The sequence below is a fragment of the Oceanisphaera psychrotolerans genome (genome assembly GCF_001870485.1).
GTDB classification, from domain to species: Bacteria; Pseudomonadota; Gammaproteobacteria; order Enterobacterales; family Aeromonadaceae; genus Oceanimonas; species Oceanimonas psychrotolerans.
This window is the reverse complement of the sequence record NZ_MDKE01000012.1, coordinates 1-57,671: the sequence shown is the minus strand read 5'-3', so window position 1 is coordinate 57,671 and position 57,671 is coordinate 1. Positions and strand designations below refer to the sequence as shown.

Sequence of the window (57,671 nt, the reverse complement as noted above, 5' to 3'; positions counted from 1 at the left end):
TCGATGGAAATCGCGTTCATCGCCAGGTGCCAGGGCTGGGTGGTGCCATCCTCACCCTTGAAGCCCATCAGAGCGTCGTTGATGATGACGTCGTGGGCGACCGGCATCAGCCGACTGTCGGCCTCGAGCACGCGGCGAGCCTCGCCGGTCTCGATATCCACCACCACGAAGGCGGGCTTCATGTCCGATGCCGGGGCGGTAAAGGTCATGTCGGCGATGTAGATCTTGCCCCGTTGCTCATCGAGGGCGAAGTCCTGCAGGAAGGAGATCGGCAACCTGGCCTCGGTCGGGATCTCGATCACCTTGTGCAGCTTGTCGGCCTTGCTGTCCCAGGCCACGAGCTGCGCCGGGCTGTTTTCACCGCCCATATCGAGGATCCAGACCACTCCCTTGCTGTCGGTGGTGATGCCGATGGTGGCGGCGATACCCACTTCCCCCTTTTCCGGGCCGTCGGCCCAGTCGGTTGTCGGGAAAGGCACCTTGCTGCCATCGGGTTTGACCTCGACCACCCGCAGAGCCGGGGCATCCAGTGGCTGCTGGGTAATGATCACCCGGTTGTCGGGGGTGACGGTGATGTTGCCCGGGCGGGTGTCGGAAATCTCCGCATAGGTGGTCAGTTCCTGTGCCGCCACGGGGGCCACAGCGGCCAGGGCCAGGGCGGTCAGGGCAGCGGCGGAGGTCAGTTTCGATAATGTCATCATGTTTTCCTTTTAAATGCTTTTTCTGGCGATACATCCGTCAGAAGCAGATGCACAACCGGGGTCATGTATTTTTCTGGTCCGTCACCCGATATGGGTCATCTCGGACAGGCTGAATGCGGCCACGGCACCCTTGGTGGCGGCTCCGAATGCAGCCAGGTGCGGTGCTTGCATATGGGTCTGCCAGCGTTCTCGGCTTTCCCAGTTTTCATAGAAGATGAAGTGGGCAGGATCGTCGTTGTTCTGATGCAGATCGTAGTTGATGCAACCCTGTTCGGCGCGGGTGCTCGGGATAAGCTTTTCCAGCTCGGCCCTGACCAGATCGATCCGGTCGGGGTGGGCGTGAATGTTGGCGATGATAGTCAGTGTGGCCATGGGACTCTCTCCTGAGTGATGCGTTTATACTAGGCCCTTGACCTCTCCGGAAAAACGGGCAGGATACAAAAAGATAATCCGGGAAAACCGTATAATGCTGCTTGATAACATCTCCCTGTTCCTGAAGATTGTAGAGAAAGGCAGCCTGACCGCCGCCGGGCGCGAGGTGGGGTTGTCACCCACCAGGGTGTCGGAACGGCTGGCCGCGCTGGAAGCCCACTTCGGGGTGGTGCTGCTGAACCGGACCACCCGTGCCATCAGCCTGACGGAAGAAGGGCGCACCCTGGTCGACGGCGCAAAAGAGGTGCTGGATGGGGTCGCGGATCTGGAAACGCGCATCCGCTTTGGCGCACAGACCCTGACCGGCCCGATACGGATCAGTGCCCCCAGCGACATCGGCAGAAGCTTGCTCTCCGATGTCATCAACGACTTTCTGGTCGAGCATCCGGCGATCAGGGTCGAGCTGCTGCTATCGGACGGCTATGTGGATATCGTGGGTCTGGGGGTCGACATTGCCGTGCGCTTTGGCACCATCACCGACAGTACGCTGCGGGTCAAAAGTCTGGGCAAAAAACGACGGGTGCTGTGTGCCGCCCCCGGTTATGTCGAGGCCCATGGTGCGCCCGGAATGCCGGCCGACCTGAAGGACCACAATTGCCTGATAATGCGCTTCGGCCAGAAACTGGACAACGTCTGGTCCTTCGGGTCTGGCGCGACCAGACAGAGCGTGACCGTCAGCGGAAACCGGGTGGCCAATGACGGCGCCCTGGTTCGCCAGTGGTGCCTGGAAGGGCACGGCATCGCCCTGAAATCCGAGCTGGACGCCGGTCCCGACCTTCGGGCCGGTCGCCTGATCGAGCTGTTGCCGGACCATGCGGCCCCGGCTGCTCCCTTTCAAATACTGTTTCCCCCGGCGCGGGCCCAGCCAGACGCGTGCGTGTGTTTGCCGAGTTCCTGGTCAAGGCCTTTGCCGGCAGTGACGCTGTTTGATACACAACAAAAAGCCCGCCTTCAAGGCGGGCATTGAGAGTGTTCCGTTTACCGTCAGCAGGTCGGCTCAATTCCCGGTAAAGGCACGCCACAGTTCGGCATGCCCCACCTTCAGTGGTTTATTGCGACACTCGGCTCCACAGCCAGGGGCTCCTGTTTGCGAGCCAGCAGTTTTGCACTGGCAGCCAGATAACAAAGCCTCCGGCAAACAATATCGCGGCCACATAGCCCGTCTCATGTATTTTCCCCCCGGCGGCAATGTAGATGCCGCCAACCCAGGGACCGATGGCATTCGCGGTATTGAATGAGCACTGCACGATGGCACCTATCATGGCTTGCCCATTTGGGGCGGCTTCCATCAGCAGGGATTGAACAATGGCCGCCAACCCTATGGTGCAGCCAATAAAAAATACCACAACGCACAATAAAACCATGCTGCTGCTGACGAACACATACAGCAGGGAGAAGAGTGCCGCCAACGCCAGGGTGACCCCTGTTGTCCGTACCGGATGACGGTTGCCTATTTTACCAAGCACCACATTGCCCACCGTACTGCCAATACCGAACATCACCATGGCGATGGATACCGCATAGGCCGGTGCCTGGGTGTGTTTTAAAATGGTATCGGCAACATAGGTATAGATGCAAAATATGCCACCGAAGCCGACGATCATCATCGCGATGATCGACCACACCGACCCGCTTTTAAATACCCCCAATTCATTGGCCAGCGTGATGCGGGTTTTGTTTGGTTCGTTGGGCAGCCTGAACATCAATAAAAAGGCGAGCAGCGAGAGAAATGAAACCAGTGCCAGACAGTAGCGCCAGCTCAAGTTCTGGCCGATAAGTGTGACCAGCGGAACACCGATAATGGTGGCGATGGTCAGCCCCATAAATACCTTGGATATGTAGGAGACCCTTTTATTTCTCGGGGCAATCTCTGCCGCCATAATGGCCGCGGTGCCAAAATAGCTACCATGGGGCAGTCCGCTCAGAAAACGGGAGAGCACCAGTTGCTCCAGTGTTTGCGCCAATGCCCCCAGGCCATTAAACACCAGCATCATGGCGACAAATAACATCAGTGCCTGACGCTTTCTGATGTTGGCCGTCAGCAACATAAACACCGGGGCGCCTACCACCACCCCAAGCGCATAGGCACTGATCGCATAGCTGCTTTGTGCCGGTGTTGCACTAAATGCTTCCGAGAACAGGGGAAGCATCGGCATCATGGCAAACTCGGTCAGGCCCAATATGAAGCCTCCCAACGCCAGCACAAACAGGATTGAATTTTTCGATTGTAACGAACACGGACTCATCAAGCGCATCTCTTCAACGACATGGGATTACACCACTCACAAATATCAATATGGGTGCAACAATTTAAAAGCAATTCTTTTCGGGTTCCGCACAGCCTTGCCCCTTGCCGGCCTTTATTCCCGCGCACGATATCAGCCTGTCGGGCACAGAGACAACAAGAGTCGAGTGATGGCAGTGCATTGGCGCACAGCAAGGTTTCAATTCCTGTATTGAGCGCTGACCACAACGAAAAAAGCCCACCATCAAGGCGGGCAATGGGCGAAAAACCGGTATTATCCGTTTACCGTCAGTAGGTTTGCCCAATTCCCGGGAAAGGCACGCTGCAGTTCGGCATACCCCTCCAGCCATTCGCTCCGGGCCTGCACCAGGCTGGCCTCGGATTCCAGCAGGTCACGCTGGGCATCAAGAAAATCCATGTATGGCAGTGTGCCTTCTTCGTAGCGGGCGCGAGCCTGCTCAAAGGCCTGGCCGGCAAACTGCTGGCGCGTGTTAAGCTCGGTCAGACGACGGCCCCTGGCGTCCCAGCCCTGCACTGCCTGGTCGGCACGGTTGAGTACCTGCAGCAGGGTCTTTTCATACTCGGCGAGCACCGCCTGCTCTTCCAGCTGTGCGGCCTTCAGCCCGGACCTGAGGGCGGACAGGTTGAGCAGCGACCAGCGCAGTTGCGGCCTGATCGCCAGCTGCTCGCGCGCATCGCCCAGATCCAGGCTGCTGCCACTCAGCCAGCCCAGTACGCCGGTCAGGCTGACTTCCGGGTAGAGCGCGGCGCGCGCCTCGTCCGACAGCGCCATGGTGCGCGCCACCCGGGCCCGGGCGCGCCGCAGCTCGGGGGCCTCGGTCAGTGCCAGCCCCGGGTTTTCCAGCGCCGGGGTCAGGGCCGACGGAGCGGGCAGCCGGCTGCCGGCGGTGTGCGATCTCAGTTGTTCCGCGTTCAGGCCCGCCAGGGTCGCCAGGGCGGCGACATAACCGGCCCGGGCCTGATCCAGCTCCGGCCGGCGGGCGCGATACTCATGTTGCAGCGCCTGGGCCCGGTTCAGTTCCAGCGGGGTCTCCAGCCCTTCTTCCACCCGCAGGCGGAGCACGGTCAGGCTCTCCTCGAGGGAAACCAGCTGCTGATCCAGCAGCGCCAGTTGCTCCTCGGTTCCGGCCAGCCGGGCATAGGTGGTGACCACACCGCTCACCACTTCCGCCCGCACTTCGGCCTGCGCCGCGTGCCGGTCATCCAGCTCGGCTTCCGCCTGCCGAATGCGTGCGCGCAGCCGGCCGAACAGATCCAGCTGCCAGTCGGCCGACAGGCCCAGCGCCATGTTTTCCTGGCGGGTGACCTGAGTGCCCGAGCCGGCGGTCTGCTCGCGAGACAGGTTGAGGGAGCCAGCCAGGCCACCCTGGGGCCGCAGCTGGTCGCGGCTGATGTCGAGCCGGGCCAGTTGTGCGTCCAGGCGCAGGGCGGCCGCCGCCAGATCGTGGTTGTGCGCCAGCGCCTGCTCGATCAGCCGGTTCAGCCGGGCGTCTTCGAACGCCGTCCACCAGGTGGCGCCGGGGTGCTCGGCGGGAGTGCCCGCCACCGCCTTCGACAACTGCCGAACCTGGTCCGCATTTGCCGTGGGCAGCGCCGCGTGGTCGGCGGTCAGGGCACAGCCGCTCAGCAGCAGCGCCAGGCCGGCGGCGCTCAGGTATCGCCTATGGTTAGCTCTGGTCATGTCAGGCCTCCTCCGCCTGGGGCAGGGCATTCGCCGTGCGTGGCGTTGTCTTGCGTTCCAGCGCGGTCATGGCCATGTAGAACACGGGCGTAAACAACAGGCCGAAGATGGTGACCCCAATCATGCCCGAGAACACCGCCACTCCCATGGCCTGGCGCATTTCCGCCCCGGCACCGCTGGCCAGCACCAGCGGCACCACGCCGGCGGTGAAGGCGATGGAGGTCATCAGGATAGGCCGCAGACGCAGGCGACAGGCCTCCAGAATGGCATCCAGTCGTGAGGCGCCGCCGAGGCGGCTGTCGCGGGCGAACTCCACCATCAGGATGGCGTTCTTGCACGCCAGCGCCACCAGCACGATCAGCGCGATGCGGGTGAAGATGTTGTTGTCTCCGTCCATCAGCCAGATGCCCGCCAGGGCCGACAGTATGGTCATGGGCACAATCAGGATGATCGACAGCGGCAGGGTCAGGCTTTCGTACTGGGCCGCCAGCACCATGAACACCAGCAATACCACCAGCGGGAAGATATACACCATGGTGTTGCCCGCCAGGATCTGCTGATAGGTCACCTCGGTCCACTCAAAGGCCATGCCCTTGTCGAGCTGCTCGTTCAGTATCCGTTCAATCGCCTGCTGCGCCTGATCCGAGCTGTAGCCCGGCGCCGGGTTGCCGTTCAGTTCGGCGGTCGGGTAGCCGTTGTAGCGCATTACCCGATCCGGGCCTATGGCGGACTTCACTGTCATTACCGAGCCCAGCGGCACCATTTGACCGGCGGCGTTACGCACCTTGAGCCGCAGGATTTGCTCGGGATCAACGCGATGTTGGGCATCGGCCTGGGCGTTTACCTGGTAGGTCTTGCCGAACAGGTTGACGTCGTTCACATACAGAGAGCCCAGGTAGATCTGCAGGGCATCGAACACCTGCTCCAGCGGAATGCCCTGCAGCATGGCCTGCTCACGATCGATCTCGATGTCCATCTGCGGCACCTGAATACGGAAGCTGGAATACAGCCCGGTCAGTGCCGGCTCCTGGCGGGCCGCGTTCAGTACCTTTTGCAGGTTGGCGAACAGCGCCTCAAAGCCCAGGCTGGCCCGGTCTTCAATCTGCAGCTTGAAGCCGCCGGTGGTACCCAGCCCCAGGATCGGCGGCGGTGGGAACACGGCCACAAAGGCCTCGTCAATGCCGACAAACTGGCCATTCAGCTGGCCGGCAATGGCATTGGCAGACAGGCTAGGGTCCTTGCGCTGGTCAAAGTCCTTCAGGGTGACAAACACGATGCCGCTGTTGGAGCTGTTGGTAAAGCCGTTCACCGACAGTCCGGGGAAGGACACGGTCTGCATCACTCCCGGGGTTTTCAGCGCGATTTGCTCCATCTCCCGCACCACCGCCTCGGTTCTGTCCAGGCTGGAGGCATCGGGCAGTTGCGCGACCGCGACCAGGTATTGCTTGTCCTGCAGGGGAATAAAGCCGCCCGGCACCGCATTGAACAGGGTGATGGTGCCGCCCAGCAGGCCCAGGTAAACCACACCCACCACCACACTCAGGCGGATCAGTCTTTTCACCCCTTTCTCGTACATACGACCACCGCGCTCAAACAGGCGGTTAAAGGGTGCAAACAACCAGCGGCCAAAGAGGGCATTCATGCCGCGGGTCAGCCAGTCGGGTTTGGCGTCGTGGCCGCGCAGCAGCAGGGCCGACAGCGCCGGCGACAGGGTCAGCGAGTTAAAGGCTGAGATCAGGGTGGAAATGGTAATGGTCAGCGCGAACTGCTTGTAGAACTGGCCGCTCAGCCCCTGAATAAACGCCGTGGGAATAAACACCGCACACAGCACCAGTGCAATCGCAATGATGGGGCCGGTCACCTCGGTCATGGCCTGACGAGTGGCCTCCACCGGCGACAGCCCGTTGCCGATATTGCGCTCGACGTTTTCCACCACCACGATGGCGTCATCCACCACGATGCCGATGGCCAGCACCAGGCCGAACAGCGACAGGGTATTGATGGACACCCCCAGCCACTGCATGACCGCGAAGGTGCCAATCAGGGAGACCGGCACGGCAATCAGCGGAATGATGGAGGCGCGCCAGGTCTGCAGGAACAGGATCACCACCACCACCACCAGCACGATGGCTTCCAGCAGGGTGTCGATAACGGCATCGATAGAACCACGCACAAACACGGTCGGGTCATAGGCGATGCGATATTCCACGCCCTGGGGGAACTGCTCAGACAGCTGGTCCATGGTGGCCCGCACCTGATCCGACAGCTCAATCGCGTTGGCGCCGGGACGCTGGAAGATTGGCATGGCCACCGCGCTCTGACCATCCAGCAGGGAGCGCAGGGAATAGGTGTCTTGCCCCAGTTCGACCCGGGCCACATCCTTCAGGCGGGTGATGGCGCCGCTGGAATCCACCTGCACCACGATATTTTCAAATTCCTCGGTGCTTTCCAGGCGACCCTTTACGTTCAGCAGCACCTGGAACTCGCTGTCGGTACTGACCGGCTGGGCACCCAGGCTGCCGGCGGCGACCTGCTGGTTCTGAGCTCGCACCGCCTGCACCACATCACCCGGTACCAGGTTGCGTGAGGCCAGGGCTTCGGGATTCAGCCACAGGCGCATGGAGTACTTGCCGCCACCAAACATCTGCACATCACCCACACCGGGCAGGCGCGCCAGCTGATCCTTGATGTAGATGTCGGCGTAGTTGGCCAGGTAGCTGGGTTCCCGATCACCTTCAGGAGAGATCAGGTGCACCACCATGGTCAGGTTGGGCGATGACTTTTCCGCCACCACCCCCAGGCGCTGCACTTCCTGCGGCAGCCGGGGCAGGGCACTGGCCACCCGGTTCTGTACCTGCACCTGGGCCCGGTCCAGATCGGTGCCCAGGGCAAAGGTCAGGGTCAGGGTCATGCGACCGTCGGTGGTGGCCTGGGAGAACATGTACAGCATGTTTTCGATGCCGTTCATCTCCTGCTCCAGCGGCGCCGCCACGGTTTCGGCGATCACCTTGGGGTTGGCGCCCGGGTAGTTTGCGGTGACCACCACAGTGGGCGGCACGACCTCGGGATATTCACTGACCGGCAGCTGGAACAGCGAGATGCTGCCCCCCACCAGGATCAGCAGTGACAGCATGGCCGCAAAGATCGGCCGGCTGATAAAGAAATGGCTGAAGTTCATGACGTCTCTAATCCGGTTATGCCGACGGTTCGGCCTTCGGCTGTGGCTCGGCCAGGGTCAGGCTCTGAGCCTCAATCTCAACATTTCGCGGGGTGATCGGCATGCCCGGGCCAACCCGTGCCGGGCCGTTGGCGGCGATGCGCTCTCCCGGCTCCAGGCCGGCTTCCACCACCCGCAGTGTGCCTTCGCGACGACCCAGTTCGACCGGCCGGTACTCGAGCACATTCTCGGCGTTCACCACCAGCACGAAGCGGCTCTTCAGGTCGGTGCCCACGGCGCGATCGGGCACCATGACGGTGGGCTGGCTGTCGGTGGCCTTGAGTTGAATACGCGCAAAGGCGCCCGGACGCAGTGGAGCATCTTTCGCGGTAAACACCGCACGCACGCGCAGGGTGCCGGTTTGCTCGTTGATTTGGTTATCAATAAAGTCCAGCTCGCCTGTCTGTGGCGCTCTCGCACTGCCGGCCAGGGTCAGCCGGGCCTGGGTCTGGCCATCGGCCTTCACATCGGAGAAGGAGGCATTCCAGGTGCGTTCATCCACATCGAAGTAGGCATAGAGGCGGTCGGTGGCCACCAGTGAGGTCAGCACACTCTGGCCGGCCTGCACATTGTTGCCGGCGGTGATAAAGGCATTGGACACCTGACCGTCGATCGGGGCCCGCACCTCGGTGAACTCCAGGTTCAGTCGTGCCGCCTTCATGGCCGCCTGCACCGAGGCCAGCTCCGCCCGGCGCTGGCTGGCCAGGGACAGGCGCGACTCGGCCTGCTCCGCCGACATGGCATTGCGGCCCTGCAGGCGCTGGGCGCGCTGGGCTTCGGACTGGGCCTGGCCCAGGGCCGCCTTGGCCCGATCCAGTTCGGCTTCCAGGCGGGCTACCTCGGCCGCAAAGGGGCGGGAATCGATGCGAAACAGCAGATCCCCTTGCTTGACATGGCTTCCTTCGCGAAACTCCACCGACTCGATGACCCCGGAAACCCGGGGCCGCAACTCGACCTGCTGGGGGGATTCCAGGCGGGTGGTAAAGGTGTATTCCGGGCTGTATTGGGTGTACAGCACGGCGGCGACATCGATCGGCTGTGCCGGCGGCTGCTTGGCTGACGGGGCTTCCGCCTCGGCAAAGCAGCCGGTGAGCACGGCCGTGAATAACAGTAATGACAAAACACGAAGCTGCATGTGCCTCTCTCCCGTTGGGATGTCAGAGTGAGTGAAATAGGGTAAGGGGGCGCAAGTATCCGCCCTGTGGTTTCAACTCTGTAGTGGGGGGAGGGTTAAATTTGTTTCAAGCAATAGTTGAAACGGGCGTGGGCTTGCCTGTTACAGCTTGTGCAGCATGCGGTCCAGATCCTCGTTGCTTTCGTCCTGGGCATGCTGAAGCAGGTAATCGATAAACAGCCGGGTCTTGGCGGGCAGGTAGTGGCGTGACGAATAGTAGATCATCACCTGAATGGGATCGGGTTCGAATTCCTGCAGGATCCGCCTGAAGCAGCCCTGTTCAATGCAGGCTCTGGCCGGGCCAATTCCCACGGCGGCGATGCCGACCCCCATTTCCACCGCCTTCATGGCCGCCGACAGGTTGTTGACGATCAGGTTGCCCTGGGGGGTGATTTGGGTGAGCTCCCCGCCTACCCGAAAGTTCCACGTTTTCTTGCGGCCGGTGGTCGACGAGCGGTAGGCAATGCAGTTGTGCGCCACCAGCTCTTCCGGGGTGCTGGGCATGCCATGCCGGTCGATATACTCACGGCTGGCCACCAGCACCGGCTGTAGCCGGTAAAACTCCCGGGCAATCAGCCGGCTGTCCTGGTTGAGCATGATGCCGATGCCCACGTCCGCCCCTTCCTTGACCAGGTCGCCGATGCGGTCGTCAAATTTAAGATCGAGCTCGATATCGGGATACTTTTCGAGGAAGGCGGGCAGCAGGGGCAGCACCACCATGCGGCCGAAGCTGTCCGGCAGATTGACCTTGAGCCGGCCGTGGGGCCGTTTCTGCTTGTCGGTGCTGCGTTCTATCTGCGCCTCGAGCTGTTCCACCAGGTGGCCGGTGCGCTTGTACAGCTCGTGGCCGTTTTCCGTCAGGGTCAGCGAATGAGTGGTGCGGTGAAACAGGCGCAGCTCCAGGATCTTTTCGAGTTGGGCGATGGACTTGCTGACCGCGGCGGAAGACACGCCCAGCTGGCGCGCGGCGGCCGAAAAGTTTCCCTGTCGGACCACGGTAATGAAGGTATTGAGCTGGTTCGGGATCATGGCCGGGCGTTGTTCTCCGCGTGGTGTAATGGGTTTTCTTTCTTACAAGCGTAAGGGAACCCGGTGAATCCGGGCGCAAGCATACCCGCTTGCAGCCTGCAACACATCCCCCGGAGCAAGCGGACTGCCGCTGTCACGGTCGGGATCTGCCCTATGCCGGATCGGCACTCATGATGACAATGGCCAGGACATCCTCTTTGTGTTGCGGCGTCACTTCCCGATACAGAAGCTCGAGAAAATCCTGCCCAGCAGATCGTCGGAGGTGAACTCGCCGGTGATCTGGCTCAGCTGCTCCTGAGCCAGGCGCAGTTCTTCGGCCACCAGTTCGCCGGCCATGTATACCTCCAGTTGCTCCTTGGCCATGATCAGGTGCTGGTCGGCGTGGTGCAGGGCGTCCAGGTGGCGGCGGCGGGCGCTGAAGCCGCCTTCGGTACCGCCCTGATAGCCCATGCAGGCTTTCAGGTGTTCCTTGAGCGCCTCCACCCCCTGGCCGGTCTTGGCGGAGATGGGGTACACCGGGTGTTCGCCGTCGCTCACCACCGTCATCGGTTCACCGCTCAGATCCGCCTTGTTGCGTACCACGGTCAGTCCGATATGGGCCGGCAGCCGGTCGACGAAATCGGGCCAGATGTCCTTGGGATGCAGGGCCTCGGTGGTGGTGCCGTCGACCATGAACAGGATGCGATCGGCCTGCTCGATCTCGCTCCAGGCCCGCTCGATGCCGATGCGCTCCACCGCGTCGGTGGCCTCGCGCAGGCCGGCGGTGTCGATGATGTGCAGCGGCATGCCGTCCAGGTGGATGTATTCCCGCAGCACGTCACGGGTGGTGCCGGCGATATCGGTAACGATGGCCGATTCCTTGCCGGCCAGGGCGTTGAGCAGACTGGATTTGCCGGCGTTGGGGCGACCGGCGATCACCACCTTCATGCCCTCGCGCATGATGGAGCCCTGACGGGCCTGGCGCTGCACTTCGGTCAGCCGATCCATGATGCCGTACAGCTCGCCGGCGATCTTGCCGTCCGACAGAAAATCCACTTCCTCTTCGGGAAAATCGATGGCCGCTTCCACATAGATGCGCAGGTGAGTGAGCGCTTCCACCAGGCTGTGAACGTGGCTGGAAAACTCGCCCTGCAGCGATTGCAGCGCCGAACGGGCGGCCTGCTCGCTGGAAGCTTCGATCAGATCGGCGATGGCCTCGGCCTGGGCCAGATCCAGCTTGTCGTTGAGGAAGGCCCGCTCGCTGAACTCGCCGGCGCGGGCCGGGCGCAAACCGGGCAGGGCGAGGATGCGGCGCACCAGCATGTCCAGCACCACTGGGCCGCCGTGGCCCTGCAGCTCGAGCACGTCTTCACCGGTGAAGCTGTTGGGACCCTTGAACAGCAGGGCGATGCCCTGATCCAGCACCAGGCCCTGCTCGTCGCTGAAGGGCAGATAGTCGGCATAGCGCACCTTGGGCACTTTGCCGAGCACGGCCTGGGCCACGGCCTCGGCGTGAGGACCGGAAACCCGGATGATGCCTACACCGCCCCGGCCGGGAGCGGTGGCCTGGGCCACTATGGTATCGTTCGACATCTGTTCTGTTACTCCACAAATAACTCTGGCGGGGGCAGTAAAAAGGCGACCCTGGGGTCGCCTTCAGTGTATTGATTTCCGGCGCTACCGGCCAGCGGCCTTAAGAGGCAGCCTTGCTGTGCAGGCCTTTCTTCTCCAGCTGGCGGAAGATATACCACTGCTGGGTGATGGTCACCACGTTGCTCACCAGCCAGTACAGAGTCAGACCGGCAGGGAACCACAGGAAGAAGAAGGTAAAGATGATCGGCATGAACTGCATCACCTTCTGCTGCATCGGGTCGGTGACCGTGGTCGGGCTCATCTTCTGGATCATGAACATGCTGGCACCCATCAGGATGGGCAGCACGAAGTAGGGGTCGCGTACCGACAGATCGTCAATCCACAGGAAGAAAGGAGCGTGACGCAGTTCGACCGATTCCATCAGCACCCAGTACAGGGAGATGAAAATAGGCATCTGTACCAGAATCGGCAGACAGCCACCCAGCGGATTGACCTTCTCTTTCTTGTACAGCTCCATCATGCCCTGAGACATCTTCTGACGATCGTCGCCATGGCGCTCGCGCAGGGCCACCAGCTTGGGCTGCAGCATGCGCATCTTGGCCATGGAGGTGTACTGGGCCTTGGTCAGCGGATACATGATACCGCGCACCACGAAGGTGGTCAGCACGATGGCCAGACCCCAGTTGACCACGAAGCTCTGCAGGAAGTTCAGCAGTTTGAACAGCGGCTGGGCGATAAACCACAACCAGCCGTAATCCACGGTCAGGTCCAGGTTTTCGGCGGCGGCGGCCATTTCATCCTGCAGCTTAGGACCCAGCCAGAGCTTGGCTGAAACGGTCTGCTCCTCACCGGGAGCCACGGTAACCAGCGGCGCCTTGAAGCCGATGATGGCCTGGCCCTGGTTGTTGAGTGAACGGCTGTACAGCTGGTTCTGTTCCTGCTCCGGCGCAATCCAGGCAGACACGAAGTAGTGTTGCAGCATGCTGACCCAACCACCCTCGGTGGTCTGGTTCAGGTTGGCTTCGCGCACACTCTTGAAATCGTACTTGGTGTAGCGGGTTTCGCTGGTGGAATAGGCCGGGCCGCGATAGGCGGAGGCCATCAGCATGTTGCCGCCTTCTTCGTTCGGATTGACTTCGCTCTGCTTCAGCTGACCATAAAGCTGGGCCTGTACCGGCTCGGCGCTCTGGTTGTCGATATGATAAGCGACATTGACCACGTGCTCGTTACGGGTAAAGGTGAAGGTCTTGGTGAACGTCACGCCCTGGTCGTTGGTAAAGGTCAGGGGGACGGTCAGGCTGTCCTGGCCGTCGGCCAGCTGGTAGCTGGTCTGTTCGGTATGATAGACCGGGCGACCGCTGGCGCTGCCATCGGGGCCGTCACGACCGATAAGACCGCTCTGGGCCACGTTGACGAAGTTGGCGCCATTGCTCAGCAGCACGAACTTGTCGTCGGAGTTCAGTTCGTCATCGTGTTCCAGCAGTTCGCCGCGAACCACATCGCCACCCCGGGTGTCGATGGTCAGCTGGAGGGTGTCGGTGGTGATGGTCACCAGGCGGCGACTGGCGGTCGGAGCCACGTCGGTGGGCACTTCGCCATCGGCCAGATCTGCTTCGGGGACAAAGCTGTCGTCGCCGATGCTGGTCTGTGAACTTTGCTGCGCCGTCTCTGGCTGAGGCGCCTTATCTGTTTGCCACTGTTGCCAGATGAGGAAACTCACCAGCAGCAGAGCGATAACAAGTATATTGCGTTGAGATTCCATAGTTTATTTTCTTCGCTTTGTCGGGACCGGATCGTGGCCGCTTGGACCTAAAGGGTGGCATTTTAATAGACGTTTGACGGTTAACCAACCGCCTTTTAAAAAACCGTGGAGCCGGATGGCTTCAATGGCGTATTGCGAACAGGTGGGAGTAAAGCGACACCTGGGCCCGAGCAGAGGACTGATAACCAGCTGGTAGAGGCGAATAAGTCCTACGCTGAGTCGTTGCAGCGGCGAGAAAGCGTGCGCCATAGCCTATCCAGCAGCTCGAACAGCTCGTCGTTGGGCACATCCCCGATGCCTTTTTTGGCGATCACCACGATATCAACGTTGGGCAGATTATGTTGCTTGAGGCGAAAGGCTTCGCGGGCAACACGTTTGACCCTGTTGCGCCAAACGGCACGTTTGAGTGCTTTTTTGGGTACGGCTAGTCCCAACCGGGGGTGACCCAGTTCGTTCGGTTTGGCAAGAAGTGTGAGATGTGGGGAGGCGGCTCTGACGGGGTTGTCGAAGACGTTTTTGAAATGGGCGGGAGTTAACAAACGTAACTCCCGTGTAAAGGCATGCCGGGCCATTAGGCGCTCAGACGGGCACGACCTTTGGCGCGACGAGCGGCCAGTGTTTTACGACCATTTTTAGTAGCCATGCGAGTACGGAAACCGTGGCTGCGCTTGCGCTTCAGATTAGAAGGTTGAAAAGTGCGTTTCATAGTAGTTATTACCGCTGTGTCAGTTTGCTATACAGTTTGACCATGTGCTCGACAGACGTATAAACATCACCGAGACGGCCCCACCAAAGAGGCCGAATTCTAAACAGTTCTGCATATAACGTCAATCGACATGGTGTTGATTGACGACCCCAAACGGAAAGTATCTTGCCGGGCGGGATCGATCCCGGGATCCTTAACGATCGCGGGGCTGGGATTATACAGCCCCCGGAGGTCGGTGCAACTAAAAGCGCCGGGATCCGGAGGCAGGATCTGCTAGCTGTTTTCGCCTCGATCCGGCAGCACCTTGCGCAAGAAGGCGCGGGTACGGGGATCGCTGGGGTTGGTCAGTACTTCGGAAGGTGGACCCTGCTCCACGATGCGGCCACCGTCCATGAAGATCACCCGATCCGCCACATCGCGGGCGAAGCCGATTTCGTGGGTCACCACCACCATGGTCTGATGTGCCTGCGCCAGCTTCTTCATCAGTCCCAGCACCTCGTCGACCCATTCCGGATCCAGCGCCGAGGTGGGTTCGTCGAACAGCATCACCTTGGCATGGCTGGCCATGGCCCGGCCGATGCCCACCCGCTGCTGCTGGCCGCCGGACAGGGAAGACGGATAGGCATCGGCCTTATCTTCCAGTCCGATATCACCCAGAATGCGCAGGGCTTCGGCGTGAGCCTCGGCCTTGGGCTTGTTCCAGACGGTGATCAGCCCCTCGGCGATGTTGTCGCGAGCGGTCTTGTTGGCGAACAGCGCATAGTTCTGGAACACGAAAGAGGTGCGCTTGCGCAGGGCGATGGCGTCCTTGCTGCCGTGCCGGGCCAGATCGATGGCGAAACCGTCGATATCCAGGGTACCGGCCTCCGGTGTTTCCAGCAGGTTCAGGCAGCGCAGCAGGGTGGACTTGCCGGTGCCCGAGGGCCCCAGTATCACCACGATTTCGCCCTTGTCGATATCCAGACTGATGTCGTTGAGCACCGTCTGGCCGTTATAGACCTTGGTCAGATTGCGTAACTTGATCATGTGGTCCCTAGTATGCTGCGTTCAGTCGCCGTTCCAGCCGGGTCTGCAAGTGGGTAAAGAACACCACCACCGCCCAGTAGATCAGGGCGACCGCAATAAAGGCCTCGAAGAACTTGAAGCTGCTGGAGGCTTCTTTCTGGGCCGAGGCCATGATTTCGGCCACCCCCAGGGTGAAGGCCAGCGAGGTGCTCTTGATCATGTCGATGAAGTAGTTCATCAGCGAGGGGGTGGCGATGCGCGCCGCCTGGGGCAGTATGATGCGCTGCATGGCCTGACCGCGGGTCATGCCGATGCTCATGGCGGCTTCCATCTGGCTCTTGTGCACACTCAGGATGGCGGCGCGAATCGACTCGGCCATGTAGGCGGCAAAATGCAGGGTCAGGCCGATCACCGCGGCGCTGAAGGCATCGAGACCGATGAAAATCGGCATGATCTGCGGCAGGCCGTAATACAGCAGAAACAGCTGCACCAGCAGCGGCGTGCCACGAAAGAAGGAGATAAACAGCTTGGCCAGGGCATTGAGCCCCGGCAACTGAAAGGTTCTGATGATCGCCAGTCCCCCGGCGATGATCAGGGCGAAAAAGAAGCCCAGCAGCGCCATTTCCATGGTCGTGCCCAGATATTTGAACAGGATCGGAAACAGCGCCAGGGTATAGTCGAGATCGAATTGCATGGTTTATTTGCTGGTGATATCCGCGCCCAGCCACTTCTCCGAAATCTGTTTCAGGGTACCGTCGTCACGCATCTCGGCCAGGGCCTGGTTCACTTCGGCCAGCAGCGCCTGTTGCTCCGGCTTTTTCACGAAGGGGAAGGCGTTTTCCATGGTCTCGAACGGATGACCGGCCAGTTGCAGCGGCAGTCCGGCTTCCTTGATCAGCTGAGCGGAGCCGACTCTGTCCATCACAAAGGCATCGGTACGGCCCAGAGCCACGTCCTGCTCCAGGTTGGTCTCGTAGGTGATGATGTTGATTTCGTTGTTGGTGTCGTGCTTGCGCATCAGTTGTTCGAAGTTGGAGCCCAGGTTGACGGCCACCTTCTTGCCTTTCAGATCTTCCAGACCCTTAATGCTGTCGTTGCCCTTGCGCACCACTATCTGGGCACCGTCGTATACGTAGGGGGTAGCGAAGTCATACTTTTCCAGTCGTTCCGGAGTCACGGTGATCTGGTTGGAGATGGTGTCGATACGGCCGGTATCCAGCATGCCGAACAGGCCGGAGAAGTTGGTGGTTACAAACTCTACCTCGCGATCCAGACGCTTGCCGATCTCGTTCCAGACATCGACTTCAAAGCCCTGCAGCTCATCCTGTTTTACGAAGGTAAAGGGGTAATAACGGCCGGACATGCCCACCTTGACCGCATCGGCCGCCATGGCGGGAGCGATAAGGGTGGCGGACAGGGTCAGGGCGGCACCCAGCAGTTTGACGGATTTGAACATGAATAACTCTCCTGATGGTCAAGGACATAACCGCAAGTGCAGTCATAACCACTACAGCATAAATGATGAGGCTCTTTTTATACCAGCCAAAGCTGGTGTGCCAGTTTTTTACAAATTAACCGCCCGGCAAAATGAGATATTTAATGACGTCTGGTTATAAGGAGGGGCGAAGATCACCCTTTCGACAAGCCGGGGAGCCGCTCAGGGCAGCAGCCACCGAGTAAACTGTCGGGTGGCGGCAGAGGCATGGCGGTGACTGGGCTCCAGCAGGCACAGGTAACCCTTGCTGGGTATGTTGTGTGGCAGCGCCTGCACCAGAGAGCCTTCCTGCAGATAAGGCTGCAGCAGCCGGGCCCAGCCCAGGGCGATACCCTGACCGGCCAGCGCCGCCTGCATCAGCAGCAGATAACTGTTGGTTTTGAGGGTGTGGGACGGCGCCTGATAAGGCTCCGCTATGCCGTCAAACCAGTCTTGCCAGGTCAGCCAGTCGTGATAGTAATCCTCCAGTTCCAGCAGGGTATGCTCTTGTAGCATCTGTCGGGGACCGGTTACCGGACCGGCCTGGTTCAGATAAGCGGGACTGCATACGGCAATGACCTCTTCCTGCTCGAAGATACGGTTGATCTGCACCCCGGCCGGCTCCATTTCTCCGGGCACCAGATAATACAGTGCCAGATCAAACTCACTTGCATCCATTTGGCGCGGATCGTCCATGGTCAGAATGCGGATATCGAGCTGTGGACAGGCTCGTTTCAGCTCAGGCAATTGGCGGGTCAGCCACATGGCGGCCACGGTGGGGCTGGACGCCAGCGTCAGCTGCAGGCTGCCCTGGCGCCGTGTGAGGGCGGCGGTACCGCTGGCCAGCTCCCGCAACAGCCGCTGTACCAGCACAAAATAGCGCTCTCCCGCCGGAGTCAGAGCCACACCCAGGGCATCGCGATGAAACAGCGGCCGTCCCAGAAACTCCTCCAGCCGTTTGATTTGCCGGCTGATGGCGCTCTGGGTCAGGCTGAGCTCGGTGGCCGCATGGGTGAAGCTCTGGCGGCGAGCTGCCGCCTCGAAGGCCTGCAGACAGTTGAGGGGAGGTAGGGGCTTGATCCGTTGGGACATGTCGGCTTCCTGCAGTTGTCCGGTGCTGAATAAGCCCCTACCTTACTCCCGGCCGGCCTCCCGGGCTACTGTGCAAGCCGTGGAATACGGTGTTCCCAGCTTTTTTCGTTGAACACCTCACCGTTCAGCCAGGCCCGCTGCCGGGCACCCAGGTAGAAATGCTGCTCGTCGCAGGCCAGGTGCAATTCGCTTTCCACCCGTACTTCCCAGTCATCCCGACCGGCCCGGTACAGCCAGTGAATATCGGCCTTGGTCGCATCGGGATCATAGGGCCGGGTGCGATATTCCTCGGTGGCTTTCTGTTCCACCCAGAGGCCGTGATCGAGGAAGCGATAAGTCCCCATGTCGTCGTCCACCCGCACGCAGACTTCGCCACTGGCGACGTCTTCGGTGATGGTGCGTTTGGGGCTGGACTCGCGCAGCGTCTCCATGTTGACCGGCTGGGCGGATTCCGGCGGCTGGAAGGGATTGTCGATGGCCTCGCCGCGGTATACCGGCAAGGTCAGGCACTGTTGACCGGGCACCAGACTCAGGGTGGTCAGCCTGGGGCTGGGCCAGAGCAGCGGAAAATGAGCGGTGGCGATGGCGACACGCAGCCGGTGGCCGGTCGGCACCCGATAGCCGATATTGTCCAGCTCCACTTCGAAGTCCATCTCTTCACCGGGCACCGGCGGGGTCAGTTCGGCCTTGTCCTGGCGCAGGGCCAGATTCAGAGTGCCGTAGCTTATCAGGGTGGCCCGGCCGTCCGGCGCGACGTCACTCAGGCGCACCGTAACCTGACCACAATCCTGATCCACCGCGCCCCTGAGTGCCAGCCGGGGGTTGCCCAGCAGCGGCAGCGGCTCGGTCAGGGGGGCGCTGTCGAAACAGAGGGACAGGGCATCGTCGCGGCGCTGATCGGTGGGGAAGTCGGGGCCGAACCAGATGGCACAATACTCGCCGCCATGCACGCCGGTGGTGAGCGGTGAGCAGACGCTGGCGGGGGAGGCAAGTGCATGTTCACCCTGCTGCAGGCCGTTGTCGGTCAGGCTGAACAGCTGTTGCTCTCTCTGGCTGCCGGGCCATCCGTCGGTCTGCACCCAATCGCCGGAGCGGTGGGCGGTCATGGCGGAAGGAGGTTGGGCATCCTGCAGATAGAAGGTGCACTCGGGCTCGTCCATGATGCCGGTATCGATCCCTTTCAGCCAGTGATCCCACCAGCGCAGGGCTTCCTGTAAAAAACCGATGGCCGGATCCGGAATGGCGAAGTGGGGATATTTGTGGATCCAGGGGCCGATCAACGCCTTCTTCGGGCAGCTGAGCTGTTCCATCATCCGCACCGGGGTGTTGCGATAGGCATCGCCCCAGCCGCCGATGCAGTACACCGCCGCTTCGATATCCTGGTAGTTTTCGCAGATGGAGCCGTGGGCCCAGTAGGGGTCCCGGGTACTGTGCTCAAGCCAGGGCTTGGCCAGCAGTGGCATGTTTTCCAGTCGGTGCTTCCACATCGCCTGCCAGTTGTCTCCCACCAGCCGGGGATCCGGCACGGCGGCGGAAAAGCTCAGCATGGTGGCAGCCCAGCCCATGTTTTCCAGCAGCAGGTTGCCACCCTTGAAATGCACATCGTCGGCGTAGCGGTCGTCGGTGGAGCAGAGGGTGATGATCGCCTTCAGCGGCTTGGGCCTGAGGGCCGCCAGCTGCAGGCTGTTGAAGCCACCCCAGGAGATACCCATCATGCCCAGGTTGCCGTCGCACCAGGCTGGCGACTGATCCAGTCGATGACTTCCAGTGCGTCATCCTGCTCCTGCTTCAGATACTCATCCAGCATCAGGCCGTCGGACTCGCCGTTGCCGCGAATATCCACCCGTACGCAGGCATAGCCATGACCCGCCAGGTAAGGATGAGTCAGTGCATCGCGCACCGCGGTGCCGTCGAGCTTGCGATAGGGCAGGTACTCCAGAATGGCAGGCACCGGCTGTTGCTCGGCATCTTCTGGCAGCCAGATACGGGCAGCCAGGCGGGTACCGTCTTTGAGCGGGATCTGCAGATGCTCGATTTCACGCACCTGACGGGGAAACTCATGCTTGATTTGCATTTACCGGTATTCCTTCAAATGATGAGTGGGTGTCGCTGGCCGGAGCCGGGCTGACCGGCATGGTCACCAGGGCCGGATTGGACAGCCAGTGCCATAGCGAGCCGCTGGCCAGCAGGATAATGAACATGGCGGGCAGACCGCCGAGATTGGACAGCATCTTGACGCCGTCGAGGCCGACGAAAGACACCATCACCCAGGATACGGTGCCGATCACCGTGCCCCACAGCACCTTGATGGTCAGGCTGCCGTCGAGGTTGCTGTCGGCAGTCAACCCTTGGGTGCAGAGCCCGCCGATGGCGTCGGTGTTGGAGTCGGCCGCGGTGACATAGGAGATGAAGGCGATAAACAGCAGCAGCACTATCATCAGGTTGCTGCCCGGCATCTGCTCGAAAATCCGGTACAGCACGTGCTCCACGCCTTCGTTGTTGAGCACATCGTTGAGGCCGGCGGCCTGCTGCATATCCAGATAGATGGCGGTGCCGGAGAAGATACAGATCCAGACGATGGCGAACAGGGACGGAAACAGCAGGTTGATGCGGATGAATTCGCGCACCGTGTAGCCGCGGGCAATTTTGCCGAGGAACAGGGCGGTGACCGGTGCCCAGGCGAACCATACTGCCCAGTAGAAGATGCTCCACCACTGGGGCCAGGGGTCACTGGCGGCGGCGCCGGTAAACAGGCTGCGGGTAAAGAAGGTATCGAGATACAGGCCGAGGGACTCGGTGCCCAGCGCGATCATGAAGATGCTGGGGCCGAAGCTGAACATGAACAGGCCGAGGAACAGCAGCAGCCAGGCGTTGAGTGCAGACATCCGCGCAATGCCTTTTTTCAGGCCACTGGCGGCCGACAGCACGAAGGTTGCTACGATTATCGCGATGATGATACCGAGACGCAGCGGGCTGGTTTCTCCACCCAGATACTGGCCAGCGCCGCCGGCCAGGGTCAGGGCTCCGGTGCCGAGAGAAGAGGCCATGCCGGCCACCAGGGCATAGAGCGCCACCGCATCGATCAGGGTGCCGAAGCGACGGGTGTTGCGGGCGCCCAGTACCGGCTCCAGCATGCTGCCGATGGAGAAGCGCTTGCGCTGGTTATAGAAGACGAGGGCAAACACCAGCGAGGGAATGGTGTAGATGGCGTAGGGGGTGAAGGACCAGTGCAGAAACATCGTGGCCATGGCGAAACGAGCCGCATCCGGTGAACCTGCTTCCAGCCCGGTACTTTCGGGCGGGCCAAACAGATGATAGAGCGGTTCGGCGGTGGTCCAGAACAGCACACCGACCGCCAGGGTGGTGCACAGGGTAATGGAAAACCAGCGCCACTTGGATAGCAAGGGTTCGGCTTGCTCGCCACCGATGCGGATCCTGCCGAGCGGTGAAAAATAAACCACCACCGCCAGCACCAGCAGATACAGGCTGCCGAGGCTGAACAGCCATGAAAAATTATCCAGGATGGCGCTGTTCAGGGATTTGGTGGTGGCGAGAAAGCCGTCCAGATTCAGATAGCTGGCGAGCAGGGCGCCCAGCAGCAACAGGAAGGTAGGCCAGAACACCAGGGGTCTGAGGTTGGTCGATGACATCTTGTGAATCACTCCGTGTGGGTACTGCATATCCTTTTATTCTGTTCTTGGGGGCAGGATAAAACTCCCCCGGTTTTGCAACCTTGCATTAACACGCGACCCAGTCTGCTCAGTGGCGCAGATGGGCTCAATCAATATCTGGGTATGAGGTCATGATCGTTGATCATTGCCATCGGCTCGATCTTACCCGGATTGGCGACGGATCGGGTGATCGGGGATGGTGTGCGTAGCTTGTTTATAAATCGAAGGATCCTGTGCATGAAGTTGTGACTTATTCACAGATGTCAAGGATCATATTTTCCAGGATCGAGTCGATCCGGCTAGAGATCCCGCCCTCGGGCCAGTAGAATAACTGCCCCTTGATTGATCCCTTTGTTCCAGGAGTTCTGATGAGCGCTATGCTTTGGCAGCAGTGTCTTAACCGGCTACAAGATGAATTGCCCTCGGCAGAATTCAGTATGTGGATCCGGCCGCTGCAGGCGGAGCTGGGCGATAACACCCTGACCCTCTTTGCCCCCAATCGCTTTGTACTCGATTGGGTGCGGGACAAGTATCTGCTGCGCATCAACGGCCTGCTGGGCGAATTCTGCGGCAGCAATTGCCCGCAGATGAAGTTCGAGGTGGGTAACAAGCGTACGCCGGTCAACCTGGTGACCAGCGGCAGCAACAGCGGCGGCGGTAGTCAGGGTGGCAAGTCACAGGCCAGGGTACAGACGGTGCCGTCCTGGATCGAACAGGCCGACGATCGGCCGCAGATCAATCACAAGAGCAACATGAATCCCAACTATACCTTCGACAATTTCGTCGAGGGTAAGTCCAACCAGCTGGCCCGCGCCGCGGCCCGCCAGGTGGCGGACAACCCGGGTGGTGCCTATAACCCGCTGTTTTTATATGGTGGCACCGGCCTGGGCAAGACCCACCTGCTGCACGCGGTGGGCAACGGCATTCGCGCTCGCAAGGCCGATGCCAAGGTTATCTACATGCATTCCGAGCGCTTCGTGCAGGACATGGTCAAGGCGCTGCAGAATAACGCCATCGAAGAATTCAAGCGCTACTACCGCAGCGTGGACGCCCTGCTGATCGACGATATTCAGTTTTTCGCCAACAAGGAGCGCTCGCAGGAGGAATTCTTCCATACCTTCAATGCGCTGCTCGAGGGCAATCAGCAGATCATCCTGACCTCGGATCGTTACCCGAAAGAGATCAACGGGGTCGAGGATCGACTCAAGTCCCGTTTCGGCTGGGGACTGACGGTGGCGATAGAGCCGCCGGAACTGGAAACCCGGGTCGCGATCCTGATGCGCAAGGCCGCCGAGAACAAGATGCATCTGCCCGACGAGGTGGCTTTCTTCATCGCCAAACGGTTGCGTTCTAACGTGCGCGAGCTGGAAGGGGCATTGAACCGGGTGATTGCCAACGCCAACTTTACCGGTCGGGCCATCAACATCGACTTCGTGCGCGAGGCACTGCGTGACCTGCTGGCGCTGCAGGAAAAACTGGTGACCATCGACAACATCCAGAAGACGGTGGCTGAATACTACAAGATAAAGGTGGCGGATCTGCTGTCCAAACGGCGTTCCCGCTCGGTGGCGCGTCCGCGCCAGCTGGCCATGGCCCTGGCCAAGGAGCTGACCAATCACTCCCTGCCCGAGATCGGTGATGCCTTCGGCGGCCGGGATCACACCACGGTGCTGCACGCCTGCCGAAAAATCGGCCAGCTGCGTGAAGAGAGTCATGATATAAAGGAAGATTATTCCAACCTTATCCGCACCCTGTCTTCCTGAATCGGAGAACCTCATGCAGTTTACCATCAGCCGTGAAGCGATACTGCGTCCCCTGCAATTGGTATCCAGTGCCCTGGGGGGGCGCCCCAATCTGCCGATCCTCAACAATATCCTGCTCAGTGTCGTTGATGATGCCCTGTCGATGACCGGTACCGATACCGAAGTCGAGATGGTGGCGCGGGTTGAGCTGCAGGGGGCGGTGACTGCCGGTCGCACCACGGTGCCGGCGCGCAAGATGCTGGACATCTGCCGGGGCCTGCCCGATGGTGCCGAGCTGAAATTCACCCTGGAAGGGGAGCGGCTTATCCTGCGTTCCGGGCGCAGCCGCTTCAATCTGTCTACCCTGCCGGCGGAAGACTTCCCCAATATCGAGGAGTGGAACTCGGTGCTGGAGTTCGATATCAACCAGCTGGCACTGAAGAAGCTGATCGAGTCGACCCAGTTTTCCATGGCCATTCAGGACGTGCGTTATTACCTCAACGGCATGCTGTTCGAGACCGACGGTCAGTGGCTGCGCACCGTGTCTACCGACGGTCACCGTCTGGCGACCTGTCAGCGCCAGTTGCTGGCCGACGAGTTGCCGGCCCAGCAGGTGATAGTACCGCGCAAGGGCGTGCTGGAGCTGGTTAAACTGCTCGAGCACGAGGATCAGGATGTGCGGCTGCAAATCGGCAAGAGCAACATCCGGGCGGTGACCTCGGGCTTTATCTTCACCTCCAAGCTGGTGGATGGCCGCTTCCCGGATTACCGCCGGGTGCTGCCGCGCGAATGTGACAAGACCCTGATCTGTGGCCGGGAAGAGCTGCGCCAGGCCTTTTCCCGGGCGGCGATTCTGTCGAACGAAAAATTCCGCGGCGTGCGGCTGAACATGCAGGATCAGGTGCTGAAAATCACCGCCAACAACCCAGAGCAGGAAGAAGCGGAAGAAGTGCTGGATGTGGATTACCAGGGGGCCGATCTGGAAATCGGCTTCAACGTTTCCTATGTGCTGGACGTGCTCGGCACCCTCAAGTCCGACAAGGTCAAACTCAGCCTGAAGGATGCCAGCAGCAGCGGCCTGATCGAGGCGGAAGACAACGGGGATGCACTGTATGTAGTGATGCCGATGCGACTCTAAGCATGGCGTTGCTCAATCTACAGCTGAAGGACTTTCGCAACATCCATCATGGCCGCCTGGTACCGGCGGCGGGTATCAACCTGTTGGTGGGCGCCAACGGCAGCGGCAAGACCAGTATTCTGGAGGCCATCCATTATCTGGCGTCGGTCGTTCCTTTCGTACCCACCTGACCGGCCGGGTGATCCGGCAGAGTGAACCGGCTTTTACCCTCTTTGCCCGGGTGCGGCAAGGCGACGACAGCCTGCCGGTGGGGTTGAGCAAAACCCGCGGTGGCGATACCCGGCTCAAGGTCGGCGGCCGGGCTGCCGAACGGCTGGCCGACCTGGCACACATTCTACCCATTCAGTTGATCCACCCGGAAGGGTATAATCTACTGACCGGCGGCCCCAAGTTGCGGCGGGCCTACCTGGACTGGGGGCTGTTTTATTCCCATGCCCGCTTTTTTACCGTCTGGGGCCAGTTCCGCCGGCTGCTCAAGCAGCGCAATGCCCTGCTGCGGCAGCAACGAACGGGTCGGGAACTGGGTTACTGGGATCAGCAGCTGGTCACGGTGGCCGAAGAACTGAGTCTGTTCAGGCAGCAATATGCCGAGGCCGTCGAGCCGGTGATCCGTTCGATAGCGGCAGATTTTCTGCCTGAATATGATTTTTCGTTCGACTTTTTCCGTGGCTGGGACCGGCAAACGACGCTGGCCCAGGTACTGGAGCAGGGCCTTGAGCGGGATCTGGGTCTGGGTTATACCCAGTCCGGCCCGCACAAGGCAGAGATCAGGATCAAGGCCCGGGGCATGCCGGTGCAGGATCTACTGTCGCGCGGCCAGCTCAAGTTGCTGGTGTGCGCCATGCGGCTGGCCCAGGGCCTTTATCTGAAAACCCAGTCCGGACAGGACTGTATTTTTCTGATCGACGACTTTGCGTCTGAACTGGATGAACACAAGCGAGGCCTGCTGGCACAGCGGTTAACCGAACTGGGTGCCCAGGTATTTGTTTCCGCTATCGATGTGGCCCAGCTCAGTCAGATGATTACACGGGATAACAGCAAGCTATTTCACGTGAAACAGGGTGAAATCACCGAAACCCAGGAGTGCGAGTAAGCCAATGAGTGAACACACTTACGACTCTTCGAGTATTAAGGTATTAAAAGGTCTGGATGCGGTCCGGAAACGTCCGGGCATGTATATCGGCGACACAGACGATGGCACTGGCCTGCACCACATGGTGTTTGAGGTGGTGGATAACTCGATCGACGAGGCCCTGGCCGGGCACTGTAAAGACATCGTCGTGACCATTCACGTGGATGGTTCTGTTTCCGTGTCCGATGATGGCCGGGGGATACCGGTCGATATTCACGAAGAAGAAGGCCGCTCCGCCGCCGAGGTTATCCTCACGGTGCTGCATGCCGGTGGCAAGTTCGACGACAACTCCTACAAGGTGTCCGGCGGTCTGCACGGCGTGGGGGTATCGGTGGTGAACGCCCTGTCCGAGAAACTGCAGCTGACCGTCTGGCGCAGCGGCAAGGTGCACGAGCAGACCTATCGTCACGGTGAGCCCCAGGCGCCGCTGGCGGCGGTGGGTGACACCGCCAAATCGGGTACCCTGATCCGGTTCTGGCCCAGCCACGAAACCTTTACCGATACCGACTTCCATTTCGACATTCTGGCCAAGCGTCTGCGCGAGCTGTCGTTCCTGAACTCGGGTGTGTCCATTCGCCTGCTCGACGAGCGGGAGAACAAGGAAGTGCATTTCCAGTACGAAGGCGGCATTCAGGCCTTCGTCGAGTACCTCAACCGCAACAAGACCCCGATCCATCCCAAGGCGTTTCACTTCAACAGTGAACGGGAAGACGGTATTTCGGTCGAGGTATCGATGCAGTGGAACGACTCCTACCAGGAGAATATCTTCTGCTTTACCAACAACATCCCCCAGCGGGATGGCGGTACCCACCTGGCCGGCTTCCGCGCGGCGCTGACCCGGACCCTGAATACCTTTATGGACAAGGAAGGGTACAGCAAGAAGGCCAAGACCTCGGCGTCCGGTGACGATGCCCGGGAAGGTCTGACCGCGGTCATTTCGGTCAAGGTGCCGGATCCCAAGTTCTCGTCCCAGACCAAGGACAAGCTGGTGTCGTCCGAGGTGAAAACCGCGGTGGAACAGGCCATGGGTGAGCGGTTGAGCGAGTTTCTGCTGGAAAATCCGGGTGATGCCAAGATCGTGGTCAACAAGATCATCGACGCGGCCCGGGCCCGGGAAGCGGCACGCAAGGCGCGGGAAATGACCCGCCGCAAGGGCGCGCTGGATCTGGCCGGTCTGCCCGGCAAGCTGGCCGATTGCCAGGAGAAAGATCCGGCGCTGTCCGAACTCTACATCGTGGAGGGTGACTCGGCGGGTGGCTCGGCCAAACAGGGTCGTAACCGCAAGAACCAGGCGATTCTGCCGCTCAAGGGCAAGATCCTCAACGTGGAAAAGGCACGCTTCGACAAGATGCTGTCTTCCCAGGAAGTGGCTACCCTGATCACCGCCCTGGGCTGTGGCATCGGCCGAGACGAATACAACCCGGACAAGATGCGTTACCACTACATCATCATCATGACCGATGCGGACGTGGATGGTGCGCACATTCGTACCCTGCTGCTGACCTTCTTCTACCGGCAGATGCCGGAAATCATCGAGCGTGGCTACATCTACATCGCCCAGCCGCCGCTGTACAAGGTGAAGAAGGGCAAGCAGGAGCAGTACCTGAAAGACGAAGACGCCATGCTGCAGTATCAGACTAGCCTGGCGCTGGATGGTGCCAGCCTGCACGTCAACGAATCGGCGCCGGCCATCGGTGGCGAGCATCTGGAGAAGCTGGTCAACGATTACCGCAAGGTACAGATGCTGATCACCCGGCTGTCACGCCGGGCCCCGGAGCTGGTGCTGAACGAGCTGATCTATCAGCCGGAACTGACCCTGGAGGCCCTGACCGATGAACAGCAGGTCAAGAGCTGGGTGGCGGCCATCAACCTGGCGCTGGAAGGCAACAACACCAACGGTGCCGAATATCTGCTGGATTACGACTTCTTCGAAGAGCGCAACTGCTACCTGCCCAAGGTGAAGGTGCGTCAGCATGGTATCGAGCGGGCCTTCCCGATCAGCTACGACTTCTTCGCCTCCGGCGAATATCGCAGCATCGTCGCGCTGGGCAAGGGCATTGCCAACCTGATGGAAGAAGGCGGCTACGTGAAGCGGGGCGAGAAGACCAAGGCGGTGTCCAGCTTCGCCGAAGGCCTGGAATGGCTGATGCACGAGAGCAAGCGCGGTCTCTATGTGCAGCGCTACAAGGGACTGGGCGAGATGAACCCGGATCAGCTGTGGGAAACCACCATGGATCCCGGTTCTCGTCGCATGCTGCAGGTCACCATAGAGGATGCGGTGGCGGCCGACCAGCTGTTCTCCACTCTCATGGGCGATCACGTGGAGCCGCGTCGCGAGTTCATCGAGACCAATGCCCTCAAGGTCGCCAACCTGGATATCTAAGGCCCGATCTCGAGTGTCACAATATTGAGAGTAACGATGCCGTCCTTCTGGGACGGCATTTTACCTTGAGACACTTTCGGGTAATATGGCCACATCGCACTGCCTCAATCTGACCTTTTAGTCAGCTTAGCGAATTTTTCGCCAATATTCAGGGTGTTACATTCCCGCGATACATCGGCATGGCCCCTTCGACAAGAGCCCCACGACCATGACTCCATCCTTTCCCCTCGGCATTCTGCAGTTATGGGATGAACTGCAGCAGATGCAGACTCCCGGGCTGTACTGGATTCATACGGATCGAAAGGCCGATGCGACTGTGCTGTGCCGGCAGGTGATCGGCATTCAGCCGGCCGATACCCGGGCGGCCCTGATCTGCGTGGGGGGGACTCCGGCAGAGATAGTCGAGGGACTGGGTGAGGTGGGGCCCCGGGCCCTGCCGCTGTTTTCATTACCGGAAAGCGGGCGGGCACTGTTGCAGTTGCAGGAAGATCTGAGGCGCGGGCTCAGGCCACGGGGCCGCTTGCTGCTATTGTGCCTTCCCGCCCGGATCTGGCAGGACGAAGCCGAGCGGGCGAGATTACATGGCTGGCTGGCGGGGATGACCCACTGGCTGCGGGAACAGGGCTGCACCCTGCTGATCATCAGTCATGGTCCGGGTGGGGATGCCCTGGATGCCGCATTGCGGACCGAATATGGCACCCTCTCGGGCCTGGTACGGCTGCGCTGGTTGCAGGACCGGCATTCCTATCAGGTGGCGTTCTGGTTTAACCGGAGTGGTGTCAGCGCCAACCAGAAGCTTGACCTGATCCCCGGAGGGTCGGGCTGGCAAGTCCGGGCGGAACACCAACAGCAGCCCCAGCCGCGTAATGACGAACACCTGATCCTGTGTCAGAAAAAGGTACTGGAGGGTGGCGAGGCCTTGTCTGATCACTGGCGCCTGTTTGACAGCAATGAGGCGCTGGCCGAAGCGGGGCAGCAGGCCCGGGCGGCCACCCTGGTGTTCTCGCTGCAATACAGTCAGAACATCGAAGCGCTGGCTCGCCAGCTGCACCGGCTTCGTCGACGGCGTGGCAAGATGCTGAAACTGGTGGTGCGGGAAATGGCGGTCAGCTGCGTCAGGCCGATGAGCGGATGCTGCTGACCAGTGGCGCCAACCTGATAGTGTCGCATCATGTGCCCTTGTCCCGTTTTCTGACTCAGCTGGAAGGGATCCAGGGACAGGACTTCGTGCGCCATGTGCCTCCCGATGTCGATACTCTGCTGGATGCCCTCAAACCGCTCCGGTTGAAAGGGGTTGTCGACCAGGAGCGTTTCTGTACTGCCCTGACCGAGCTGATGGCGCATCCGCTGCTGGCGCAAGATGGCAAGGGCTTGCTGGTTGCCCTGCAGCCGGAGCCGGGACTGAGGGCGGCACAGGCCCTGACCCTGTGCCGGATAAACAGGGAGGGTGATCTGGCCACTGTGGTCGGCGATTGCTTATTTGTATTTCTTTTTTCCTGTATTATCAACGATTTGGATCGAGTGCTGGAGCATGTCTTCCGGCTGCCAGCGGAGGGCCTGTTCCGCCGGCAGAGGGTCTGGCATCAGGACCACCATATTCTGAAAGAGTTACAGAACATACGGCGGCAGCAGGTGCCCGAGTGGCTGCCCACCCCGAAGGCTGACGAGGGAGAACGGGACGTGGCGGTCGCTCTGGACCGCCGTTCCAGGCGTCAGCCTCAGTCTATCCGCCTGCCGGTTCTTCGAGAGGAATAGCCATGCTTATCGGTGATATTGTCGGTATCTTCCTGTTTTGTGCCGTGATCATGTTGCCATTGGGTTATTTTATGCGTGACTGGTTACCTCGTTTCCGGCAATGGTGGAGCGCCTTGCTGTTGTCACCGCGCTACCTGAAATCCGAAGGGGTACGGCGGCGCAAACCCATTCCCCCTGCAGCAGATGAACAAGATGAGTAAACACATGAACTCTGCCGCCAGCCCGTCGTCGTCCCTGCCGCTGCTTGGGCGGTACTGGCGTGGCCTGGGCGGCTGGAATTATTATTTTCTGCTGAAGTTCGGCCTGCTGTGGAACGGCTATCTGAATTTTCATCCGCTGGCCAACCTGGTATTGGTGGCATTTCTGCTGTTTCCGATCCCGAATGTCAGGCTGCACCGGCTGCGGCACTGGCTGGCGCTGCCGTTTGGCATTGGGTTGTTTTATCACGATACCTGGTTGCCCGGTGTCGGTAGTCTGCTGAGTCAGGGGGATCAGCTGGCGGGCTTCAGTGCTTCCTACCTGCTGGAGCTGGTGCAGCGCTTTATCAACTGGCAGATGCTGGGGGCGGCCTTCGTGCTGTGGGTGGCCTACCTGTTTCTGGCGCAATGGCTCCGTTTTACGGTGCTGGTGGTGACGGCTCTGGGCTGGCTCAACATCGTCGATGTTGCCGCTCCGGTGGTGAAGCTGTTGCCGGTGGAAGAAACGCCGGTCGCGGGGCGCCAGTTCGATGCGACGCAAACCAGCCCGACCCGGCCGGTCGAGGTTCCGGCCACCAATCAGAATCTGAATGCTGCGCTTGAGTCCTTTTATCGGCAGGAGCGGCAACGGCAGACCGGGTTTCCGGATTCGTTGCCTGCCGATGCGGTCCCCTTCGACGTGCTGGTGATCAATATCTGCTCGCTGTCCTGGTCGGATCTGGAGGCGACCGGGCTGGCGTCGCATCCGCTCTGGCAGCGATTCGACCTTCGTTTTCAGGACTTCAACTCGGCGACCTCCTACAGTGGCCCGGCCGGGATCCGCCTGCTGCGTGCGAGCTGTGGCCAGTCTCCTCAGCAAGCGCTGTATCAACCGGCCGACCCACGCTGCTATCTGTTCGACAATCTGGCGCAACTGGGTTTCAGCACCCAGCTGGCCATGGATCATGACGGTGACTTCGGCGGTTACCTGAGCGATTTGCGCCGGCACGGCCAGCTGCAGGCGCCGTTGATGTCACAGCAGGGCATTGCCCGGGCGCTGGTCTCGTTCGACGGTGAGCCGGTGCTGAATGATGCGCAGCTGTTCAGCCGCTGGTTGCAACAGCGGCAGGCGGCGGAAGAAACCCGCAGTGCCACCTTCTTCAACCTGATCCCGCTGCATGATGGCAATCGACTGCCCGGGCGCAATGAAACCGCCTCCTATCGGGACCGTGCCCAAACCCTGTTCGATCAGCTGGACGCCTTCTTCGATACCCTGGAGCAGTCCGGTCGCCGGCTGATGGTGGTGGTGGTACCCGAACACGGGGCGGCGCTGGTCGGTGACAAGGTGCAGCTGTCCGGTCTGCGCGATATTCCCAGCCCGGCCATGACCCGGGTTCCGGTCGGCATCAGGCTGTTCGGCACCCAGGCACCGGCCAGAAGCGCGGCGCTCGACGTCGACGCCCCCAGCAGCTACCTGGCGATCTCCGAGCTGATTGCCCGGCTGGTGGATGGCCAGGTGTTTGAGGCGAACGCCATCGACTGGCCGTCCCTGATCCAGGGGCTGCCGCAGACGGCAGCGGTATCGGAAAATGACAACGCGGTGGTGATGGAATTTCAGGGTAACAGCCATATCCGCCTCAACGGTGGTGACTGGGTGCTGTATCCCCGATGAATGGCGCCCTTGGTACCAATGATTTTCGAGTGACAGCATGACGCATAAAGACAATGAATATGATGGCCTGCGCTGGGCAGAAAGCACCCGGGATGATCTCGGCGCCTTGAGCCGGCTGGTTTCGCTGCCGGAACTGGGCTACCTGAATATCGGACAGCAGCAACAGCTGGCCGCCATTGCGGAGCGCTGGCCCTTGCTGGATGAGCTGTCGCTGGCGCCGGACGGTGAGGACACATGCCGGTAATCGCCCTGCAGGGGATCCGCGGCGGGGTGGGTACCACCTCGATCACGGCAGGCCTGAGCTGGGCTCTGCACCAGCTGGGCGAACGGGTGCTGGTGATCGACTTTTCGCCGGACAACCAGCTGCGCCTGCACTTCAATACGCCCCTTTCATTGACGGCGGGCTGGGCCCGGGCGGAACTGGATGAACGGCCCTGGCACCAGGAGGCGCTGCGCTATGATGACGGGCTGGATTTTCTGCCCTTCGGACAGTTGCCGGCGGGCGAGTATCCTCGCTGGCTGACGATGCACCAGCAAGCCCCCGGGCGCTGGGCGACATATCTGCGCCAGTTATGTGACAGCGGCGATTATAGCTGGCTGCTGCTGGATCTGCCGTCCGCCGGGTCTGCCGGCACCGAAGAGTGGCTGGCGGCGGCCGATGCGGTGTTCTGTGTGTTGACGGCAGATGCCAACAGTCATATCCGTCTGTACCAGCAATCGTTTCCGCCGGGGGCCCGGCTGCTGCTGAACCAGCTTTCTGCCGAAAGTCGTCTGCAGCTGGATCTGCAGCAATACTGGCGACAACATCTGGATGCCTTGCTGCCGGTGTCGGTGCACCGGGATGAAGCGATGGCCGAGGCGCTGGCCGTCAAGCAACCGGTGGGAGAATACAGTGCAATCAGCCTGGCGGCGGATGAACTCAATGTTCTGGCCGGCTGGTGCCTGGCCCATGTGACCGGGACGCGCCGATGAACTGGCTGATGGGGCCACTGTTCGCTCAGGGGATGGGGGCAGTGGGGGCGCGTTATCGGGGTTATCGCCGCCAGGGCAGTTCGGTGCCAGCCGCCGGGCTGTGTTGTGCCGGGCTGATCCTGGCCTGGTTGCTGTTTCGGCTGGAATCGCCGGGCTGGCAGGCATTGCGTGCCCAGGCACGGCACTGGTTTCCCCATCTTTCGCCGGAGCGTCCCCGGCTGGGCGACGGCCTGCGTTACCTGCTGCAGAGCGGCTGGTTGCTGCTGACTCATCCCCCCGGGAAAAGAAAGCCGATATGGAGCGGTTGGTCCGCTTTTTTGCGTGGCTCCGACCGTCTGCATCGCGTCCGGCCAGCGCGGCGGCAGAGCCGAAGGTGGCGGAAGAACAGACGCAGGATGTCATTTCGCCATCTTCCTCCCGCCGATCCCGCCGGCTTCGCCGGGCCGGCCGGATGCTGATGCTGCTGGGTTCGGTGCTGCTGGCCCTGCTGTGTATCTCACAGCCCTTCGATCTGCAGACCCAGCTGGTGTTTGTGATGGTGCTGTGGGTGCTGGCCATGGCGGTGCGCCGGATGCCCGGACGCTTTGCCAGTCTGTTGATGATCATGCTGTCGCTGCTGGTGTCCTGTCGCTATCTGTGGTGGCGCTATAGCTCGACCCTGAACTGGGACGACCCGCTCAGCCTGTTCTTCGGGCTGCTGTTGCTGGCGGCGGAAACCTATGCCTGGCTGGTGCTGGTGCTGGGCTATTTCCAGTCACTGTGGCCCCTGCACCGTCAGCCGACACCGCTGACGGTGCCGCCGGCGGAATGGCCGGTCATCGATATCATGGTGCCCACCTACAACGAGCCGTTGAGTGTGGTCAAACCGACCATCTATGCGGCGCTGGGCATCGACTGGCCGAGAGACAAGCTCAACATCTATCTGCTCGATGACGGTGATCGCCCCTCGTTCCGGGCATTCGCCGAGGAGGCGGGGGTGAACTACATCGCCCGCCCGACCCACGAGCATGCCAAGGCCGGCAACCTGAACCATGCACTGAAGCAGGCTCGCGGCGAGTTTGTGGCCATCTTCGACTGCGATCATGTGCCGACCCGTACCTTCCTGCAGCTGACCATGGGCTGGTTTTTCAAGGATAAAAAGCTGGCCATGCTGCAGACACCGCACCATTTTTTCTCTCCGGATCCGTTCGAACGCAACCTGGGCCGTTTCGGCCATACCCCGAACGAGGGCTCGCTGTTTTATGGTCTGCTGCAGGATGGCAATGACATGTGGGATGCCACCTTCTTCTGTGGTTCCTGTGCGGTCATCCGCCGCAGCGCCCTGGACGAGGTGGGCGGTATCGCGGTGGAAACCGTGACCGAAGATGCCCATACCTCGCTGCGCCTGCATCGTCTGGGGTATACCTCGGCCTATATCCGCATTCCCCAGGCCGCCGGCCTGGCCACCGAAAGCCTGTCCGCCCATATCGGTCAGCGCATCCGCTGGGCGAGGGGCATGGTGCAGATCTTCCGGCTCGATAATCCGTTGCTGGGCAAGGGGCTGAAGCTGACCCAGCGACTCTGTTATGCCAATGCCATGCTGCACTTTCTGTCGGGTATTCCCCGGCTGATTTTCCTGACCGCGCCGCTGGCCTTTCTGCTGCTGCATGCCTACATCATCTATGCCCCGGCACTGGCCATTGCGCTCTACATGCTGCCCCACATGATCCATGCCAACCTGACCAATTCCAGGATCCAGGGGAAATACCGCTACTCGTTCTGGAGCGAGGTCTACGAAAGCGTACTGGCCTGGTATATCGCCCGTCCCACCACAGTGGCGCTGTTCAACCCCCACAAAGGCACCTTCAATGTGACCGCCAAGGGCGGGCTGGTCGAGCAATCCCATGTAGACTGGGAAATCAGCCGGCCTTATCTGATCCTGGTGCTGCTTAACTTCTGCGGGCTGATTGCCGGTGGCTGGCGGCTGGCGTACGGGGATGGGGCCGAGATCCCGACGGTGATCCTGAGTCTGGGCTGGGTGCTGTTCAACATGCTGATCCTGGGCGGAGCCATCGCGGTGGCGGTGGAGGCCAGACAGGTGCGCCAGTCTCACCGGGTGGATATTGCGCTGCCCGCCGCCGTCAAGCGGCGGGACGGCCATCTGTTTCCCTGTACGGTGCGCGATTACTCGGATGGCGGTGTGGGTATCGAGCTGCGGCAGGACGACATCTTGCGAGAAGGGGAGCCGATTACCCTGTTGCTCCGGCAGGGACAGCGGGAATGTGCCTTTCCGGCCACGGTGAGGCGCCGGTTCGGTACCGGAACCGGACTGCAGCTGGGCGCGCTGAGCCGGGAGCAGCATATTGCGTTTATCCAGTGCACCTTTGCCCGGGCCGATACCTGGGCGCGCTGGCAGGAAGAGTTTGCCCGTGACAAGCCGATGGCCAGCCTGACGGATGTGCTGGCACTGGGCTGGAGCGGCTTTCAGAGTCTGCTCGATTATTTGCCGTCGCCGCTGGCGCGGCTGTTTGTCGGCATGAGCCGGCTGCTGGCATGGCTGGGGTCATTTATCCCGCGTACGCCACGCACCGACACGCTGTTACCGGGCTCGGAGCGAGCATTGGTTCAATCTTGATGAGGGAATAATGATAAAAAGAATCGTCTTGTTCATCCTGCTGATGGGCAGCATCGTTGTCCCGACCCTGGCGGCAGAAAACCCGGCCGAGACAGTGCTCACCGGGCTGGAAGAGGTTCCGACCCGGGATGTCGAGCTCGGCTTCGGACAGCTGATCCCGTCATCGGGCAGCCTGGCCCTGCGCGGCACCAGCCTGATGGTCAGGTCGAATTCGGGGTGCGCAGTGATGAAGTGGTGTCTCGCGCCACGCTTGATCTGGCGTTCATTCCCTCACCGTCATTGATACCTGGCGAGTCTCACCTGAGGGTGTACCTCAACGATGAAATGATGGGCGTGGTGCCGATTGAGCGTGAACAGCTGGGTAACAAGAGCCGGGTGCAGGTGCCGCTGGATCCGCGCTATATTGGCGACTTCAACCGGGTAAAACTGGGCTTCACCGGGCATTATCAACGCATCTGTGAAAACCCGGTCCACAGCAGTCTGTGGCTGGATGTGGGCAGTGACAGTGCCTTGTCGCTGCGTTATCAGGCGCTGCCGCTGAAAAACGATCTGTCCCATTTTCCCGAGCCGTTTTTCGATAGTCGTGACAACCGGCCCCTGATCCTGCCGATGGTGTTTGCCGCCTCGCCGGCACTGGCCCAGCAGAAGGCGGCGGCGGTGCTGGCGTCCTGGTTCGGTGCCCGGGCCCAGTGGCGCGGCCAGCAGTTTCCGGTGCTGTTCAACCAACTGCCCGAGCGGCATGGCATCGTCTTCGCCACCAATGACCAGCGGCCGGACTTTTTGCGGGACTATCCCGCCGTTGATGGCCCTATCGTCGAGATGATCAGTCATCCGGAAGATCCCTACGTCAAGCTGTTGCTGGTGCTCGGCCGTGACGACCAGGATCTGGTGACGGCGGTAACGGGTATCGCCCAGGGCAGTATCCTGTTTCGCGGCCAGAGTGTCGCCGTCGCCGGTGTCAGGCCACTGGCGCCGCGCCAGCCCTATGATGCCCCCAATTGGGTGCGTACCGACCGGCCGGTTTCCTTCAGCGAGCTGCAACGCTATCCCGGACAGCTGCAGTCTGCGGGTATAGAGCCGCAGCCGATGGCCCTGACCCTGAACCTGCCGCCGGACCTGTTCATGGCGCGCGATCTGGGCATCGCCATGCAGCTGAAATATCGTTATACCTCGCCGAAGACGGATGATGGATCACGGCTGGTGGTCAGCCTCAACGATCAGCTGTTGCGTGCCTATGCACTCAAGCCGGAGCAGCAAAGTGGCGAAAAGCTGTTGCAGCTGCTGCTGTTGCAGGATGAGTCCGGTGATAATCAGCTCACCATACCGGCGCTCAAGCTGGGTACCCGCAATCAGCTGCGGTTCAACTTCGATTATGTCAATGCCGTCACCGGCGGCACTCCCGATCGCTGCGAAACCTATCAGCCTATCCCCAACCGGGTGGTGATCGACGGTGATTCCACCATCGACTTCTCCGGTTACCGCCATTTCATGGCCATGCCGGATTTGGCCGCCTTTGCCAATGCCGGTTTCCCGTTCAGCCGGCTGGCCGATCTGTCCCAGACCTTGGTGCTGGTCGACAGAAACCCGGCTCCGGCGCAGCTCGGGGCTCTGCTCAATGCTCTGGGTACTATTGGCGCTCATACCGGTTATCCGGCATTGGGTGTGCGGCTCGGCGACGACTGGCAGCAGGAGAAGGATCGGGATCTGGACCTGCTGCTGATCGGGGCGGTCCCGGCGGAGCTGCGTGATAACGACAACATTCATCTGCTGCTCGACGCGACCCAAAGCCGGGTAAAGATGCCGGCCCGTCAGGTATCACGGCCCGATCTGGTACCGGACAGCGAGGATGACCGGCCGGAAAGTGAAGCGCGAATCGACTCGGAGGGTCCCATGGCGGCGGTGATCGGCTTTCAGTCCCCCTTCCATGAACAACGCAGTGTGGTGGCGTTGCTGGCCGACAGTCCCCGGGGTTTTCAGTTGTTGAATGAGGCCATCAACCACAGCGATCGGCGAGCCGCCCTGTCCGGTTCTGTGGCGGTGATCCGGGAATCGGGGATAGATAGTTTGCGAGTCGGCAAAGCCTACCATGTGGGCTATCTGCCTGGTGGGAACGAGTCTGGTTTGCGCTGTCCCCGCACCCGCTGGTGCTGGCCGGGTTGACGGCCCTGAGTGTGCTGCTGATGGTACTGGTGCTGTGGCGGGTATTGCGAACCCTGAGTCGCCGCCGGTTGTCGCCTGATGAACGGGACTAAGCCATGAAACACCTGTCGGCATGGATGCTGAGTCTGTTGTTGCTGTGGTCGGGCGGCGCCTCGTCTGCCTGCGAATGGCCGGCCTGGCAGCGGTTCAAACAAGCCTATATCAGCGAGCAGGGGCGGGTGATCGATCCCGCCGGAGGGCGAGATGTCACCACCTCCGAAGGGCAGAGCTATGGCCTGTTTTTCGCGCTGGTAGCGGATGACCGGGACACCTTCGCGCGGCTGCTGGAGTGGACCCAGGATAACCTGGCGGCCGGAGATCTGACGGCACGGCTGCCGGCCTGGTTATGGGGACAGGACCGACAACGGCAATGGGGGGTACTGGATCCCAATTCTGCCGCCGATTCGGATCTGTGGCTGGCCTATGACCTGCTGGAAGCCGGTCGGCTGTGGCAGAACCGCCGTTATCGGGTGCTGGGTACGCTGTTGCTGCAGCGCATCGCCCGGGAAGAAGTGGCGGACATCCCCGGATTGGGGCTGATGCTGTTGCCCGGTAAGCAGGGTTTTGTCGGGGCAGAGCGCTGGACCCTGAATCCCAGCTATCTGCCGCCCCAGTTGCTGGCGCGTGTCGCCGGCTTCGACGGCCCTTGGCAGGCGATGCGGAGTAACAATCTCCGGCTGTTGCTGGACACGGCTCCGCTCGGGCTGGTGCCCGACTGGGTGGTATGGCAGCCGGACTCTGGCTGGTTGCCGGACTCCAGGACAGGCAGTACCGGCAGCTATGATGCGATACGCAGTTACCTGTGGGCCGGCATGCTGGCCGAGGACGACCCGGAGCGGGCACGACTGACGGCACACCTGCAACCGATGGCCGCCCTGACGGTGACGATGGGCGTACCGCCGGAGCGGGTCGATGCTTTGAGCGGCGAGGCGTCGGGTGCCGGCCCGGTCGGCTTTTCCGCCGCTCTGTTGCCCCTGCTGCAGGATACCCCCGCCGCCGAGGTGCAGCGCAGGCGGCTGGCCGCGCAGCCCGTCGGTGAGCATGCCTACTACGATGCGGTGCTGACCCTGTTCGGACAGGGCTGGGATCAACGACGCTATGCTTTCAATCAGGCGGGTGAGCTAGTACCCGATTGGGACAATTCATGTTCAAACTCTCGTTAAGTACACTGGGATTGCCACTGGCCCTGGCTCTGTTGCCGGTGGACCAGTTGCCGGCGGCCCAGGCGGCGGTGGTACCCGAGCCCTGGCTGCTGGACCAGATCCGGCTGGGCGAGGCCAGTTACCGGGATAATCTGGTCGAGGAATCCTTGCACCGCCTGGAGTTGATCGTGCCCGGTCATCCTCAGGTCATGGCGGCGCGATTGCGATTGGCGTTGCGTCAGGACGATGTTCCGCTGGCCCGCCGGCAGCTGGAGCGGCTGGCCAGGCTGGCGCCGGCATCGCTTGAGTATCGTCAGGCGAAAAGTGCCATGCGGCTGGTGACGGAAGAGGGGCGGCAACAATTGCAGCAGGCCCGGCTGCTGGCCGCGGCCGGGCGTCTCGCCGCCGCCCGGCAAGCCTATCAGGACTTGTTTGGTGAGGCCTTTCCCAGTCTGGATCTGGCGGTGGAGTACTGGCGGCTGGTGGCCCGGTTGCCCGATCAGCGTTCACAGGCGATCACCCAGTTGCAGATACTGGATCGTCGTTATCCCGGCAACGGCACTCTGCGCGGCGTGCTGATTGACCTGTTGTTCGATGCCGGCCGACCCCAGCAGGGCTTTGCCCTGTTGCAGCAGATGGCGGCCGACCCGGCCACCCGGGCTCGGGCGGTCGAACTCTGGCTGGCACAAGTCAGACGGATGCCGGTGAGCGAACAGAGCCTGGCCCAGTTGCAACGGTTGGTGGCGGTATCGACGGGGAACGAACGGGTACAGGCGGAGGAACTGCTGCGTCAGCAACAGGCCTTGCTGGCCGATCCGGCATTTCGGGCGCGAGCCCGGGGGCTGGCGCTGGTGGAGCAGGGGCGGGACGCAGCGGCCATTCCCCTGCTGAAGCAGGCCTTGGTGGCCTATCCGCGTGATGCCGGCCTGCTGGGCGCCCTGGCTCAGGCTTACGGGCGTCTGGGCAAGCGCAGCGAGGCGATTGCACTGTTCGAACAGGCATTGCAGCAGGCCGATGCGGACAGCAGTGAGCGGAGCAAATGGCAAAGCCTGCTGCAGAATCATCGCTACTGGCTGTTGATCCAGCAGGGGGACCAGGCGCTGCAGGCCCGGCAGCCGGATCGGGCTCAGGGCTATTACCGGCGGGCAAAGGCGCTGGATGGCAGCGATGGTTATGCCTGGCTGGGGCTGGGCGACGTGGCGCTGGCCCGGGGGCAGGCGGAACAGGCCGAGCACTATTTTCGTCAGGCGCTGCGGCGGGATCCGGTTAATGGTGGCGCCCTGCGGGGGATGCTGGCGCTCTACCGTCAGCAATCACCGGCCCAGGCCTTGGATTATCTGGAGCAGTTGCCGCGTCGTCAGCGACAGGCATTGGGCGACGGTGAACCCCGGCTGCGCAGCGAGCTGCTGCAACAGCAGGCGGAGCGGCTCGAGCAAGACCGGCAATGGCAGGCGGCGGCCGAGATGCTGTCCCGGGCCCGGCAGCTGACCCCGGATGATGTCTGGCTGACCTACCGGCTGGCGGAAGACTGGCGACAGGCGGGCCAGCCGGAGCGGGCCGATCAGCCTTTGCCGAGCTGGTGTCGCGACGGCCCGATGATCCGGAGCAACTGTATGCCTATGCCCTCTATCTTTCGTCCAGCGAACGGGAGGCGGCGGCCCTGGCCCACCTGGACACGCTGCCACCGGCTCGCTGGAGCGCCGACATGGGCGAACTGGCCCGGCGGCTCGAACAGGATCAAATGCTGGCCGAGGCGCGCCGCCGGCGTGAGCAAGGGGATCAGGCCGGCGCAACGGCCATGCTGCGGGCGCAGCCGAATGGCACCCGCAGCGAGCTGACCCTGGCCGACTGGGCGCTGGAAGACGATGACCCTGAACGGGCGTTGGCCGGTTATCGAGCGGTGCTGGCCAGGGAGCCGGATAATGACGAAGCCCTTCTGGGAGAGGTTGAAGCCTTGATTGCCATTGGCGAACCGGTGCAGGCGCGTCGACAGTTGCTCGGGCTGGATGCCGCGAGCGAGCCACAGCCGCCGTCCCTTAACCGCACACGGCGGATGGCCAACGCCTGGGCGGCGGTGGGAGAATGGCCGCGGGCCGAGCAGTTGTTCCAGAAGGTTAAATTTCAGGCACAGCAACAGGCGCCGTCGCAGGAGAGCGCGTTGTTGCTGCGTGATGCGGCCAGACTGGCCTGGCAGAACGGACAGCCACAACAGGCGATGGGCGATTACCGTCTGGCGATGGCGGCCGGCGAGCTGGCGGAACAGCCGCCGACGGAGAATGACGATTTCACCCGGTTGACCCGGGTTAACGCCGATGATGACTGGCTGACCCGCAGCATTCGTGCCGATGCGGCGGATCTGTATCGTCAGCTGGATACCACCGTCACCTTCGAACATGACTATCAGCGTTCCAGCGGCACCGGCGGTTATTCGGATCTGACCGCCCACACCGGCATGCTGGAGCTGGACACCCCGCTGCGGGATGGCCGGGCTTTCTTCCGTGCCGATATGGTGCAACTGGATGCAGGCAGCTTCGATGGTGGCGTCTACGAGGAAACGTTTGGCACCTGTCGGGAAGTGGGCTGCAATGACGATTATCATCAGTCTGCGACGGGAGTCAGTCTGGGTATGGGCTGGCGGGACGAACGCTGGCAGGGAGATATCGGTACCACGCCGCTCGGCTTCGAGGTGGTGGACTGGGTCGGCGGCCTCGGCTACAGTGGCGACTGGCAGGACATCGGCTGGACCCTGACCGCCTCCCGGCGGCCTCTGGCCAGTTCGCTGTTGTCCTTCGGCGGCACCCGGGATCCCAATACCGGTATCAGCTGGGGCGGGGTGCGCGCCACCGGTGTCAGCCTGAGTGGCAGTTATGATCAGGGCGGCGCCCATGGCCTGTGGGGGGATATCAGTGCCAGCCTGCTGACCGGGGAGAACGTGGCGGATAACCGGCGTACCCGGCTGATGGGCGGTTATTACTACAAGCTGGTCAACCAGTCGCACCGTCGGGTCAGCGTCGGCCTGAACAGCATGTGGTGGCAATACCAGAAAGATCTCAGCGGTTACTCACTGGGACAGGGAGGCTACTACAGCCCGCAGCAATATCTGTCGCTGGCGGTGCCGGTCAACTATCGTCAACGCACCGACAACTGGTCATGGGAGCTGGGTGGTTCCGTGTCCTGGTCCCGTGCGGTCACCGAAGACCAGCGGCGTTATCCCCTGGCGGGATTGATACCGGCGGGTTTGCCCGACGCCGATGCCATCGAGGAAGGCGGCAGCAGCAGTGGATTCGGCTATACCCTGCGCGCCTGGTGGAGCGGCGGCTGAATGCACACTGGACCCTGGGGGCCGGTATCGATATCCAGCAGGCCAAGGACTACACCCCCAGTCATGGCCTGCTCTATCTGCGTTATTCGCTGAGCGGCTGGCAGGGCGACCTGGATCTGCCGCCGCAGCCGCTGATCCCCTATGCCGAGTTCAAGTGAGTCACGACTCGGTGGCTTGCCTGACCGCCGGCCAGATATGACCGTTCGCCATCACCAGGTACCGTGACCGCTGCCTGTGATGGCGATAACCGCCGGCCAAAAAATCTTCACGTCGGTGCTTGAAAGCCGAAGATGCCATCCCTATATCTTTTATGAACAAGGCGGGTCGCTCGATTGAGGTCCCGCATCGCCCGTCCATGATGGAGGGCACCCTAACATCGCTCACAAGAGGATATGGCTATGTCACGTTTCGATCTCACTCCCCTGTATCGCTCGGCCATCGGCTTCGATCGGCTGGCGTCCCTGATGGAAAACGCCGCCAGCGGCAGCAGCAACAACGGCTATCCGCCGTACAACATCGAACTGCTCAGCGAGAACCAGTACCGCATTTCCATGGCGGTGGCCGGCTTTTCCCGCCAGGATCTGGAAATCACCAGTCATGAAAACACCCTGATGGTGAAAGGCAATAAAGAGCAGGACGAATCGCAGAGGAATTACCTGTATCAGGGTATCGCCGAACGTGGTTTCGAGCGCCGCTTCCAGCTGGCCGATCACGTCAAGGTGACCGGCGCCGACATGGAAAACGGCTTGCTGCATATCGATTTGGTGCGAGAGGTACCGGAAGCCGCCAAGCCCAGAACCATCGCCATCGGCTCGGCCGGATAACGGCGGTTAAACCAGCCAATCGAAAGAACGCCGGCAATTGCCGGCGTTCCTGTTTATTGGGTGTTGTCTCTTCGGTGCTGTTGTTTATTCGACGACGGGTGCCTGGTAGAGCGCCAGCACTTCTTCGGCCAGTATCCGGATGCCGGCCTGCACATCGGCTTCCGACTGGGCGTAGTTGAGGCGGATACACTCCCTGCTGTGCTGCCAGTTGCCGTCTTCGATCCCCGGGAAGAAGTAATGACCCGGCACCACCAGCAGACCTTTTTGTTTTAGGCGCTCGTACAGTTCCTGGCAGTGAACGGGCAGATTTTCGAACCACAGCCACAGGAACAGTGCGCCTCGGGCTTGTGAATATGAAACTGGGGCAGGGGTATGGCCTGCTGCAGCCAGGCCACGGCCTGTTGTGCCTTGGCCTGGTAGAAGGGACGGATCACCTCGTTGCTGAGTGTGATCACGTCACCGTTTTCCATCATCGGCAGGGTCAGGGCCGGACCCATGCTGCCGGGGGCCAGGTTGATGATGCCGCTGATATTGGTCATGGCCTGGATAATGGCCGGCGGTGCCACCACTATGCCGCAACGCACGCCCGGCAGCCCCAGCTTGGACAGGCTCATGCAGAGAATGGTGTTGTCGTTCCAGAACGGCTTGGCATCGGTGAAGATGATGTTGGGAAAGGGCATGCCGTAGGCGTTGTCGATCAGCAGTGGAATGCCTTTCTCCCGGGCGATGTCGTCCAGGCGCATGATCTCTTCGTCGGTCAGCACGTTGCCGGTGGGGTTGGTGGGACGAGATACACAGATCAGGCCGATATCGTCACTCACTTCCAGCTGATCGAAGTCGACGTGATACTTGAACAGGCCATTGTCCAGCCGGGTGATGGTGGGCTTGCAGGCGACGAAGTGATCTTCGCTCAGGGCGCCATCACCGTAGCCGATGTATTCCGGTGCCAGCGGAAAAAGTACCTTTTTCTTGCGGCCGTCGGCAAAGTCGCCGGCCAGCAGATTGAACAGATAGAAGAAGGCGGTCTGGCTGCCGTTGGTCAGGGCGATATGTTCGGGGCCGACCGGCCAGCCCAGCTCCTGGGACAGCAGCTTGGCCAGGGCGCGAATATAGGCATCCTTGCCCTGGGGGCCGTCGTAGTTGGCCATGGCTTTCAGCAGATCCCCGTTTTTCACCAGTTGCTGCGACTGCTGATCCAGATAGGCGAGCACTTCCGGAATGGCAGCCGGGTTGCCGCCGCCCAGCATGATGGTGTTGGGCGTGGTCAGGCCCTGGTTGAGATCGTCCATCAACTGGGTAATGCCGGCGTGACGGGTAAACTTCTGACCAAATGCTGAAAATTCCATGAGATAACTACCAAAGAGAAAGCGGTTGCCGAAAAGGCAACGTTATCCGATATCGTCTCTGGTGTCGACCGGGGCGCCGGCTCGGTGGCGGCATCGCCTTTATGTTGCATGCAGAAGCGGAGCATAAAGGCGATGGTCGCGGGGCAAACGGAAGGTTAATAGGAATAGGTCTGGGTCGGTCGGGCGTATTTGGCCGGCTGGGCTTCGTAGCTGACCTTGAGCGCCAGTACGGTGCATTTTTCATCGCTTTCCATGAAGGGGGCCAGCTCGCCAAGCAGTTGCTGACGGCCGGGGGAGCTTTGCCAGCGCTCCCAGCATTCGATGTTTTCCCAGTTGGAAATCACATAGAAATGATTGGGATGATGAACGTCCCGGTAGGCATCGCCCTTCAGAAATCCGGGTCGGTCGGTGATTTGCAGCATCAGGGCGCGAATTTTTTCCTGATAGGCTTTTTCCAGTCCCTCGGCGATATGACGTTCGATAATGACCTTGATCATCGGCACTCTCCTTGTTGCATTGCGATACTATTAATTAGTAACACAAATACCGGGGGGTTTGGTAAGACAGGAAAATAAAAAGCCCCGCATCGGCGGGGCTCTGAGGCTCAAAAAGCGAGGGCGGTTACTGCAGTAGCGAGATATCGGCGATCTGCAGGAACAGGTTGCGTAGCTGGTTGAGCAGTGCCAGACGGTTGAGCCGCAGGGCTTCGTCTTCTGCCATCACCATCACCTGATCGAAGAAGCTGTCCACGCCTTCGCGCAGGGCGGCCAGCTCGCTCAGGGCGCGGTCGTAATCGGCGGCGGCAAACAGCGGCGTCAGGCGTTCGGTCAGCTCGGCCAGCTGGCTGGCCAGCAGTTTCTCGGCCTCGTCCTGCAGCAGGGCCGGATTGACCTCGGCCGGGATTTCGCCTTCGAACTTGGCCAGGATATTACCCACCCGCTTGTTGGCGGCGGCCAGGGCGGCGGCGGCGTCCAGCTCACGGAACTGGCTGACGGCCTTCACCCGGGCATCGAAGTCGGCCGGACGGGTCGGGCGACGAGCCAGCACCGCCTGAATGACATCCACACCGTAACCCAGGTCTTGATACCAGGCGCGGAACCGGCCCAGCATGAAGTCCAGGATTTCGTCGGCGGCATTGGCATTGCTCAGCTTGTCGCCGTACAGCGCCCGGGCCTGCTCGATCAGAATCGGCAGATCCAGGTCGTAGTCTTTCTCGACGATGATGCGCAGCACACCCAGTGCGGCGCGGCGCAGGGCGAAGGGGTCCTTGTCGCCCTTGGGGGTCTGACCGATGCCGAAGATACCGACCAGGGTGTCCAGCTTGTCGGCCAGGGCCACGGCGGCGGAGATGTCCTGGCTGGGCAGATCGTCACCGGCAAAGCGGGGCTGATACTGCTCTTTCAGCGCCAGGGCCACGGCTTCGTCTTCGCCGTCGTGGCGGGCATAGTGCATGCCCATTACGCCCTGGGTGTCGGTGAACTCGAACACCATGTTGGTGACCAGATCGCACTTGGACAGCAGGCCGGCCCGCTCCGCCTGGGCCTTGTCGGCACCGATGGCGGCGGCGATAAAGCCGGACAGGGCGCCGATGCGCTCGGATTTTTCCCGCACCGTGCCCAGCTGTTTCTGGAACAGCACGCTGTCCAGCTGTTCCAGCCGGGAGGCCAGGGTGCTTTTGCGGTCGGTATCGAAGAAGAACTCCGCATCGGCCAGGCGCGGACGCACCACTTTTTCGTTACCACCGATGATCTGGCTCGGGTCCTTGGACTCGATGTTGGTGACGAAGATGAACTTCGGCAGTAGCTTGCCGTCGGCGTCGTAGACCGGGAAATACTTCTGATCGCCCTTCATGGTGTACACCAGCGCTTCGGCCGGTACCTTGAGAAACTTTTCCTCGAAGGCGGCGGTCAGCACCACCGGCCATTCCACCAGCGAGGTGACTTCTTCCAGCAGATCGTCGTCGAGGTCGGCGATACCCCCCACGGCGGCGGCGGCCTGCTCGACACCGGTCTTGATGATGTCCTTGCGACGTTCGAAGTCGGCCAGCACCTTGCCGGTCTGTTCCAGCGCCTGCAGGTAGTCGTCGGCATGAGCGAGTTCCAGTTCGGGCTCACCCATGAAGCGGTGACCGCGCAGGGTGCGGGCCGAGTCGACACCGAGGATGGAGGCCGGCAGCAGCTGGTCGCCCAGCAGCAGGGTCAGGGTATGCACCGGGCGGATAAACTGGATGCTCTTGTCGCCCCAGCGCATGGCCTTGGGGATCGGCAGCAGGCTCAGGGCCTGCTCGACCATGGCGGGCAGTAGCTCGGTGGCGGCCTGGCCCTTGATGTCGGCGAGGTGAACCAGCCATTCGCCCTTGTCGGTTTTCAGGCGTGAGGCCTGGCTGACCTCGATGCCGTTGCCCCGGGCCCAGCCCATGGCGGCCTTGGTGGGGTTGCCATCGGCGTCGAAGGCGGCCTGTACCGCCGGGCCGCGTTTTTCCAGCTGCTTGTCGGGCTGGCTGGTGGCCAGCGCGGTGACATACACCGCCAGACGGCGGGGAGCCGCATACCAGCGCACCTCTGCAAAGGGCAGATCGGCGTTGGTCAGTTCTTGTTTGAGGTTGTCGGCAAAGGCCTGGCCCAGGCTGCGCAACGCCTTCGGCGGCAGCTCTTCGGTACCGAGTTCAACCAGGAAATTCTGTTCAGCCATGCTGGTCCCTTATCCTTCTTTTTTACACATGGGGAAGCCCAGAGCCTCGCGGGAGGCGTAGTAAGCTTCGGCGACTGCCTTGGTCAGGGTGCGGATGCGCAAGATGTAACGCTGGCGTTCGGTCACCGAAATTGCCTTGCGGGCATCCAGCAGGTTGAAGGCGTGGCCCGCTTTCAAGATTCGCTCGTAGGCGGGCAGGGGCAGCGGCGATTCCAGAGACAGCAGGTACTGACATTCTTTCTCGCATTGCTCGAAGAAGCCGAACAGGAAGTCCACGTCCGCATGCTCGAAATTGTAGGTGGACTGTTCCACCTCGTTCTGGTGGAAGATGTCACCGTAGGTGGTTTTGCCCAGGGGGCCGTCGCACCACACCAGATCGTAGACCGAGTCCACACCCTGAATGTACATGGCCAGGCGCTCCAGGCCGTAGGTGATTTCGCCGGTCACTGGCTTGCACTCAAGGCCGCCTACCTGCTGGAAGTAAGTGAACTGGGTCACTTCCATGCCGTTGAGCCAGACTTCCCAGCCCAGGCCCCAGGCACCCAGGGTCGGGTTTTCCCAGTTGTCTTCCACAAAGCGGATATCATGCACCAGCGGATCCAGGCCCAGCGCATGAAGCGAGCCGAGGTACAGCTCCTGCAAATTGTCCGGAGACGGTTTGATCATCACCTGGAACTGATAGTAATGCTGCAGACGGTTGGGGTTTTCGCCATAGCGGCCATCGGTGGGGCGGCGGGAAGGCTGCACGTAGGCGGTGGCCATCGGCTCCGGCCCTATGGCCCGCAGGCAGGTCATGGGGTGGGAGGTGCCTGCACCCACTTCCATATCCAGCGGCTGTACTATGGTGCAGCCTTGTTGGGCCCAATAATCCTGCAATGTCAGGATCAGACCCTGAAAGGTATTGATATCGAATTTTTGCATGATGTTCGCGCCTTGATATAGGTGCATTCGCAGTGTGAAACTAGGCAGACGAGTATACCTTCTGACCCGATGCGAATATAGGCTTAGGGTGTGTCCCGTTGGTATTACGGGGCATCCACTATAAAGGAGACACCATGCTGGCACGCTGTGGCTGGGTCAATGACGACCCGAGATATCAGGCTTATCACGATCTGGAGTGGGGCGTGCCCGAGTACGACAGCCGGGCCCTGTTCGAGAAACTGTGCCTGGATGGCCAGCAGGCGGGACTGAGCTGGTTTACCATCCTCTGCAAGATACCGGCATACCGGGCGGCTTTTGCCGACTTCAACCCGCAGCTCGTCGCCACCTTCGATGAGTCTGATGTCGAGCGGCTGATGCTGGACCGGGGCATAGTACGCAACCGGCTCAAGATTCGGTCGGTTATCACCAATGCCCGAGCCTATCTGCTGATGCAGGAGCAGGGCATCGAGTTCAGCCACTGGTTGTGGGACTTCGTCGGCGGTGAGCCGGTGATCAACCGCTGGCCGACCCTGAACGAGGTGCCGACCAGCACGAGCGAGTCGGAGGCCATGGCCCGGGCACTGAAAAAACGCGGTTTTTCTTTTGTCGGTGGAACCATCTGTTATGCCTTCATGCAGGCCACCGGCATGGTCAACGATCACCTGCTGAGTTGCCCCCGGCATCCGGACCACGTCAACAGCTGACACCACCGGCGAAACGAGGCTTTGTAGAAAGGTCCGGGCGGGGCTATATTGTGGGATACTTGTGCTTGCTACATATGGAACCATTTATTATGAAAAAAATCTGTCTGGCTGTTGCCGCGACCCTCGCCCTCTCTGCCTGTACCACCAATCCCTATACCGGTGAACGGCAAACGTCCAAGGCCGCCATCGGTGGTGGCCTGGGTGCCCTGGCCGGAGCCGTGATCGGCGGCGCCTCTGCCAGCTCCAGCGATCGAAAGAAAGGTATTCTGATCGGTGCCGCCAGTGGCGCGGCACTGGGTGGTGGCGTGGGTTACTACATGGATGTGCAGGAAGCCAAGCTGCGTGATCAGATGAGCGGCACCGGCGTCAGCGTGACCCGTAATGGTGACAACATCATCCTGAACATGCCGAGCTCCATTACCTTTGCGGTAAACAGCGCCGATCTGTCCCCCAGCTTCTATAACACCCTGAGTGGCGTGGCCATGGTGCTGAAAGAGTACGAGAAGACCTACGTCAACGTGGTTGGCCACACCGACAACACCGGTTCTGCCAGCCATAACCAGGCGCTGTCAGAGCGTCGTGCCGCGGCCGTGGGTCAGTTCCTGATCAGCCAGGGTGCTGCAGCCAACCGCTTCAATATCCGCGGTGTCGGCTTCAACCAACCGGTGGCCAGCAACGATACCGAAGCAGGCCGTGCCCAGAACCGTCGGGTAGAGATCACCCTGAGCCCGATGCAGTAAGCATTCAGGTACAGCAGGACATAGATAGCCCAAATGCCCGCCAGTCGCGGGCATTTTTTATGGCTGCAAGGCACCCAGTAGTGACATCCACAACGGCAGCAGTGCCATCGCCAGCAGTGTCTGGCCGGTGATCACGGCGGCCATCAGCGGCGCGTTGCCGCCCATCTGTCGTGCCAGGATGTAGGACGAAGTGGCGGTAGGCAGGGCGGTAAAGAGTACCACCACGCCCAGCTCGACCTCTTGCAGTCCCAGCAACCAACCCGCCGCCAGCGCCAGTAACGGCAGCAGGCCGAACTTTATGGTGCAAGCCAGCCAGAACGCGGTTCCGGTGCCGCGCAGCGCCCCGAGCTGCAACGCCACCCCCACGGCGACCAATCCCAGCGGCAAGGCGGCCTGACCGGCCAGGGCCAGGGTGTCCCGACTCCAGCCAGGCAGCCCGATACCAGAGACATTGAGTGCGATGCCGATGACACAGCCCAGCAGCAAAGGGTTTTTGGCCAGTGCCCGCATGGCACCTAATAGTCCCGACTGGCCGCTGCCACCACAGCCGACAAACATCAGCACACAGAGGATATTGATCAGAGGCACCATGATGGCGATGGCCACGGCGGCGGCGGTAATGCCGGCCTCTCCGTACAGGGCGGCGGCTCCGGCCAGGCCCACGTAGGTATTGAAGCGCAGGGAGCCCTGAAACACCGAGCTGAAGGAGGGGAGATCCAGCCCGAGCCGGTTGCGCAGCAGCCAGAGTCCGGCGGCCAGCAGTATGAGCAGGCTGGCCAGCAGGCTGATCATGCCGCTAAAGGCCACCTGGCTGAAGTCGGCGGTGGCCAGGGTGCTGATCAGCATGGCCGGAAACAGCAGGAAATAGATGAAGCGTTCGGCGCCATGCCAGAACTGCGGATCGGGGAAGCGCAGTCGCCTGAGTACTACGCCGGTGAGAATCAACAGAAACAGGGGGCCGAGCGCGTTGCTGACAGTGAGCATGGGTATCCTTACCAGGGGGGAACGGACAGCCAGTATAGCGGCGGGGATGGGAGCCTCATACCGGCGCCCCCGCGATTCAGTCGCCTTTCTGTATCAGGAACTGGTACGGCAGCTGTTCTACCTGACTGGACAGCAGGGCGTGATCCATGAACTGGCAGAAACTGGGGATATCCCGGGTGGTGGAGGGATCGTCGGCGGTGATCAGCAGAGTTTCCCCGGCAACCATGGTGCGCACCTGTTTGCGGACCATCATCACCGGCTCTGGGCAGCGCAGGCCGGTGGCATCGAGGTGGTGGTGAGCATCGGAAAGAGAGATTGTCATGAAGTTACTACCTTGAAATAAACCCGACTATTTTAATGCTGTTTAAATTGTGGTCAACCGTTAAGGGGGCTTTAAACGGTAAGCTGTAATACCCCTCCCGGACAAAGGACCCGCTCCACCGACCCGATCAAGAACCTCCTTGTGACGCTCAGCACATGACGTCCCTGTCATGTGATGGTCGGTGGAGCAGATCCCTTTGCCCTCCTTGATACTCCGGCGTCGCCTGTTAGCACTGCCTGCGGACAACTCGGAGTTCCAGAAGAGGCAACAGAGAACGGCTCCCACGACCGTGAAATGCCAAGGACGGCATTTCCGAGCCCCCACGGATGGGTTTATGGCGTATCGTGGGAGGCGGCTGTGTTGCCTCTGGTCTGGGGCCTCAATATGACCAGATCATTACTGGGATTGGTATAAGAAGACAAAGGAGACTGCTCCGCCGACCTTCCGTTTCAGGGATGAAACGGAGAGCGTACATGGATGTATCTACAGCGAGTCGGCGGAGTGGGCCCTTTGTCTGACTTATCTACAAACGATTTTATACCCGTTCAAACACGGTCGCGATGCCCTGACCCAGGCCGATACACATGGTGGTCACGCCGAAGGTGGCGTCCCTGTTTTCCATCAGGTTGAGCAGGGTGGTCGAAATGCGGGCGCCGGAACAGCCCAAAGGATGCCCCAGGGCGATGGCACCGCCGTTGAGATTGACCTTGTCGTCCATCTCCTCCAGCAGCCCCAGCTCTTTCAATACCGGCAGCGACTGGGCGGCGAAGGCTTCATTCAGTTCGAACAGGTCGATATCCGTTATCGACAGTCCGGCGCGTTGCAGTGCCTTGTGTACCGCCGGTACCGGGCCGTAGCCCATGATGGCCGGGTCACAACCGGCCACCGCCATGGCCCTGATACGGGCGCGGGGCTTGAGTCCCAGTGCGGCGGCCTTGTCGGCGGACATCACCAGCATGGCGGCGGCACCGTCGGACAGTGCCGAGGAACTGCCGGCGGTGACGGTGCCGTTGGTCGGATCGAACACCGGACGCAGCTGGGCAAGGGATTCAAGGCAGGTATCCGGCCGAATGACTTCATCGTGTTCGAACAGCGTCAGGCTGCCGTCGGCGCCGTGGCCGTTGGTGGCCAGAATCTCGTTGGCGAAGCGGCCTTCGAGGGTCGCTTGATGGGCTCGCTGATGGGAGCGTACCGCAAAGGCGTCCTGCTGTTCGCGGCTGATGTGGTGCAGCCGGCCCAGCATTTCGGCGGTCAGCCCCATCATGCCCGAGGCTCTGGCCACGTTCAGGGCCAGACCCGGATGAAAGTCCACCCCGTGATCCATCGGCACATGGCCCATGTGTTCGACACCGCCGACGATAAACACCTCGCCGTCACCGACCATGATGGCGCGGCTGGCATCGTGCAGTGCCTGCATCGAAGAGCCGCACAGCCGGTTGACGGTCACGGCGGCCACCTGCTTGGGCAGGCCGGCCAGCAGGGCGGCGTTGCGGGCGATGTTAAAGCCCTGCTCCAGAGTTTGTTGCACACAGCCCCAGTACACATCTTCGATATCGGCGGCGGCCAGCGCCGGATTGCGGGCCAGCAGGCCCCGCATCAGGTGGGCGGACAAACTTTCGGCCCTGACATGGCGGAACGCGCCGCCCCTGGATCGGCCCATGGGAGTGCGAATGCAATCGACAATGACGACCTCGTTTAATGCCTTGTTCATGCTGTGGTCTCCTCGCGCCAATCAGTAAAACGTCTTGTTGTCGGCGGCCATCTGGCGCAGACCGGAGCTGACGTGATAAAGGGGCCCCAGATGGGCGAATGTATCGGCCAGCGCCACATAGGCGGCCAGCCCCATGTTGTCCAGATAGCGGAACACACCACCGTGAAACGGCGGAAAGCCGATGCCATATACCAGCGCCATGTCCGCCTCGGCGGGGGAGCCGACAATGCCTTCTTCCAGACAGAGCACCACCTCGTTGATCATGGGGATCATCATGCGGGCGATGATGTCGTCCGGCTCGAAGTCGGTGCCTGCGCCGGCGACGGTGGCCAGTAGTTCATAGCTTTCGGGGTCCGCCTCTTTTACCGGCTTGCCTTTCTTGTCCTTGCTGTGGGCATAGAAGCCCTTGCCGTTCTTCTGGCCGAAGCGCTGCCGTTCATACATCACGTCGATGGCATCCCGGCCGGTCTTGCCCATGCGCTCGGGGAAACCGTCGGCCATCACCGCCGCCGCGTGGTGGCCGGTGTCGATACCCACTACATCCAGCAGCCAGGCGGGGCCCATGGGCCAGCCGAATTGTTTCTCCATCACCCGGTCGACCCGCACGAAGTCGGCACCGTCGGCCACCAGTTGATTGAAGCCGAAGAAGTAGGGGAACAGCACCCGGTTGACGAAGAAGCCCGGGCAGTCGTTGACCACGATGGGGGACTTGCCCATGGCCGCGGCATAGGCCACCACCTTGTTGATGGTGTCGTCGCTGGTCTGCTCGCCGCGAATGACTTCCACCAGCGGCATCCGGTGTACCGGGTTGAAGAAGTGCATGCCGCAGAAGCGATCCGGGCGCTTGAGACTCCTGGCCAGGGTCGAGATGGGAATAGTCGAGGTGTTGGAGGCAATCACCGTATCGTCGGTGACCTGGGCTTCTACCTCGGCCAGTACCTGTGCTTTCACCTTCGGGTTTTCGACCACCGCCTCCACCACGATATCGACGCCCTGCAGGCTGTCATAGCTGAGGGTCGGGGTGATGCTGGTCAGTACCTGAGCCAGCCTGGCGCCATCAATCCTGCCCCGCTCAAGCTGTTTGTTGAGCAGCTTGCCGGCCTCGTTCATGCCGAGAGTCAGTGCCTGGTCGTTGATGTCTTTCATCACCGCTGGAATGCCTTTCACCGCCGACTGATAGGCGATGCCGCCGCCCATGATGCCGGCGCCCAGCACCGCCGCCTTGCGGGCGGGCTCGGCAGCTCTGGCCGCCTGTTTGGCCTTGCCCTTGATCACCTGGTCATTGAGGAAAATACCCACCAGTGCCCTGGCGACCGGGGTCTGGGTCAGGGTGATGAAGTTGCGCTGTTCAATCCGGAGCGCCTCTTTCCGGCTGGAACCGGCGGCGGCTTCGATGGTCTTGACCGCCATCATTGGGGCCGGGTAATGGGGACCAGCCTTGGCGGCGACCATGTCTCTGGCGGTGTTGAAGCTCATGGCGGCTTCCAGCTTGTCCAGGGTCAGGGGCGCGCCTTTCTGGGCTCGCTTTCCCTGCCAGTCCTGCCTGCCGAGGGCGGCGTCTTGCAGCAGCTGTAGCGCCGAAGCGTGCAGCTTGTCGGTATAGACCACTGCATCCAGTACCCCCAGGCTCAGGCAGACGTCTGCTTTATGGTCCTGACCCGTGGTGATCCACTCCATGGCGTTGTCGGCGCCGATCAGCCGGGGCAGCCGTACCGTGCCGCCAAAGCCGGGCATCAGTCCGAGTTTGGTTTCCGGCAGGCCGATACGGGCGCTGGCGTCGCCGATGCGAAAGTCGGTAGCCAGAATGCACTCGCAGCCGCCGCCGAGGGCGTAGCCACGCACCACGCTTACGGTCGGGAAGGGCAGGTCTTCGATACGATTGAAGATGCGGTTGGCCTGAGACAGCCATTCATCGAGGCTGGCTGGTGGCAGGTCGAACATGTCCAGAAATTCGGTGATATCGGCACCGACAATAAAAGCATCCTTGCGGCTGGTCAGCATCAGGCCTTTCAGGTCCGGGGTCTGCTCCAGCGCGGCAACGGCCTGCTCCAGCGACAGCAGCGTGGCTCTGTCCAGCTTGTTGACGCTGCCTTTGCCGTCAAAGCTGAGCTCAGCAATACCGTCTTGCAGTAGTTGTACAGAGAGGGCTTCACCTTGGTAGATCATCTTCATGTCTCCTTGATTCCTCTGGGCTGCGCCGACGTTCCCGGGCAGGGATGAAATCACTATGAACAGAAAAACAGCAGAGTTCAACATTCGATTAAAACAATCGTTTTAATTTTATCAGGCGGTTTCCGGTGGCCGGGAAGCCTGGCTAAATATGAGCAAGAGATGACTTCCCCGGCCGATTCGGCAACAATGTCGCGCTATTTTTCGCCGGCCCATCTATGGGGCCGAATAATCTATATTAGGCGGCTTTGCCTTGCCTGGGAGTGAGCGCCATGAATATGTCTCCCTATCTGGTACCGGCCTCTCCGGTGGTGTGGGAACAGGAGATAAAAAAAAGCCGCTTTATCGCCTATCTGGCCCATACTCCGGACGCGGAGTCGGCCAGAGCCTTTATCGGGACGGTACGCGCCCGGGAGCCTTCGGCGGGTCATCATTGCTGGGCCTTTGTGGCCGGCATGCCGACCGACTCCCGGGTGCTGGGTTTCAGCGATGACGGCGAGCCTTCGGGCACCGCCGGCAAGCCCATGCTGGCCCAGTTGCAGGGGTCGGGCATCGGCGAGATCACCGCGGTCATCGCCCGCTATTTTGGTGGCGTCAAGCTGGGCACCGGTGGTCTGGTGCGGGCCTATGGCGGCACTCTGGCATCAGCACTGACGCAACTGAATACCGTGGAACAACGTATCATGGCTTCGTTGCACGTCAGGGCCGATTACGGTGATATGGCATTGCTGGAATTCCTGCTCGGTGAATATCAGGGACAATGGCTGCAAGTGGATTACGGTGCCGAAGTCACCGGGATGTTATCGGTTGAAGCACGCGCCGTCGCAGAGTTTTGTCGTCAGCTGCTTGATCGTAGTCAGGGACGAGTGGTGGCCAGACCGGTGGAGCCGGAAGCTGGCTGAATTATCAGTGTATTGGAAGTACCATGCATATACGCACAATTATCCGCATCGTGGGCATTCTGGTGGCGCTGTTCAGCGTCACCATGCTGGCGCCGGCCCTGGTGGCCTACATCTATCGGGATGGCGCCGGCCTCGATTTTTTCAGTGCCTTCGTTATCTGCCTGATCCTGGGGCTGGCGTTATGGTTTCCCAATCGCACCCACAATAAAGAACTGAGGGCCAAAGAAGGCTTTCTTATCGTGGTGTTGTTCTGGACGGTGCTGGGCAGCGTCGGGGCCATTCCCTTCATGCTCAGTGCCGCGCCGGAGATGACGGTGGCCGAGGCCTTCTTCGAATCCTTCTCCGGCCTCACCACCACTGGCGCTACCGTGATCAGCGGCCTCGATACCTTGCCCAAGGCGATTCTGTTTTACCGGCAGATGCTGCAATGGCTGGGTGGCATGGGGATCATCGTGCTGGCGGTGGCCATCCTGCCTATTTTGGGCATCGGCGGTATGCAGCTGTTTCGTGCGGAAATACCGGGTCCGGTCAAAGACAACAAGGTGGCGCCCCGCATTGCCGAGACCGCCAAAACCCTGTGGTACATCTATCTGGTGCTGACCATTTCCTGTGCCTTGCTGCTGTGGCTGGCCGGTATGAACCTGTTCGATGCCATCTGCCATTCCTTTTCTACCGTGGCCATCGGTGGCTTCTCGACCTACGACGCCAGCGTGGGGCATTTCAACAGCCCCGTGATCAACCTGATTATCGTGGTGTTTCTGCTGATTGCCGGGGTCAACTTCAGCCTGCACTTTGCTGCCTTCGCCAATCGGGGACTGCGGTTGTCGGTGTATCGCCTCGATCCGGAAGTAAAGGTGTTTATCGGGATACAGTTGATACTGACCCTGATTTGCCTGTCGGCTCTGCTGACCCATCGGGTATATACGGATCCCTGGCAGGCACTGGACCAGTCGCTGTTTCAGGCGGTCTCCATCTCCACCACTGCCGGTTTCAGTACTACCGGTTTCGCGGACTGGCCGCTGTTTCTGCCGTTACTACTGATGTTTTCTTCCTTTATCGGTGGCTGTGCCGGCAGTACCGGCGGCGGTATCAAGGTGGTGCGCATCATGTTGCTTAATCTGCAGGGGATGCGCGAGCTGAAACGACTGGTCCACCCAAGAGCCGTCTATCGGATTAAGCTTGGCAACAAGGCGTTAGCTGATAAAGTGGTGGAAGCGGTATGGGGCTTCTTTGCCGCTTACGCCCTGGTCTTCGTGCTCTGTATGCTGGCACTGCTGGCGACCGGCATGGAAGAGCTGACGGCCTTTACCGCCGTGGTGGCGACACTGAACAACCTCGGGCCGGGCCTGGGTGATGTTACCGCCAATTTTGGCACCACCACCGACGGTGCTAAATGGATAATGATCCTGGCCATGTTGTTTGGCCGTCTCGAGATATTTACCTTGCTGGTACTGTTTACGCCTGCCTTCTGGCGTAGCTAAGAGGAGTCTATGGAAAAACTGTTGGTACTTTATTCATCTCGTAATGGTCAGACGAGAAAAATCATCGAGGCGATGCAGGATGAATTTAGCGGTTACGATGTGGAAGTGGCGGATCTGCATGGCCCTATCCGAAAAAACCTCAGCAAGTATGACAAGGTGCTGATTGGCGCTTCTGTTCGCTATGGTCATTTTCACCGGGATCTCTACACCTTCATCGATGTCCACAGCGAACAGCTGGCCGCTACCGATGCGAGTTTCTTTTGTGTCTGTCTCACCGCGCGCAAGCCGGAAAAGGCCGAACCCAGGAACAATGCCTACATCAGGAAGTTTCTGGCCAGGTCGCCCTGGCGGCCGAGAACCATAGGCGTATTCGCCGGTGCACTGAAATACAGCGAATACAACTGGTGGCAGACTCGCATTATCCAGCTGATCATGAAGATAACCGGCGGCAGCACCGATACCGGCCGGGATCTGGAGTTTACCGATTGGGATAAAGTCAGGGATTTTGCCCGGAAACTGGTGGGTAACAGATAATAGAATGTAACAAAACGTGAATAAAAAGCGGTTTTAGCTCATTTTATGTGCGAAGTCGCTTTTTTTAATAAAAATGTCAAAAAAGCCCTTGCGCAAAATCGGGCGGTCCCTATAATGCGCATCCACTGACACGGGGCAACACGCCAACGGTCACAAGGGTTCGAAACGAACGAAACAAAGTTTGCTTCAACGCTTGACGAACAAAACGGAATGCGTAGAATACGCATCCCTGACCTGAAACAAGGTCAACGCTCTTTAACAATATATCAAGCAAACTGTGTGGGCACTCGCAGGTAGTTGGGAAACAAAAAAA

Annotated in this window: 46 protein-coding genes and 5 pseudogenes (1 of these 51 running past the window's edge); 25 read left to right on the top strand and 26 right to left on the bottom strand. The window is 60.9% G+C overall.

The window, feature by feature from the left end; genetic code table 11:
• A protein-coding gene (locus tag BFR47_RS06210; RefSeq protein ID WP_071472269.1) for an L-dopachrome tautomerase-related protein crosses the window boundary here: on the bottom strand, positions 1-701 show its 5' portion. The gene continues 397 nt to the left of window position 1, outside the view; only the first 701 of its 1,098 coding nucleotides appear in the window; its start codon is at positions 699-701; its stop codon lies beyond the left edge, outside the window.
• 81 nt (positions 702-782) lie between these two features.
• On the bottom strand, positions 783-1,073 hold the full coding sequence (locus tag BFR47_RS06205) for a putative quinol monooxygenase (RefSeq protein WP_071472268.1): 291 nt from the start codon (positions 1,071-1,073) through the stop codon (positions 783-785).
• 94 nt (positions 1,074-1,167) lie between these two features.
• Between BFR47_RS06205 and BFR47_RS06200 the strand changes: the two genes are divergently transcribed.
• On the top strand, positions 1,168-2,100 hold the full coding sequence (locus BFR47_RS06200; protein ID WP_071472267.1) for a LysR family transcriptional regulator: 933 nt from the start codon (positions 1,168-1,170) through the stop codon (positions 2,098-2,100).
• A gap of 82 nt (positions 2,101-2,182) precedes the next feature.
• Here BFR47_RS06200 and BFR47_RS06195 read toward each other — a convergent pair whose 3' ends face one another.
• From BFR47_RS06195 to BFR47_RS06145, 13 genes are all read right to left on the bottom strand, one after another.
• Complete coding sequence (locus BFR47_RS06195; protein ID WP_071472266.1) at positions 2,183-3,379, bottom strand: MFS transporter; 1,197 nt, start codon at positions 3,377-3,379, stop codon at positions 2,183-2,185.
• A gap of 273 nt (positions 3,380-3,652) precedes the next feature.
• The gene (locus BFR47_RS06190; protein WP_071472265.1) at positions 3,653-5,080 is read right to left on the bottom strand and encodes an efflux transporter outer membrane subunit; all 1,428 of its coding nucleotides are present in this window, start codon (positions 5,078-5,080) and stop codon (positions 3,653-3,655) included.
• 1 nt (position 5,081) lies between these two features.
• A complete protein-coding gene (locus tag BFR47_RS06185) occupies positions 5,082-8,258 on the bottom strand; it encodes an efflux RND transporter permease subunit (protein ID WP_071472264.1) in 3,177 nt (1,058 codons plus the stop codon).
• Positions 8,259-8,274: 16 nt separating this feature from the next.
• Positions 8,275-9,432 (bottom strand): efflux RND transporter periplasmic adaptor subunit, encoded by a 1,158-nt coding sequence (locus BFR47_RS06180; RefSeq protein ID WP_071472263.1) that lies wholly within the window; start codon positions 9,430-9,432, stop codon positions 8,275-8,277.
• Between the two features lie 141 nt (positions 9,433-9,573).
• A complete protein-coding gene (locus BFR47_RS06175) occupies positions 9,574-10,500 on the bottom strand; it encodes a LysR family transcriptional regulator (protein WP_071472262.1) in 927 nt (308 codons plus the stop codon).
• A gap of 210 nt (positions 10,501-10,710) precedes the next feature.
• Positions 10,711-12,072 (bottom strand): tRNA uridine-5-carboxymethylaminomethyl(34) synthesis GTPase MnmE, encoded by a 1,362-nt coding sequence (gene mnmE / locus BFR47_RS06170; RefSeq protein ID WP_071472261.1) that lies wholly within the window; start codon positions 12,070-12,072, stop codon positions 10,711-10,713.
• A gap of 100 nt (positions 12,073-12,172) precedes the next feature.
• Positions 12,173-13,834 (bottom strand): membrane protein insertase YidC, encoded by a 1,662-nt coding sequence (gene yidC / locus BFR47_RS06165; protein WP_071472260.1) that lies wholly within the window; start codon positions 13,832-13,834, stop codon positions 12,173-12,175.
• A gap of 3 nt (positions 13,835-13,837) precedes the next feature.
• Complete coding sequence (yidD, locus tag BFR47_RS17445) at positions 13,838-14,083, bottom strand: membrane protein insertion efficiency factor YidD (protein ID WP_083399029.1); 246 nt, start codon at positions 14,081-14,083, stop codon at positions 13,838-13,840.
• Positions 14,044-14,406, bottom strand: coding sequence for a ribonuclease P protein component (gene rnpA, locus BFR47_RS06160; RefSeq protein WP_071472259.1), 363 nt, complete (start codon positions 14,404-14,406; stop codon positions 14,044-14,046). The genes yidD and rnpA overlap by 40 nt, the downstream gene beginning before the upstream one ends.
• Complete coding sequence (rpmH, locus tag BFR47_RS17440) at positions 14,406-14,540, bottom strand: 50S ribosomal protein L34 (RefSeq protein WP_083399028.1); 135 nt, start codon at positions 14,538-14,540, stop codon at positions 14,406-14,408. The genes rnpA and rpmH overlap by 1 nt, the downstream gene beginning before the upstream one ends.
• A gap of 273 nt (positions 14,541-14,813) precedes the next feature.
• Positions 14,814-15,566: an amino acid ABC transporter ATP-binding protein gene (locus BFR47_RS06155; RefSeq protein WP_071472258.1), complete on the bottom strand. Its 753-nt coding sequence runs from the start codon at positions 15,564-15,566 to the stop codon at positions 14,814-14,816.
• Between the two features lie 7 nt (positions 15,567-15,573).
• Positions 15,574-16,239, bottom strand: coding sequence for an amino acid ABC transporter permease (locus BFR47_RS06150; protein ID WP_071472257.1), 666 nt, complete (start codon positions 16,237-16,239; stop codon positions 15,574-15,576).
• 3 nt (positions 16,240-16,242) lie between these two features.
• A complete protein-coding gene (locus BFR47_RS06145) occupies positions 16,243-17,001 on the bottom strand; it encodes an amino acid ABC transporter substrate-binding protein (protein WP_071472256.1) in 759 nt (252 codons plus the stop codon).
• On the opposite strand from BFR47_RS06145, the gene BFR47_RS17955 reads away from it, so the two are divergent.
• Entirely contained in the window at positions 17,000-17,161 is a 162-nt protein-coding gene (locus BFR47_RS17955; protein WP_175514067.1) for a hypothetical protein, read from the top strand. The two genes, BFR47_RS06145 and BFR47_RS17955, sit on opposite strands and share 2 nt — an antisense overlap.
• Before the next feature lie 41 nt (positions 17,162-17,202).
• Here BFR47_RS17955 and BFR47_RS06140 read toward each other — a convergent pair whose 3' ends face one another.
• From BFR47_RS06140 to BFR47_RS06130, 3 genes and pseudogenes are all read right to left on the bottom strand, one after another.
• Complete coding sequence (locus BFR47_RS06140; protein WP_071472255.1) at positions 17,203-18,111, bottom strand: LysR substrate-binding domain-containing protein; 909 nt, start codon at positions 18,109-18,111, stop codon at positions 17,203-17,205.
• 65 nt (positions 18,112-18,176) lie between these two features.
• Positions 18,177-20,089, bottom strand: a pseudogene (locus BFR47_RS06135) (CocE/NonD family hydrolase).
• 79 nt (positions 20,090-20,168) lie between these two features.
• The gene (locus BFR47_RS06130) at positions 20,169-21,761 is read right to left on the bottom strand and encodes a BCCT family transporter (protein ID WP_071472254.1); all 1,593 of its coding nucleotides are present in this window, start codon (positions 21,759-21,761) and stop codon (positions 20,169-20,171) included.
• 389 nt (positions 21,762-22,150) lie between these two features.
• Here BFR47_RS06130 and dnaA point away from each other — a divergent pair, with 389 nt between their 5' ends.
• From dnaA to BFR47_RS06055, 18 genes and pseudogenes are all read left to right on the top strand, one after another.
• The gene (gene dnaA, locus BFR47_RS06125) at positions 22,151-23,545 is read left to right on the top strand and encodes a chromosomal replication initiator protein DnaA (protein WP_071472253.1); all 1,395 of its coding nucleotides are present in this window, start codon (positions 22,151-22,153) and stop codon (positions 23,543-23,545) included.
• Positions 23,546-23,558: 13 nt separating this feature from the next.
• Positions 23,559-24,662, top strand: a complete 1,104-nt coding sequence (gene dnaN, locus BFR47_RS06120) for a DNA polymerase III subunit beta (RefSeq protein ID WP_071472252.1) — start codon at positions 23,559-23,561, stop codon at positions 24,660-24,662.
• A gap of 2 nt (positions 24,663-24,664) precedes the next feature.
• Positions 24,665-25,755, top strand: a pseudogene (gene recF / locus BFR47_RS06115) (DNA replication/repair protein RecF).
• A gap of 4 nt (positions 25,756-25,759) precedes the next feature.
• Positions 25,760-28,177, top strand: coding sequence for a DNA topoisomerase (ATP-hydrolyzing) subunit B (gene gyrB, locus BFR47_RS06110; RefSeq protein ID WP_071472251.1), 2,418 nt, complete (start codon positions 25,760-25,762; stop codon positions 28,175-28,177).
• A 208-nt stretch (positions 28,178-28,385) separates the two neighbouring features.
• Positions 28,386-29,932 (top strand): annotated as a pseudogene (gene bcsE, locus BFR47_RS19425) (cellulose biosynthesis protein BcsE).
• Between the two features lie 2 nt (positions 29,933-29,934).
• Positions 29,935-30,132 carry a cellulose biosynthesis protein BcsF gene (gene bcsF, locus BFR47_RS06095; RefSeq protein ID WP_071472248.1) on the top strand — a complete coding sequence of 66 codons (198 nt, stop codon included), beginning with the start codon at positions 29,935-29,937 and terminating at the stop codon, positions 30,130-30,132.
• On the top strand, positions 30,125-31,780 hold the full coding sequence (gene bcsG, locus BFR47_RS06090) for a cellulose biosynthesis protein BcsG (RefSeq protein WP_217645473.1): 1,656 nt from the start codon (positions 30,125-30,127) through the stop codon (positions 31,778-31,780). The genes bcsF and bcsG overlap by 8 nt, the downstream gene beginning before the upstream one ends.
• A 37-nt stretch (positions 31,781-31,817) precedes the next feature.
• Positions 31,818-32,024 (top strand): cellulose biosynthesis protein BcsR, encoded by a 207-nt coding sequence (bcsR, locus tag BFR47_RS06085; RefSeq protein ID WP_071472246.1) that lies wholly within the window; start codon positions 31,818-31,820, stop codon positions 32,022-32,024.
• Positions 32,015-32,752 (top strand): cellulose biosynthesis protein BcsQ, encoded by a 738-nt coding sequence (gene bcsQ / locus BFR47_RS06080; RefSeq protein WP_071472245.1) that lies wholly within the window; start codon positions 32,015-32,017, stop codon positions 32,750-32,752. The genes bcsR and bcsQ overlap by 10 nt, the downstream gene beginning before the upstream one ends.
• Positions 32,749-33,210, top strand: coding sequence for a hypothetical protein (locus BFR47_RS18590; RefSeq protein ID WP_245748818.1), 462 nt, complete (start codon positions 32,749-32,751; stop codon positions 33,208-33,210). Before bcsQ ends, BFR47_RS18590 begins: the two co-directional genes overlap by 4 nt.
• Complete coding sequence (gene bcsA, locus BFR47_RS06075; protein ID WP_071472279.1) at positions 33,126-35,366, top strand: UDP-forming cellulose synthase catalytic subunit; 2,241 nt, start codon at positions 33,126-33,128, stop codon at positions 35,364-35,366. The genes BFR47_RS18590 and bcsA overlap by 85 nt, the downstream gene beginning before the upstream one ends.
• A 10-nt stretch (positions 35,367-35,376) precedes the next feature.
• The gene (locus BFR47_RS18120) at positions 35,377-35,649 is read left to right on the top strand and encodes a hypothetical protein (RefSeq protein WP_217645472.1); all 273 of its coding nucleotides are present in this window, start codon (positions 35,377-35,379) and stop codon (positions 35,647-35,649) included.
• Complete coding sequence (gene bcsB / locus BFR47_RS06070) at positions 35,583-37,526, top strand: cellulose biosynthesis cyclic di-GMP-binding regulatory protein BcsB (RefSeq protein ID WP_217645471.1); 1,944 nt, start codon at positions 35,583-35,585, stop codon at positions 37,524-37,526. Before BFR47_RS18120 ends, bcsB begins: the two co-directional genes overlap by 67 nt.
• Before the next feature lie 95 nt (positions 37,527-37,621).
• Positions 37,622-38,728, top strand: coding sequence for a cellulose synthase complex periplasmic endoglucanase BcsZ (gene bcsZ / locus BFR47_RS06065; RefSeq protein WP_071472244.1), 1,107 nt, complete (start codon positions 37,622-37,624; stop codon positions 38,726-38,728).
• Positions 38,710-40,053, top strand: a pseudogene (locus BFR47_RS19295) (tetratricopeptide repeat protein); the annotation flags it as partial. The gene bcsZ and the pseudogene BFR47_RS19295, both read left to right, overlap by 19 nt.
• Positions 40,054-40,286: 233 nt before the next feature.
• Positions 40,287-42,029: a cellulose synthase complex outer membrane protein BcsC gene (bcsC, locus tag BFR47_RS18580; RefSeq protein WP_281245951.1), complete on the top strand. Its 1,743-nt coding sequence runs from the start codon at positions 40,287-40,289 to the stop codon at positions 42,027-42,029.
• On the top strand, positions 42,014-42,187 hold the full coding sequence (locus tag BFR47_RS19085; RefSeq protein WP_217645469.1) for a cellulose synthase subunit BcsC-related outer membrane protein: 174 nt from the start codon (positions 42,014-42,016) through the stop codon (positions 42,185-42,187). Before bcsC ends, BFR47_RS19085 begins: the two co-directional genes overlap by 16 nt.
• Before the next feature lie 240 nt (positions 42,188-42,427).
• Complete coding sequence (locus BFR47_RS06055; RefSeq protein WP_071472243.1) at positions 42,428-42,853, top strand: Hsp20 family protein; 426 nt, start codon at positions 42,428-42,430, stop codon at positions 42,851-42,853.
• A gap of 84 nt (positions 42,854-42,937) precedes the next feature.
• On the opposite strand, the pseudogene BFR47_RS06050 reads toward BFR47_RS06055, so the two are convergent.
• The 4 genes and pseudogenes from BFR47_RS06050 to glyQ form a co-directional block, all read right to left on the bottom strand.
• A pseudogene (locus tag BFR47_RS06050) lies at positions 42,938-44,199 on the bottom strand (valine--pyruvate transaminase).
• A 155-nt stretch (positions 44,200-44,354) separates the two neighbouring features.
• On the bottom strand, positions 44,355-44,696 hold the full coding sequence (locus BFR47_RS06045) for an antibiotic biosynthesis monooxygenase family protein (RefSeq protein WP_071472242.1): 342 nt from the start codon (positions 44,694-44,696) through the stop codon (positions 44,355-44,357).
• Positions 44,697-44,820: 124 nt separating this feature from the next.
• Positions 44,821-46,890 (bottom strand): glycine--tRNA ligase subunit beta, encoded by a 2,070-nt coding sequence (glyS, locus tag BFR47_RS06040; protein ID WP_071472241.1) that lies wholly within the window; start codon positions 46,888-46,890, stop codon positions 44,821-44,823.
• A 9-nt stretch (positions 46,891-46,899) separates the two neighbouring features.
• Positions 46,900-47,811, bottom strand: coding sequence for a glycine--tRNA ligase subunit alpha (gene glyQ / locus BFR47_RS06035; RefSeq protein WP_071472240.1), 912 nt, complete (start codon positions 47,809-47,811; stop codon positions 46,900-46,902).
• 134 nt (positions 47,812-47,945) lie between these two features.
• Between glyQ and BFR47_RS06030 the strand changes: the two genes are divergently transcribed.
• Entirely contained in the window at positions 47,946-48,515 is a 570-nt protein-coding gene (locus BFR47_RS06030; protein WP_071472239.1) for a DNA-3-methyladenine glycosylase I, read from the top strand.
• An 89-nt stretch (positions 48,516-48,604) separates the two neighbouring features.
• Positions 48,605-49,255: an OmpA family lipoprotein gene (locus BFR47_RS06025; protein WP_071472238.1), complete on the top strand. Its 651-nt coding sequence runs from the start codon at positions 48,605-48,607 to the stop codon at positions 49,253-49,255.
• A gap of 57 nt (positions 49,256-49,312) precedes the next feature.
• Here BFR47_RS06025 and BFR47_RS06020 read toward each other — a convergent pair whose 3' ends face one another.
• The 4 genes from BFR47_RS06020 to fadB form a co-directional block, all read right to left on the bottom strand.
• Positions 49,313-50,239, bottom strand: coding sequence for an AEC family transporter (locus tag BFR47_RS06020; RefSeq protein WP_071472237.1), 927 nt, complete (start codon positions 50,237-50,239; stop codon positions 49,313-49,315).
• Between the two features lie 76 nt (positions 50,240-50,315).
• A complete protein-coding gene (gene tusA, locus BFR47_RS06015) occupies positions 50,316-50,561 on the bottom strand; it encodes a sulfurtransferase TusA (RefSeq protein WP_071472236.1) in 246 nt (81 codons plus the stop codon).
• Between the two features lie 535 nt (positions 50,562-51,096).
• On the bottom strand, positions 51,097-52,272 hold the full coding sequence (fadA, locus tag BFR47_RS06010) for an acetyl-CoA C-acyltransferase FadA (RefSeq protein WP_071472235.1): 1,176 nt from the start codon (positions 52,270-52,272) through the stop codon (positions 51,097-51,099).
• Positions 52,273-52,293: 21 nt separating this feature from the next.
• On the bottom strand, positions 52,294-54,438 hold the full coding sequence (gene fadB / locus BFR47_RS06005; RefSeq protein ID WP_071472234.1) for a fatty acid oxidation complex subunit alpha FadB: 2,145 nt from the start codon (positions 54,436-54,438) through the stop codon (positions 52,294-52,296).
• A 275-nt stretch (positions 54,439-54,713) separates the two neighbouring features.
• Between fadB and BFR47_RS06000 the strand changes: the two genes are divergently transcribed.
• From BFR47_RS06000 to hemG, 3 genes are read left to right on the top strand one after another with little or no spacing between them, the layout of a single operon-like run.
• Positions 54,714-55,343 carry a YigZ family protein gene (locus BFR47_RS06000; protein WP_071472233.1) on the top strand — a complete coding sequence of 210 codons (630 nt, stop codon included), beginning with the start codon at positions 54,714-54,716 and terminating at the stop codon, positions 55,341-55,343.
• 23 nt (positions 55,344-55,366) lie between these two features.
• Positions 55,367-56,824 carry a TrkH family potassium uptake protein gene (locus BFR47_RS05995; RefSeq protein WP_071472232.1) on the top strand — a complete coding sequence of 486 codons (1,458 nt, stop codon included), beginning with the start codon at positions 55,367-55,369 and terminating at the stop codon, positions 56,822-56,824.
• A gap of 9 nt (positions 56,825-56,833) precedes the next feature.
• A complete protein-coding gene (hemG, locus tag BFR47_RS05990) occupies positions 56,834-57,358 on the top strand; it encodes a menaquinone-dependent protoporphyrinogen IX dehydrogenase (RefSeq protein WP_071472231.1) in 525 nt (174 codons plus the stop codon).
• Positions 57,359-57,671 lie beyond the last annotated feature (313 nt).

Coding starts and splice junctions, on each gene's coding strand:
- glyQ (WP_071472240.1), bottom strand. CDS start 47,811: ATGCAAAAATTCGATATCAATACCTTTCAGGGTCTGATCCTGACATTG.
- BFR47_RS06000 (WP_071472233.1), top strand. CDS start 54,714: ATGAATATGTCTCCCTATCTGGTACCGGCCTCTCCGGTGGTGTGGGAA.
- BFR47_RS06045 (WP_071472242.1), bottom strand. CDS start 44,696: ATGATCAAGGTCATTATCGAACGTCATATCGCCGAGGGACTGGAAAAA.
- BFR47_RS06180 (WP_071472263.1), bottom strand. CDS start 9,432: ATGCAGCTTCGTGTTTTGTCATTACTGTTATTCACGGCCGTGCTCACC.
- BFR47_RS06200 (WP_071472267.1), top strand. CDS start 1,168: ATGCTGCTTGATAACATCTCCCTGTTCCTGAAGATTGTAGAGAAAGGC.
- BFR47_RS18590 (WP_245748818.1), top strand. CDS start 32,749: ATGAACTGGCTGATGGGGCCACTGTTCGCTCAGGGGATGGGGGCAGTG.
- BFR47_RS06150 (WP_071472257.1), bottom strand. CDS start 16,239: ATGCAATTCGATCTCGACTATACCCTGGCGCTGTTTCCGATCCTGTTC.
- BFR47_RS06025 (WP_071472238.1), top strand. CDS start 48,605: ATGAAAAAAATCTGTCTGGCTGTTGCCGCGACCCTCGCCCTCTCTGCC.
- dnaA (WP_071472253.1), top strand. CDS start 22,151: ATGAGCGCTATGCTTTGGCAGCAGTGTCTTAACCGGCTACAAGATGAA.
- BFR47_RS17955 (WP_175514067.1), top strand. CDS start 17,000: ATGAATAACTCTCCTGATGGTCAAGGACATAACCGCAAGTGCAGTCAT.
- BFR47_RS06175 (WP_071472262.1), bottom strand. CDS start 10,500: ATGATCCCGAACCAGCTCAATACCTTCATTACCGTGGTCCGACAGGGA.
- bcsG (WP_217645473.1), top strand. CDS start 30,125: ATGAGTAAACACATGAACTCTGCCGCCAGCCCGTCGTCGTCCCTGCCG.
- BFR47_RS05995 (WP_071472232.1), top strand. CDS start 55,367: ATGCATATACGCACAATTATCCGCATCGTGGGCATTCTGGTGGCGCTG.
- bcsQ (WP_071472245.1), top strand. CDS start 32,015: ATGCCGGTAATCGCCCTGCAGGGGATCCGCGGCGGGGTGGGTACCACC.
- bcsF (WP_071472248.1), top strand. CDS start 29,935: ATGCTTATCGGTGATATTGTCGGTATCTTCCTGTTTTGTGCCGTGATC.
- BFR47_RS06055 (WP_071472243.1), top strand. CDS start 42,428: ATGTCACGTTTCGATCTCACTCCCCTGTATCGCTCGGCCATCGGCTTC.
- BFR47_RS06030 (WP_071472239.1), top strand. CDS start 47,946: ATGCTGGCACGCTGTGGCTGGGTCAATGACGACCCGAGATATCAGGCT.
- bcsR (WP_071472246.1), top strand. CDS start 31,818: ATGACGCATAAAGACAATGAATATGATGGCCTGCGCTGGGCAGAAAGC.
- BFR47_RS06130 (WP_071472254.1), bottom strand. CDS start 21,761: ATGTCATCGACCAACCTCAGACCCCTGGTGTTCTGGCCTACCTTCCTG.
- BFR47_RS06145 (WP_071472256.1), bottom strand. CDS start 17,001: ATGTTCAAATCCGTCAAACTGCTGGGTGCCGCCCTGACCCTGTCCGCC.
- rnpA (WP_071472259.1), bottom strand. CDS start 14,406: ATGGCCCGGCATGCCTTTACACGGGAGTTACGTTTGTTAACTCCCGCC.
- BFR47_RS06185 (WP_071472264.1), bottom strand. CDS start 8,258: ATGAACTTCAGCCATTTCTTTATCAGCCGGCCGATCTTTGCGGCCATG.
- BFR47_RS06190 (WP_071472265.1), bottom strand. CDS start 5,080: ATGACCAGAGCTAACCATAGGCGATACCTGAGCGCCGCCGGCCTGGCG.
- yidD (WP_083399029.1), bottom strand. CDS start 14,083: ATGGCGCACGCTTTCTCGCCGCTGCAACGACTCAGCGTAGGACTTATT.
- fadA (WP_071472235.1), bottom strand. CDS start 52,272: ATGAACAAGGCATTAAACGAGGTCGTCATTGTCGATTGCATTCGCACT.
- BFR47_RS06195 (WP_071472266.1), bottom strand. CDS start 3,379: ATGAGTCCGTGTTCGTTACAATCGAAAAATTCAATCCTGTTTGTGCTG.
- BFR47_RS06155 (WP_071472258.1), bottom strand. CDS start 15,566: ATGATCAAGTTACGCAATCTGACCAAGGTCTATAACGGCCAGACGGTG.
- rpmH (WP_083399028.1), bottom strand. CDS start 14,540: ATGAAACGCACTTTTCAACCTTCTAATCTGAAGCGCAAGCGCAGCCAC.
- glyS (WP_071472241.1), bottom strand. CDS start 46,890: ATGGCTGAACAGAATTTCCTGGTTGAACTCGGTACCGAAGAGCTGCCG.
- fadB (WP_071472234.1), bottom strand. CDS start 54,438: ATGATCTACCAAGGTGAAGCCCTCTCTGTACAACTACTGCAAGACGGT.
- BFR47_RS18120 (WP_217645472.1), top strand. CDS start 35,377: ATGATAAAAAGAATCGTCTTGTTCATCCTGCTGATGGGCAGCATCGTT.
- gyrB (WP_071472251.1), top strand. CDS start 25,760: ATGAGTGAACACACTTACGACTCTTCGAGTATTAAGGTATTAAAAGGT.
- tusA (WP_071472236.1), bottom strand. CDS start 50,561: ATGACAATCTCTCTTTCCGATGCTCACCACCACCTCGATGCCACCGGC.
- hemG (WP_071472231.1), top strand. CDS start 56,834: ATGGAAAAACTGTTGGTACTTTATTCATCTCGTAATGGTCAGACGAGA.
- BFR47_RS06020 (WP_071472237.1), bottom strand. CDS start 50,239: ATGCTCACTGTCAGCAACGCGCTCGGCCCCCTGTTTCTGTTGATTCTC.
- BFR47_RS06205 (WP_071472268.1), bottom strand. CDS start 1,073: ATGGCCACACTGACTATCATCGCCAACATTCACGCCCACCCCGACCGG.
- mnmE (WP_071472261.1), bottom strand. CDS start 12,072: ATGTCGAACGATACCATAGTGGCCCAGGCCACCGCTCCCGGCCGGGGC.
- BFR47_RS06140 (WP_071472255.1), bottom strand. CDS start 18,111: ATGTCCCAACGGATCAAGCCCCTACCTCCCCTCAACTGTCTGCAGGCC.
- bcsZ (WP_071472244.1), top strand. CDS start 37,622: ATGAAACACCTGTCGGCATGGATGCTGAGTCTGTTGTTGCTGTGGTCG.
- yidC (WP_071472260.1), bottom strand. CDS start 13,834: ATGGAATCTCAACGCAATATACTTGTTATCGCTCTGCTGCTGGTGAGT.
- dnaN (WP_071472252.1), top strand. CDS start 23,559: ATGCAGTTTACCATCAGCCGTGAAGCGATACTGCGTCCCCTGCAATTG.